68 protein-coding genes and 2 other annotated features are annotated in these 55,406 nt (G+C 44.5%); all 68 genes read left to right on the top strand.

Annotation, left to right across the window (positions count from 1 at the left end):
- Positions 1 to 185 precede the first annotated feature (185 nt).
- The 68 genes from AC2Q9J_RS16550 (at position 186) to AC2Q9J_RS16215 (ending at position 55,110) form a co-directional block, all read left to right on the top strand.
- Positions 186 to 431, top strand: a complete 246-nt coding sequence (locus AC2Q9J_RS16550) for a hypothetical protein (protein WP_499041657.1) — start codon at positions 186 to 188, stop codon at positions 429 to 431.
- A gap of 147 nt (positions 432 to 578) precedes the next feature.
- Positions 579 to 1,046 carry a CtsR family transcriptional regulator gene (locus AC2Q9J_RS16545; RefSeq protein WP_499041655.1) on the top strand — a complete coding sequence of 156 codons (468 nt, stop codon included), beginning with the start codon at positions 579 to 581 and terminating at the stop codon, positions 1,044 to 1,046.
- Between the two features lie 14 nt (positions 1,047 to 1,060).
- Entirely contained in the window at positions 1,061 to 1,594 is a 534-nt protein-coding gene (locus tag AC2Q9J_RS16540; protein WP_499041653.1) for a UvrB/UvrC motif-containing protein, read from the top strand.
- Entirely contained in the window at positions 1,584 to 2,684 is a 1,101-nt protein-coding gene (gene mcsB, locus AC2Q9J_RS16535) for a protein-arginine kinase McsB (protein WP_499041651.1), read from the top strand. The genes AC2Q9J_RS16540 and mcsB overlap by 11 nt, the downstream gene beginning before the upstream one ends.
- Positions 2,681 to 5,119: an ATP-dependent Clp protease ATP-binding subunit gene (locus AC2Q9J_RS16530; RefSeq protein ID WP_499041649.1), complete on the top strand. Its 2,439-nt coding sequence runs from the start codon at positions 2,681 to 2,683 to the stop codon at positions 5,117 to 5,119. The genes mcsB and AC2Q9J_RS16530 overlap by 4 nt, the downstream gene beginning before the upstream one ends.
- A gap of 66 nt (positions 5,120 to 5,185) precedes the next feature.
- The gene (gene radA / locus AC2Q9J_RS16525; protein ID WP_499041647.1) at positions 5,186 to 6,562 is read left to right on the top strand and encodes a DNA repair protein RadA; all 1,377 of its coding nucleotides are present in this window, start codon (positions 5,186 to 5,188) and stop codon (positions 6,560 to 6,562) included.
- Positions 6,563 to 6,656: 94 nt separating this feature from the next.
- Positions 6,657 to 7,754, top strand: coding sequence for a PIN/TRAM domain-containing protein (locus AC2Q9J_RS16520; RefSeq protein WP_499041646.1), 1,098 nt, complete (start codon positions 6,657 to 6,659; stop codon positions 7,752 to 7,754).
- Between the two features lie 21 nt (positions 7,755 to 7,775).
- Positions 7,776 to 8,471, top strand: coding sequence for a 2-C-methyl-D-erythritol 4-phosphate cytidylyltransferase (gene ispD / locus AC2Q9J_RS16515; RefSeq protein ID WP_499041644.1), 696 nt, complete (start codon positions 7,776 to 7,778; stop codon positions 8,469 to 8,471).
- A complete protein-coding gene (ispF, locus tag AC2Q9J_RS16510; RefSeq protein ID WP_117314088.1) occupies positions 8,468 to 8,950 on the top strand; it encodes a 2-C-methyl-D-erythritol 2,4-cyclodiphosphate synthase in 483 nt (160 codons plus the stop codon). Before ispD ends, ispF begins: the two co-directional genes overlap by 4 nt.
- Before the next feature lie 58 nt (positions 8,951 to 9,008).
- On the top strand, positions 9,009 to 10,472 hold the full coding sequence (gene gltX, locus AC2Q9J_RS16505; protein ID WP_499041642.1) for a glutamate--tRNA ligase: 1,464 nt from the start codon (positions 9,009 to 9,011) through the stop codon (positions 10,470 to 10,472).
- Between the two features lie 42 nt (positions 10,473 to 10,514).
- Positions 10,515 to 10,730, top strand: a binding site (T-box leader).
- Between the two features lie 51 nt (positions 10,731 to 10,781).
- Positions 10,782 to 11,444 (top strand): serine O-acetyltransferase, encoded by a 663-nt coding sequence (cysE, locus tag AC2Q9J_RS16500; protein WP_499041640.1) that lies wholly within the window; start codon positions 10,782 to 10,784, stop codon positions 11,442 to 11,444.
- On the top strand, positions 11,441 to 12,841 hold the full coding sequence (gene cysS / locus AC2Q9J_RS16495; protein ID WP_499041638.1) for a cysteine--tRNA ligase: 1,401 nt from the start codon (positions 11,441 to 11,443) through the stop codon (positions 12,839 to 12,841). The genes cysE and cysS overlap by 4 nt, the downstream gene beginning before the upstream one ends.
- Before the next feature lie 4 nt (positions 12,842 to 12,845).
- On the top strand, positions 12,846 to 13,265 hold the full coding sequence (locus tag AC2Q9J_RS16490) for a Mini-ribonuclease 3 (RefSeq protein WP_499041636.1): 420 nt from the start codon (positions 12,846 to 12,848) through the stop codon (positions 13,263 to 13,265).
- Entirely contained in the window at positions 13,262 to 14,014 is a 753-nt protein-coding gene (rlmB, locus tag AC2Q9J_RS16485) for a 23S rRNA (guanosine(2251)-2'-O)-methyltransferase RlmB (protein WP_112224739.1), read from the top strand. The genes AC2Q9J_RS16490 and rlmB overlap by 4 nt, the downstream gene beginning before the upstream one ends.
- A gap of 5 nt (positions 14,015 to 14,019) precedes the next feature.
- Positions 14,020 to 14,529, top strand: coding sequence for an NYN domain-containing protein (locus AC2Q9J_RS16480; RefSeq protein ID WP_084242204.1), 510 nt, complete (start codon positions 14,020 to 14,022; stop codon positions 14,527 to 14,529).
- 70 nt (positions 14,530 to 14,599) lie between these two features.
- Positions 14,600 to 15,250 (top strand): RNA polymerase sporulation sigma factor SigH, encoded by a 651-nt coding sequence (gene sigH, locus AC2Q9J_RS16475; RefSeq protein WP_084242203.1) that lies wholly within the window; start codon positions 14,600 to 14,602, stop codon positions 15,248 to 15,250.
- Between the two features lie 70 nt (positions 15,251 to 15,320).
- Positions 15,321 to 15,467 carry a 50S ribosomal protein L33 gene (rpmG, locus tag AC2Q9J_RS16470; RefSeq protein ID WP_499041634.1) on the top strand — a complete coding sequence of 49 codons (147 nt, stop codon included), beginning with the start codon at positions 15,321 to 15,323 and terminating at the stop codon, positions 15,465 to 15,467.
- A gap of 58 nt (positions 15,468 to 15,525) precedes the next feature.
- Positions 15,526 to 15,711, top strand: a complete 186-nt coding sequence (gene secE / locus AC2Q9J_RS16465; RefSeq protein ID WP_058382186.1) for a preprotein translocase subunit SecE — start codon at positions 15,526 to 15,528, stop codon at positions 15,709 to 15,711.
- 109 nt (positions 15,712 to 15,820) lie between these two features.
- Entirely contained in the window at positions 15,821 to 16,354 is a 534-nt protein-coding gene (gene nusG, locus AC2Q9J_RS16460) for a transcription termination/antitermination protein NusG (protein WP_084242201.1), read from the top strand.
- Between the two features lie 164 nt (positions 16,355 to 16,518).
- Complete coding sequence (gene rplK / locus AC2Q9J_RS16455) at positions 16,519 to 16,944, top strand: 50S ribosomal protein L11 (protein WP_052654209.1); 426 nt, start codon at positions 16,519 to 16,521, stop codon at positions 16,942 to 16,944.
- A gap of 106 nt (positions 16,945 to 17,050) precedes the next feature.
- Positions 17,051 to 17,749 carry a 50S ribosomal protein L1 gene (gene rplA, locus AC2Q9J_RS16450; RefSeq protein ID WP_499041631.1) on the top strand — a complete coding sequence of 233 codons (699 nt, stop codon included), beginning with the start codon at positions 17,051 to 17,053 and terminating at the stop codon, positions 17,747 to 17,749.
- A gap of 42 nt (positions 17,750 to 17,791) precedes the next feature.
- Positions 17,792 to 17,938 (top strand) — a sequence feature (ribosomal protein L10 leader region).
- Positions 17,939 to 17,971: 33 nt separating this feature from the next.
- Positions 17,972 to 18,478, top strand: coding sequence for a 50S ribosomal protein L10 (gene rplJ, locus AC2Q9J_RS16445; protein ID WP_084242198.1), 507 nt, complete (start codon positions 17,972 to 17,974; stop codon positions 18,476 to 18,478).
- Positions 18,479 to 18,536: 58 nt separating this feature from the next.
- A complete protein-coding gene (rplL, locus tag AC2Q9J_RS16440) occupies positions 18,537 to 18,899 on the top strand; it encodes a 50S ribosomal protein L7/L12 (RefSeq protein ID WP_499041629.1) in 363 nt (120 codons plus the stop codon).
- A gap of 116 nt (positions 18,900 to 19,015) precedes the next feature.
- Positions 19,016 to 19,618 carry a class I SAM-dependent methyltransferase gene (locus AC2Q9J_RS16435; RefSeq protein ID WP_499041628.1) on the top strand — a complete coding sequence of 201 codons (603 nt, stop codon included), beginning with the start codon at positions 19,016 to 19,018 and terminating at the stop codon, positions 19,616 to 19,618.
- A gap of 217 nt (positions 19,619 to 19,835) precedes the next feature.
- Complete coding sequence (gene rpoB, locus AC2Q9J_RS16430; protein WP_084242195.1) at positions 19,836 to 23,390, top strand: DNA-directed RNA polymerase subunit beta; 3,555 nt, start codon at positions 19,836 to 19,838, stop codon at positions 23,388 to 23,390.
- A gap of 105 nt (positions 23,391 to 23,495) precedes the next feature.
- Positions 23,496 to 27,101 carry a DNA-directed RNA polymerase subunit beta' gene (rpoC, locus tag AC2Q9J_RS16425; RefSeq protein ID WP_499041626.1) on the top strand — a complete coding sequence of 1,202 codons (3,606 nt, stop codon included), beginning with the start codon at positions 23,496 to 23,498 and terminating at the stop codon, positions 27,099 to 27,101.
- A gap of 458 nt (positions 27,102 to 27,559) precedes the next feature.
- Positions 27,560 to 27,979: a 30S ribosomal protein S12 gene (gene rpsL, locus AC2Q9J_RS16420; protein WP_084242193.1), complete on the top strand. Its 420-nt coding sequence runs from the start codon at positions 27,560 to 27,562 to the stop codon at positions 27,977 to 27,979.
- 44 nt (positions 27,980 to 28,023) lie between these two features.
- Positions 28,024 to 28,494 carry a 30S ribosomal protein S7 gene (gene rpsG, locus AC2Q9J_RS16415; RefSeq protein WP_084242192.1) on the top strand — a complete coding sequence of 157 codons (471 nt, stop codon included), beginning with the start codon at positions 28,024 to 28,026 and terminating at the stop codon, positions 28,492 to 28,494.
- 51 nt (positions 28,495 to 28,545) lie between these two features.
- Positions 28,546 to 30,624: an elongation factor G gene (fusA, locus tag AC2Q9J_RS16410; protein WP_499041623.1), complete on the top strand. Its 2,079-nt coding sequence runs from the start codon at positions 28,546 to 28,548 to the stop codon at positions 30,622 to 30,624.
- Between the two features lie 117 nt (positions 30,625 to 30,741).
- Complete coding sequence (tuf, locus tag AC2Q9J_RS16405; protein WP_499041621.1) at positions 30,742 to 31,929, top strand: elongation factor Tu; 1,188 nt, start codon at positions 30,742 to 30,744, stop codon at positions 31,927 to 31,929.
- A gap of 191 nt (positions 31,930 to 32,120) precedes the next feature.
- Positions 32,121 to 33,440, top strand: a complete 1,320-nt coding sequence (locus AC2Q9J_RS16400; protein ID WP_499041619.1) for a Na+/H+ antiporter family protein — start codon at positions 32,121 to 32,123, stop codon at positions 33,438 to 33,440.
- A gap of 254 nt (positions 33,441 to 33,694) precedes the next feature.
- The gene (gene rpsJ, locus AC2Q9J_RS16395; protein WP_033542800.1) at positions 33,695 to 34,003 is read left to right on the top strand and encodes a 30S ribosomal protein S10; all 309 of its coding nucleotides are present in this window, start codon (positions 33,695 to 33,697) and stop codon (positions 34,001 to 34,003) included.
- A 47-nt stretch (positions 34,004 to 34,050) separates the two neighbouring features.
- Positions 34,051 to 34,680 carry a 50S ribosomal protein L3 gene (rplC, locus tag AC2Q9J_RS16390; protein WP_499041617.1) on the top strand — a complete coding sequence of 210 codons (630 nt, stop codon included), beginning with the start codon at positions 34,051 to 34,053 and terminating at the stop codon, positions 34,678 to 34,680.
- Between the two features lie 29 nt (positions 34,681 to 34,709).
- Entirely contained in the window at positions 34,710 to 35,333 is a 624-nt protein-coding gene (gene rplD, locus AC2Q9J_RS16385; protein ID WP_499041616.1) for a 50S ribosomal protein L4, read from the top strand.
- A complete protein-coding gene (gene rplW / locus AC2Q9J_RS16380; protein ID WP_071152061.1) occupies positions 35,333 to 35,617 on the top strand; it encodes a 50S ribosomal protein L23 in 285 nt (94 codons plus the stop codon). Before rplD ends, rplW begins: the two co-directional genes overlap by 1 nt.
- Positions 35,618 to 35,663: 46 nt before the next feature.
- The gene (gene rplB, locus AC2Q9J_RS16375; RefSeq protein WP_499041614.1) at positions 35,664 to 36,494 is read left to right on the top strand and encodes a 50S ribosomal protein L2; all 831 of its coding nucleotides are present in this window, start codon (positions 35,664 to 35,666) and stop codon (positions 36,492 to 36,494) included.
- A gap of 60 nt (positions 36,495 to 36,554) precedes the next feature.
- A complete protein-coding gene (rpsS, locus tag AC2Q9J_RS16370; RefSeq protein ID WP_144841136.1) occupies positions 36,555 to 36,833 on the top strand; it encodes a 30S ribosomal protein S19 in 279 nt (92 codons plus the stop codon).
- A gap of 19 nt (positions 36,834 to 36,852) precedes the next feature.
- Positions 36,853 to 37,194: a 50S ribosomal protein L22 gene (rplV, locus tag AC2Q9J_RS16365; protein ID WP_084242185.1), complete on the top strand. Its 342-nt coding sequence runs from the start codon at positions 36,853 to 36,855 to the stop codon at positions 37,192 to 37,194.
- 3 nt (positions 37,195 to 37,197) lie between these two features.
- Positions 37,198 to 37,854, top strand: a complete 657-nt coding sequence (gene rpsC / locus AC2Q9J_RS16360; RefSeq protein ID WP_071152057.1) for a 30S ribosomal protein S3 — start codon at positions 37,198 to 37,200, stop codon at positions 37,852 to 37,854.
- A 1-nt stretch (position 37,855) separates the two neighbouring features.
- Positions 37,856 to 38,290, top strand: coding sequence for a 50S ribosomal protein L16 (rplP, locus tag AC2Q9J_RS16355; protein ID WP_084242184.1), 435 nt, complete (start codon positions 37,856 to 37,858; stop codon positions 38,288 to 38,290).
- Complete coding sequence (gene rpmC, locus AC2Q9J_RS16350) at positions 38,280 to 38,480, top strand: 50S ribosomal protein L29 (protein WP_006828936.1); 201 nt, start codon at positions 38,280 to 38,282, stop codon at positions 38,478 to 38,480. The genes rplP and rpmC overlap by 11 nt, the downstream gene beginning before the upstream one ends.
- A 24-nt stretch (positions 38,481 to 38,504) precedes the next feature.
- The gene (rpsQ, locus tag AC2Q9J_RS16345; RefSeq protein WP_084242183.1) at positions 38,505 to 38,768 is read left to right on the top strand and encodes a 30S ribosomal protein S17; all 264 of its coding nucleotides are present in this window, start codon (positions 38,505 to 38,507) and stop codon (positions 38,766 to 38,768) included.
- Between the two features lie 47 nt (positions 38,769 to 38,815).
- The gene (rplN, locus tag AC2Q9J_RS16340; protein WP_036803916.1) at positions 38,816 to 39,184 is read left to right on the top strand and encodes a 50S ribosomal protein L14; all 369 of its coding nucleotides are present in this window, start codon (positions 38,816 to 38,818) and stop codon (positions 39,182 to 39,184) included.
- A gap of 35 nt (positions 39,185 to 39,219) precedes the next feature.
- Positions 39,220 to 39,531 (top strand): 50S ribosomal protein L24, encoded by a 312-nt coding sequence (gene rplX / locus AC2Q9J_RS16335; RefSeq protein ID WP_084242182.1) that lies wholly within the window; start codon positions 39,220 to 39,222, stop codon positions 39,529 to 39,531.
- Between the two features lie 27 nt (positions 39,532 to 39,558).
- Entirely contained in the window at positions 39,559 to 40,098 is a 540-nt protein-coding gene (rplE, locus tag AC2Q9J_RS16330) for a 50S ribosomal protein L5 (protein WP_084242181.1), read from the top strand.
- A gap of 19 nt (positions 40,099 to 40,117) precedes the next feature.
- Entirely contained in the window at positions 40,118 to 40,303 is a 186-nt protein-coding gene (gene rpsN / locus AC2Q9J_RS16325) for a 30S ribosomal protein S14 (protein WP_084242180.1), read from the top strand.
- A gap of 29 nt (positions 40,304 to 40,332) precedes the next feature.
- Entirely contained in the window at positions 40,333 to 40,731 is a 399-nt protein-coding gene (rpsH, locus tag AC2Q9J_RS16320) for a 30S ribosomal protein S8 (protein WP_084242179.1), read from the top strand.
- A 30-nt stretch (positions 40,732 to 40,761) separates the two neighbouring features.
- Complete coding sequence (gene rplF, locus AC2Q9J_RS16315) at positions 40,762 to 41,301, top strand: 50S ribosomal protein L6 (protein WP_084242178.1); 540 nt, start codon at positions 40,762 to 40,764, stop codon at positions 41,299 to 41,301.
- A 33-nt stretch (positions 41,302 to 41,334) separates the two neighbouring features.
- Positions 41,335 to 41,697 carry a 50S ribosomal protein L18 gene (rplR, locus tag AC2Q9J_RS16310; RefSeq protein ID WP_084242177.1) on the top strand — a complete coding sequence of 121 codons (363 nt, stop codon included), beginning with the start codon at positions 41,335 to 41,337 and terminating at the stop codon, positions 41,695 to 41,697.
- Between the two features lie 20 nt (positions 41,698 to 41,717).
- On the top strand, positions 41,718 to 42,218 hold the full coding sequence (gene rpsE / locus AC2Q9J_RS16305; protein WP_084242176.1) for a 30S ribosomal protein S5: 501 nt from the start codon (positions 41,718 to 41,720) through the stop codon (positions 42,216 to 42,218).
- Between the two features lie 14 nt (positions 42,219 to 42,232).
- A complete protein-coding gene (rpmD, locus tag AC2Q9J_RS16300; RefSeq protein WP_084242175.1) occupies positions 42,233 to 42,415 on the top strand; it encodes a 50S ribosomal protein L30 in 183 nt (60 codons plus the stop codon).
- A 33-nt stretch (positions 42,416 to 42,448) separates the two neighbouring features.
- Positions 42,449 to 42,889, top strand: coding sequence for a 50S ribosomal protein L15 (rplO, locus tag AC2Q9J_RS16295; RefSeq protein WP_084242174.1), 441 nt, complete (start codon positions 42,449 to 42,451; stop codon positions 42,887 to 42,889).
- The gene (secY, locus tag AC2Q9J_RS16290; RefSeq protein WP_084242173.1) at positions 42,889 to 44,184 is read left to right on the top strand and encodes a preprotein translocase subunit SecY; all 1,296 of its coding nucleotides are present in this window, start codon (positions 42,889 to 42,891) and stop codon (positions 44,182 to 44,184) included. The genes rplO and secY overlap by 1 nt, the downstream gene beginning before the upstream one ends.
- 60 nt (positions 44,185 to 44,244) lie before the next feature.
- Positions 44,245 to 44,898, top strand: coding sequence for an adenylate kinase (locus tag AC2Q9J_RS16285; RefSeq protein ID WP_499041605.1), 654 nt, complete (start codon positions 44,245 to 44,247; stop codon positions 44,896 to 44,898).
- Positions 44,899 to 45,313: 415 nt separating this feature from the next.
- Positions 45,314 to 45,532 (top strand): translation initiation factor IF-1, encoded by a 219-nt coding sequence (infA, locus tag AC2Q9J_RS16280; protein WP_006828950.1) that lies wholly within the window; start codon positions 45,314 to 45,316, stop codon positions 45,530 to 45,532.
- Positions 45,533 to 45,569: 37 nt separating this feature from the next.
- Entirely contained in the window at positions 45,570 to 45,683 is a 114-nt protein-coding gene (gene rpmJ, locus AC2Q9J_RS16275) for a 50S ribosomal protein L36 (RefSeq protein ID WP_006828951.1), read from the top strand.
- A 24-nt stretch (positions 45,684 to 45,707) separates the two neighbouring features.
- Positions 45,708 to 46,073 (top strand): 30S ribosomal protein S13, encoded by a 366-nt coding sequence (gene rpsM / locus AC2Q9J_RS16270; protein ID WP_033542779.1) that lies wholly within the window; start codon positions 45,708 to 45,710, stop codon positions 46,071 to 46,073.
- A 25-nt stretch (positions 46,074 to 46,098) separates the two neighbouring features.
- Positions 46,099 to 46,488, top strand: coding sequence for a 30S ribosomal protein S11 (rpsK, locus tag AC2Q9J_RS16265; protein WP_006828953.1), 390 nt, complete (start codon positions 46,099 to 46,101; stop codon positions 46,486 to 46,488).
- 129 nt (positions 46,489 to 46,617) lie between these two features.
- Positions 46,618 to 47,562, top strand: a complete 945-nt coding sequence (locus tag AC2Q9J_RS16260; RefSeq protein WP_084242171.1) for a DNA-directed RNA polymerase subunit alpha — start codon at positions 46,618 to 46,620, stop codon at positions 47,560 to 47,562.
- 45 nt (positions 47,563 to 47,607) lie between these two features.
- Entirely contained in the window at positions 47,608 to 47,982 is a 375-nt protein-coding gene (rplQ, locus tag AC2Q9J_RS16255; protein ID WP_112224780.1) for a 50S ribosomal protein L17, read from the top strand.
- Positions 47,983 to 48,294: 312 nt separating this feature from the next.
- The gene (locus AC2Q9J_RS16250) at positions 48,295 to 49,143 is read left to right on the top strand and encodes an energy-coupling factor ABC transporter ATP-binding protein (RefSeq protein ID WP_499041600.1); all 849 of its coding nucleotides are present in this window, start codon (positions 48,295 to 48,297) and stop codon (positions 49,141 to 49,143) included.
- The gene (locus AC2Q9J_RS16245; protein WP_499041598.1) at positions 49,119 to 49,991 is read left to right on the top strand and encodes an energy-coupling factor ABC transporter ATP-binding protein; all 873 of its coding nucleotides are present in this window, start codon (positions 49,119 to 49,121) and stop codon (positions 49,989 to 49,991) included. Before AC2Q9J_RS16250 ends, AC2Q9J_RS16245 begins: the two co-directional genes overlap by 25 nt.
- On the top strand, positions 49,988 to 50,785 hold the full coding sequence (locus AC2Q9J_RS16240; protein ID WP_121636510.1) for an energy-coupling factor transporter transmembrane component T family protein: 798 nt from the start codon (positions 49,988 to 49,990) through the stop codon (positions 50,783 to 50,785). Before AC2Q9J_RS16245 ends, AC2Q9J_RS16240 begins: the two co-directional genes overlap by 4 nt.
- An 11-nt stretch (positions 50,786 to 50,796) precedes the next feature.
- Complete coding sequence (truA, locus tag AC2Q9J_RS16235; protein WP_499041596.1) at positions 50,797 to 51,540, top strand: tRNA pseudouridine(38-40) synthase TruA; 744 nt, start codon at positions 50,797 to 50,799, stop codon at positions 51,538 to 51,540.
- Positions 51,541 to 51,736: 196 nt separating this feature from the next.
- Positions 51,737 to 52,174 carry a 50S ribosomal protein L13 gene (gene rplM, locus AC2Q9J_RS16230; protein ID WP_084242165.1) on the top strand — a complete coding sequence of 146 codons (438 nt, stop codon included), beginning with the start codon at positions 51,737 to 51,739 and terminating at the stop codon, positions 52,172 to 52,174.
- A 29-nt stretch (positions 52,175 to 52,203) separates the two neighbouring features.
- Complete coding sequence (rpsI, locus tag AC2Q9J_RS16225; protein ID WP_033542771.1) at positions 52,204 to 52,596, top strand: 30S ribosomal protein S9; 393 nt, start codon at positions 52,204 to 52,206, stop codon at positions 52,594 to 52,596.
- A gap of 521 nt (positions 52,597 to 53,117) precedes the next feature.
- A complete protein-coding gene (gene salA, locus AC2Q9J_RS16220) occupies positions 53,118 to 54,185 on the top strand; it encodes an iron-sulfur carrier protein/transcriptional regulator SalA (protein ID WP_499041593.1) in 1,068 nt (355 codons plus the stop codon).
- A 238-nt stretch (positions 54,186 to 54,423) separates the two neighbouring features.
- Complete coding sequence (locus AC2Q9J_RS16215) at positions 54,424 to 55,110, top strand: KinB-signaling pathway activation protein (RefSeq protein WP_499041591.1); 687 nt, start codon at positions 54,424 to 54,426, stop codon at positions 55,108 to 55,110.
- Positions 55,111 to 55,406: the final 296 nt, after the last annotated feature.

Here is a 55,406-nt window from a genome sequence, read left to right as displayed (position 1 = left end):
TGCGCCGATGGTAGTTGGGGGATCTCCCCCTGTGAGAGTAGGACGCCGCTGGGCACAAAAGAAAGGTCGTTACCGCGTAAGCGGTAGCGGCCTTTTTTGTTAACGGAAAAGTTTTTTCTTGGCTTCAAACATTATAAAAGATTAAAAAGCTTAAGAATGGGAAAATTAAAGTAGAGGTGGTAAATATGAAAGCAGGTATATATAAAGTAGAAACTATTGATAAAAGAACAGTACTATTAACGCCTGTAGAAGAAGGAAAAGAACAATATACATTTCCTTTAAATGAATTTACTCATGACGTTTCAGCAGGAGATATTGTGAAAATTTGGTTAGAAGGGACTCAATGGAAAACTAAATATCTTGAGGAGGAAACTAAATCTATTAAGAGTCACTTAAAAGATTTTAAAAAAAGAATATTTGATGAAGAGTAACTTAAAATCCAGGAATATATTATTCCGGGATTTTTTATTATTTGTTCAGTACTTACTATTTGAATTCTATAAAAAACTTGCGTTATAATTAAGTCAAATATAGTCAAAGTCAACTTTGAATGAAACAGAAGTAAAGGGGTGAATGCGATGCGGAACATTTCTGATGTAATTGAAGGGTATTTGAAGCAGGTTATCGAATTAAGCGAAAGAGAATATATTGAAATTAAAAGAAGCGAAGTAGCGGAAAAATTTCAATGTGTTCCTTCCCAAATTAACTATGTAATTAACACCAGGTTTACCCCGGAAAGAGGTTATATAGTTGAAAGTAAGAGAGGTGGCGGCGGCTATATTCGAATTAAACGTATACGCCTTCACCAGAAGTCAGATTTAATTAGCGGAGTCATTCAACATTTAGAGAATGGCGCTACTCAAAGCATGGCTGAAGATATTGTTTTTCGTCTACTAGACGAAGATATTATAACCAAGCGGGAAGCAAAGATGATTTTAAGTGCTATCGACCGATCAACACTCCTTTTAGGTCTGCCTTTGAGAGATGAAGTCAGAGCACGCATTTTAATAGCCATGTTGTTCACAATTCAATTTCAGTCGAATTAATGAGGAGTGGTACGATGATTTGCAATCAATGCGGTGAACGTCCTGCATCCGTATTAGTTAAACAAAAAAGAAATGGCCAGTTTACAGAGAGGCATTTATGCCATGTTTGTGCAGCGGAGAATCACAACTTAAACTTAGCATTTGAGCAAGATCCATTAGCCATTCACCAATTACTTTCAAATTGGTTTCCAGTACAATCTCCAGCAGTAAGTCAAGTGCAAAAAGAAGTTTCAGTATGTCCCACATGTGGATTTACTTTTAATAATTTTTTGAAGTTAGGTAAATTTGGATGTGCAACTTGTTACGAGACTTTTGAATCTAATCTCGAGGAAATTTTCAAACGTCTGCATAATGGAAATAAAGAACATGCAGGCAAAATTCCAGCCTCTTATGGCAGCACCTTAAAGATAAAGAAAGAAATTGAAGAATTAAGAAAGCAATTAAAAGTTTCGATAGAAGCAGAAGAATTTGAAGAAGCAGCAAAGTTGCGTGATAAGGTACGAGAGTTGAACAAAGAGCTCGAAGGGAGTGCTAATCATGGCGATTGATCGTTTTTTGGAACCTAAAGCGAGCAGTTGGATGGCTAATGAAGGTGAAAATACCGATATAGCCATGAGCACTAGAATTAGATTAGCACGAAATATTAACGAATTTAAATTTCCTTATGCTTTTACAGAAGATGAAGCTTTAAAAGTCGATAAGGCAGTCTCTTCTGTTTTATTGGATAAAGGAAAAGATTTGAATCAGGAATTCACTCACATTGATATCCATGAGGTTTCTTCGTTACATCGTGAGTTATTGGTGGAAAAGCATTTAATCAGTCCTCATTTGGCGTCAGGCGTACATTCAGGATCGGTTATGCTTTCAAAGAACGAAGAACTCAGTATTATGATAAATGAAGAAGATCATTTGCGTATTCAAAGTTTGCAGTCAGGTTTCCATTTGCAAGAAGCCTATAAAATAGCTAATCAATTGGATTCATTGCTTGAAGAAAATTTGCAATACGCATTTCATGAGAAGTTCGGGTACTTGACCAGCTGTCCTACAAATACTGGTACTGGAATGAGAGCTTCAGTGATGCTGCATTTGCCTGCTTTGACAATGTCGCAGCAGATTACTCGCATTATTCCTGCTATTTCACGCTTAGGAATGGTTGTGAGGGGTATCTATGGAGAAGGAAGCGAAGCTTTGGGGAACGTTTATCAAATTTCCAACCAATTAACTCTTGGCAAATCCGAATATGAAATTCTACAGGATTTGCAGAATATGACTGAGCAGATTATCGAACAGGAGCGACGGGCTCGAGAGGCAATTTTAAACAATTCGCCATTGAAACTTGAAGACCGTATTTACCGCTCTCTCGGTATTCTTACGTATTCGAGGTTGCTGACGACTGAAGAGGCGGCTAAATGTCTTTCTGATGTGCGTTTGGGTATAGACTTAAAATTAATAGAGAATATTGATATGTCTATCCTTAATGAATTGATGATTTTTATGCAGCCAGCTTTTCTGCAGCATTATTCGGAGAAGCCATTGTCGCCGAATGAACGGGATATCGCCCGGGCGAAGCTTTTTCGGGAACGTTTGAAAGAAGAATACAAAATTAACGTAGATAAAGAAGGAGAGGATTCTATATGATGTTCAATAGATTTACACAAAGAGCACAGAAGGTTCTTCAACTGGCTCAAGAAGAAGCAATTCGCATGAAACATGAATCCATTGGAACAGAACATATTTTACTTGGTTTAATTCGTGAAGGCGGCGGTATTGCAGCCAAAGCTTTAGAAGCGATTGAAGTTAATACGCAATTGATCGAAGAAGGTGTTACAGAACTTGTAGGCATCGGCGAAAAAGATGTCGGTCCGATTGTGCATTATACACCGAGAGCGAAAAAAGTTATCGAACTGTCAGTTGATGAATCCAGAAAACTGGGTCATTCCTATATTGGCACAGAGCATTTGCTGTTAGCGCTTATTCGTGAAGGAGAAGGCGTGGCTGCACGTGTGCTTGGTAATGCTGGTGTCAGCTTGAATAAAGCCCGTCAACAAGTATTGCAATTGCTTGGCAGCAACGAACAGGCTTCTACAGGAAGCAGCCCGAATGCATCGGCCAATACACCGACTTTGGACGGCCTAGCCCGTGATTTGACACAAGTTGCACGCGAAGGCAGCTTGGATCCGGTAATCGGCAGAAGCGATGAGATTACACGTGTAATCGAAGTATTGAGCCGCCGTACGAAAAATAATCCAGTGTTAATTGGTGAGCCAGGGGTTGGTAAAACAGCCATCGCAGAAGGTTTGGCCCAGCAGATCGTGAATAATGAAATCCCTGAAACTTTACGAGATAAACGCGTAATGGTTCTGGATATGGGTACCGTAGTTGCCGGAACAAAATACCGCGGTGAGTTTGAAGACCGTTTGAAAAAAGTTATGGATGAAATTCGTCAAGCAGGAAATGTAATCCTATTCATTGATGAACTCCATACACTGATTGGTGCAGGTGGAGCTGAAGGTGCGATTGATGCTTCGAATATCCTTAAACCGGCATTGGCGAGAGGCGAACTTCAATGTATCGGTGCAACCACTTTAGATGAGTACCGCAAGTATATTGAAAAAGATGCGGCTCTTGAAAGACGTTTCCAGCCAATTCAAGTGGATGAGCCTTCAGTAGAGGAATCTATCCAAATTATTAAAGGTCTACGTGATCGTTACGAAGCTCATCACCGTGTGAAAATAACGGATGAGGCAATTGATGCAGCGGCGAAAATGTCTGACCGTTATATTTCTGACCGGTTCCTTCCGGACAAAGCTATTGATTTAATTGATGAGGCAGGTTCGAAAGTGAGACTTCGTTCTTACACTACTCCGCCGGATCTTAAAGAGATGGAAGAGAAACTTGAAGCTGCGCGTTCTGAGAAAAATGAAGCAGTGCAAAGCCAGGAGTTTGAAAAAGCGGCTTCTCTTCGTGATGCAGAACAAAAATTAAAAGATCAATTGGATAAAACGAAAAAAGAATGGAAAGAAAAACAAGGTAAAGAAGAGTCTGAAGTGACTGTCGAAGATATTGCGAAAGTTGTATCCATGTGGACAGGCATTCCAGTATCGAAACTGGCTCAGACTGAATCGGATAAATTATTGAATTTGGAAGAAATTCTTCATGGCCGTGTCATTGGCCAAAACGAAGCAGTCACTTCCATTTCAAAAGCAATCAGACGTGCTCGTGCAGGGTTGAAAGATCCTAAACGTCCAATCGGTTCATTTATCTTCCTTGGACCTACAGGAGTAGGTAAAACGGAATTAGCGCGTGCCTTGGCTGAATCAATGTTTGGAGACGAAGATGCGATGATCCGCATTGATATGTCCGAATACATGGAAAGACATTCGACTTCTCGTCTTGTTGGTTCACCTCCAGGCTATGTCGGTTATGACGAAGGCGGTCAGCTGACTGAAAAAGTCCGCAGAAAACCGTATTCTGTCATTCTGTTGGATGAGATTGAAAAAGCGCATCCGGATGTATTCAATATTCTCTTGCAGGTATTGGAAGATGGGCGTTTAACGGATTCAAAAGGCCGTCGTGTCGATTTCCGTAATACAGTCATCATTATGACGTCGAACGTCGGTGCAGAAGAATTGAAATACAATAAATACGTTGGTTTCAATTTGGATGATGCGAAAACAGATTATAAGGATATGAAATCGAAAATGCTTGCGGAATTGAAGAAAGCATTCCGTCCTGAGTTCCTTAACCGTATTGACGACATGATTGTATTCCACTCTCTTGAAAAAGAGAACTTGCGTGAAATCGTGACATTGATGACGAAGCAATTGGCTGATCGTCTTCAGGAGCAGGACATTAACCTAGAGTTGACAGAAGCTGCTTTGGATAAAATCGCTAAAGAAGGTTATGATCCGGAGTACGGGGCTCGTCCTCTTCGCCGGTCACTGCAAAAACACGTTGAAGACCGCTTGTCTGAAGAACTTCTGAAAGGAACGGCTTTAGCAGGACAACGTATCATCTTTGATGTGGAGAATGATGAATTTGTCGTTCGGACAAATGAACCTGTGAAGAAATAAGCAATAAGATATTCCGCTCGCCGGAGATTTCTCTGGCGAGCGGTTTTTCATTAGAAGGAGGAGCACATGGCCAAGAAGAAATCGAAATTCGTATGCCAGTCTTGTGGATATGAAGCGGCAAAATGGATGGGGAAATGTCCGAATTGCGGAGAATGGAATCAAATGACCGAAGAAATCGAAGTGGCTGTTCCGAAGGGGACAAGAAACGCTTTCCAGCATACGGCAGCGGCTCCGCAGAAAGCGACGCCCATCAATTCGATCGAGACTAAAGAAGAACCGCGCGTTACGACTGAGCTCAGTGAGCTGAACCGTGTACTTGGCGGGGGAATTGTGCCCGGCTCACTCGTGTTGATCGGCGGAGATCCAGGTATCGGGAAATCGACATTGCTTTTGCAAGTATCTGCGATGCTGGCTAACAGCGGCAGCAAAGTACTCTACATTTCCGGTGAGGAATCCATCCGCCAGACTAAACTACGGGCAGAGCGTCTCGACGCTTCCTCTTCCGATTTATATATTTATGCAGAGACTAATCTTGAATTGATCAACCATACAATCGATGAAGTGAATCCTGACTTCGTTATCGTCGATTCGATTCAGACGGTCCATCATCCTGAAGTTACATCGGCTCCCGGCAGTGTTACGCAAGTCCGTGAGAGTACAGCGGAATTGATGCGCATCGCCAAGACGAAGAATATTGCCATTTTCCTCGTTGGGCATGTGACGAAGGAAGGGCAGATAGCCGGGCCGCGAATTCTTGAACATATGGTGGATACAGTTCTTTATTTTGAAGGGGAGCGCCATCATACGTACCGGATTTTGCGCAGTGTCAAAAACCGTTTTGGTTCAACGAATGAAATCGCGATTTTTGAAATGCTGCAAAGCGGGTTAAAAGAAGTTTTGAATCCATCTGAATTATTTCTTCAAGAACGATCCAGCGGGGCGGCCGGATCGACAGTCGTTGCTTCGATGGAAGGAACGCGTCCGATTCTGGTGGAAATTCAGGCGCTTGTTACACCGTCGAGTTTCAATTATCCGAAACGGATGGCGACAGGTCTGGACCAAAATAGGGTTTCTCTATTGATGGCAGTACTGGAAAAGCGGATGGGCATGTTGCTTCAGGCACAGGACGCTTATATCAAAGTGGCGGGCGGAGTCAAATTGGATGAGCCGGCCATCGATTTAGCTGTACTGGCAAGTATAGTATCCAGCTATCGTGATGTTGCACCGAACGGTTTTGACTGTATTATTGGTGAAGTCGGGCTGACGGGCGAAGTACGACGCGTTTCACGGATTGAACAACGAGTACAGGAAGCGGCAAAGCTTGGTTTTAAACGAGCAATTGTTCCAAAATCCAATATCGGCGGCTGGGATTTCCCGGAAGGCATCCGCGTAGTTGGTGTAGAAACTGTGAATGACGCATTAAAAGAAATTTTCCCACAGTAGGAGGCCATGGCCTCCTCTATTTTTTTAGCTATATAGGGTCTAAACAGCGTTTTATAAATGATATGTGTATAATTGAAAAGAAGGAGGTGGAAATATGTTAAAAAGAATTATTCAGGTTTTATTTTTATTGATCGGTGCTACTGTCGGAATTATATTCTTACCTTATGTTTTTGAACTCATACCTATGATCGACAACCCTTGGATCAATAATGCAATAGTTTCTGCTCTTGTGGGAGCTATTATATTTTTCTTATTATCATTGTTGTTTGCGGATTCACTGGTGCGATTTATGAAGTGGATGGAAGAAAAACTTCTTCATGCGCCGACGCCGGATCTGCTGTTTGGAACAGTGGGACTGATTATCGGATTGATCGTCGCATTCCTTATCGGATTTGCTTTGAGTACAATTGATATTCCGCTTGTCGCGACTGCCGCTCCAATTATCCTGTCGGTGGTTCTCGGTTATCTTGGATTCCAGGTCGGATTCCAGAAGCGTGACGAGATGTTGAGCATGCTGACGCCATCCAAGCTTTCTTTGACTGCCAAGAAGAACGAAGAGGACGAGGAATTAAAGACGTTGCCGGTGAATAAAACAAATTACAAATTATTGGACACAAGCGTCATCATTGATGGGCGGATTGCCGATATTTCAGCCACAGGCTTCATGGAAGGCACATTTGTTGTGCCGCAATTCGTGTTATCCGAACTGCAGCATATTGCGGATTCTTCAGATACGTTGAAGCGGACAAGAGGGCGCCGTGGACTCGATATCTTAAAACGGCTGCAAAGTGAACGCGAAGGCGCCATCATGATTACGGAAGAAAGTTTTGATGAAGTGGCGGAAGTGGATTTGAAACTTATGCGTGCAGCCAAGAAAATGGGCGGCCAGGTCGTAACGAATGATTTTAATTTGAATAAAGTCTGTGAACTGCATAACGTGCCTGTCTTGAATATCAATGATTTGGCCAATGCTGTAAAGCCCGTGGTTATACCGGGTGAAGATATGCATGTCGTCGTGATTAAAGACGGTAAAGAACAGAATCAAGGCGTCGCTTATTTGGATGACGGCACGATGATCGTCATTGAAGACGGCAAGAAATACATTGGTGACGCAATCGATGTAACGGTTACAAGTGTGCTGCAAACTTCTGCGGGACGTATGATTTTTGCTAAGCCACGGGGCGCTAAATGATGGATAAAAGGATGTAAGCTCATGAAATATACAGTTGTCTTGCCTGCCGCAGGGAGCGGCAAGCGGATGAAAGCGAATAAGAATAAATTGCTGTTGGAGTTATTCGATAAACCGATCTTCATCTATACACTTGAAGTTTTTCAGCGGGATGCGAACTGCGATGCGATTTGGCTTGCGGTAAAAGAGGAAGAGCGGTCTCTGATGGAGGATTTTGTGAAAAAATACGGCATTACGAAAGTGGCAGGATTTGCCGTGGGCGGTGCTGAAAGGCAAGACAGCGTTCGGGCATGTCTCGAGATGATTCCCGCGTGTAATGTGGTGCTCGTGCATGATGCGGCGCGTCCATTTATCGATGCCGAAGTGATTTCGCGTCTTGCAGAGGAAGCATCTGCTTCCGGTGCAGCGATTGCAGGTGTTCGGGTAAAGGATACAATCAAAAAAGCGGAATCCGGTTTTATTACGGAGACGGTTGAGCGGGAGAAGCTATGGATTATCCAGACACCGCAAGCGTTTCAGTATGCATTGATAAAAGAAGCGGCGACAGAGGCTTTTGAAGCAGGATTTCTTGGCACGGATGAAGCCATGCTTATGGAAAGGCTTGGGCATCCGGTAAAGATTGTTGAAAGCAATTATGAAAATGTGAAAATGACGACGCCGGATGATTTGATTTATGGTAAAGCAATTTTGGAAAGCCGCAGACAGGAGGAAGAGCAATGATTCGGATTGGGCAAGGGTATGATGTGCATCAATTGGTTGAAGGCAGGCCATTGATTTTAGGGGGAATTGAAATCCCCCATCATAAGGGGCTTCTCGGCCATTCGGATGCGGATGTTTTGCTGCATACGATTACGGATGCGGCACTTGGAGCGATTGGCGGCGGCGATATCGGGAAGCATTTCCCGGATACGGACCCTGAATTTAAGGATGCCGATTCCCGAAAGCTTATGACGCATATCTGGCAATATGTAAAAGAGCAAGGCTATGAACTGGGCAATGTGGATTGCACGGTGATTGCACAAAAGCCGAAGCTGGCACCTTATATTGAGCAGTTGAGAGAATCGATTGCTGGTTTATTGGAAGCGGATATTTCGCAGGTCAATGTCAAGGCGACGACGAATGAAAAGCTTGGATATTTGGGACGTGAAGAAGGAATCGCGGCGCTTGCTGTGATCCTGTTAGTGGAACGGAAGCTTTAAACGCTTTCCTTTGAGTGATAGAATAGCTAAAGATAAAAGTTTCTTAGGAGGAAATCTAATGACACAAGAAGTACGCGTACGCTATGCTCCGAGTCCGACTGGGCATTTACATATCGGCGGAGCACGGACAGCGCTTTTCAATTATTTATATGCACGCCATCATGACGGAAAATTCATCGTCCGCATCGAAGATACGGATACGGCCCGCAATATCGAAACGGGAATCGAATCGCAGCTGGATAATTTGAAATGGCTGGGCATCGAGCACGATGAGTCGGTTGATGTCGGAGGCGATTATGGTCCCTACCGCCAAATGGAACGCTTGGATATCTACAAAGGCTACGCGGATGAAATGCTTGAAAAAGGTTTGGCTTTCAAATGTTTCTGTACTGCGGAAGAGCTGGAAGCAGAGCGTGAGTCGCAAAAAGCGGCTGGCATTGCTGCGCCTCAATACAGCGGAACATGCCGCAACCTGACTGCTGAAGATGTAAAAGAGCGGGAAGATGCAGGGAAGTCCTATACGATCCGCGCGAAAGTGCCGGCTGACGTTACGTATAAGTTTGACGACTTGGTGCGTGGACCGATTTCATTCGAATCAAAAGATGTCGGCGATTGGGTAATGGTGAAGACAAACGGCATCCCAACGTATAATTTCGCTGTAGTCATCGATGACCATTTGATGAAGATTACACATGTGTTCCGCGGGGAAGAGCATTTGTCGAATACGCCGCGCCAGCAGATGATTTATGATGCATTTGGCTGGGGGCATCCAACTTACGGCCATATGACGCTGATCATCAATGAAGACCGCAAGAAACTGTCGAAGCGTGATGAGTCGATCATTCAATTCATCTCTCAATACAGAGAGCTCGGCTATATTCCGGAAGCGCTCTTTAATTTCTTCGCGCTGCTTGGCTGGTCGCCTGAAGGGGAAGAGGAGATTTTCTCGAAAGAAGAGTTGATCAAGATCTTTGACGCTAACCGGTTGTCGAAATCACCTTCCATGTTCGACAAGCAGAAATTGACGTGGATGAATAACCAGTACATCAAACAAATGCCGCTTGAAGAAGTGGTTGAACTTGCGGTGCCGCATTTGCAGAAAGCGGGCAAATTGCCGGAAACGATGGACGCGGAACAGCAGGACTGGGCACATCGCCTTGTCGCTCTCTACCACGACCAATTGAGTTTCGGAGCGGAAATCACGGAGCTGTCTGAACAATTCTTCTCGGATGAACTTCAATACGGCGACGAAGAAAAAGAAGTTCTTGCAGGCGAACAGGTGCCGGAAGTTATGGCTTCCTTCAAAGAGCAGCTTGAATCACTGGAAGCATTTGAACCGGCTGAAATCAAGGCGGCGATCAAAGCGGTGCAGAAAGCGACAGGACATAAAGGGAAAAACCTCTTCATGCCAATCCGTGTCGTAACAACTGGCCAGACGCATGGCCCTGAATTGCCGGATGCGATTGCATTGTTAGGCAAAGATAAGACGATTGCACGGGTAGCTCAATACGCAAGTGCATAAGATTGACTTATAGAAGCAATGATGTAAAATGAATTTACTATCAGAAAATCGTTGACGAGAAGAAGTACATGCAGCACGCTCTCCAGAGAAGATCACCGCCGGCTGAAAGTGATCCGGGCCGCTGCCGCATGGAAATGCCTCTCCGAGTGCTGAGTCGAATCGAGTAGACCAGACGTTTCACCTGCGTTAAAGGTGCCGAGAGAAAAAGGGTGAGCCCTTTTTAATCAGAGTGGAACCGCGCAAGCATGCGTCTCTGTCAATTTATTGACAGGGGCGCTTTTTATTTTGCAGTAAAAGGAGTTGAAAAAGATGTTCAAAGCATTTAAAGAAGATGTGGATGTGGTTTTCGAGCAGGATCCGGCTGCCAGAAGTTATTTGGAAGTAATCCTTACTTATTCTGGTTTGCATGCCATATGGGCGCACCGGCTGGCACATTTCTTCTTCAAGAATAAATTGTTTTTCCTCGCGCGCGTCATTTCGCAGATCAGCCGCTTTTTCACAGGTATCGAAATCCATCCGGGAGCGGTGATTGGCCGCCGGTTCTTTATTGACCACGGAATGGGAGTCGTTATCGGGGAAACGTGTATCATCGGTGATAATGTAACGCTTTTCCAGGGTGTTACCCTCGGGGGAACAGGGAAAGAGAACGGAAAGCGCCACCCGACACTGGAAGATAATGTATTGGTGGCAACGGGTGCCAAAGTCCTTGGATCTATAACGATAGGTGAGGGTTCTAAGGTCGGAGCCGGTTCTGTCGTTCTGAAAACAGTGCCGCCGAATTCTACAGTGGTTGGCATACCGGGAAAAGTGGTTATTCAGGACGGGGTGCGGATCAAGAAAGATCTCAACCACCAGGATATGCCCGACCCGGTTGCGGATATCTGCAATTCGATGGAAATGAAAATCGCCGAACTCCGGCGTGAAGTGGAATTATTAAAACAAGCAAGGAAGAAAGAAGGGAATGCCGAATGACCATCCAAATCTTTAATTCATTGTCACGAACAAAAGAACCTTTTGTCCCACTCGAAGAAGGAAAAGTCAAAATGTATGTTTGTGGACCTACTGTCTATAATTACATCCACATCGGCAATGCCCGTCCCGTCATTGTATACGATACGGTTCGCCGTTACCTCGAGTACCGGGGGTATGATGTGCATTATATCTCCAACTTTACGGATGTCGACGATAAATTGATCAAGGCTGCCAATGAACTTGGCGAAACTGTCCCCAAAATCGCTGAACGCTTTATCAAAGCCTATTTTGATAATACAGAAGCACTCGGCTGTGCAAAGGCCGACGCGCATCCGCGTGTGACCGAGCACATGGAGCAGATCATCGAATTTATTGAAGCGTTGATCGAGAAAGGCTTTGCTTATGAATCACAGGGGGATGTCTATTACCGCACCCGTAAATTCGAAGGCTACGGCAAGCTGTCGCATCAATCCGTTGATGAATTGAAAGTCGGGGCACGCATTGAAACCGGCGACAAAAAAGAAGATGAGCTGGACTTTGTGCTATGGAAAGCGGCGAAGCCGAATGAAATCTCATGGGACAGCCCATGGGGCGAAGGGCGTCCGGGCTGGCACATTGAATGTTCGGTGATGGCGCGCGAACATCTGGGGGATACAATCGATATCCACGCAGGCGGCCAGGATCTGACATTCCCGCACCACGAGAATGAGATTGCGCAGTCGGAAGCATACACAGGCAAACCGTTTGCCCGTTATTGGATGCATAATGGCTATATCAATATTGATAATGAAAAAATGTCGAAGTCATTGAATAACTTCGTTTTGGTGAACGATATCCTGAAAGAAATGGATCCGCAGGTTCTTCGGTTCTTCATGCTGTCCGTGCATTACCGCCATCCGATCAATTATTCGCAGCAATTGGTGGAGGATGCAGTAGCTGGATTGGAACGCTTACGCACTTCTTATTCGAACCTGAAGCATCGCTTGAGCGTGTCCGCTGAACTTGGCGATCATTCCGATATCTGGCTGGCAAAAATCGAAGAAATCAAAAAAGAATTCATTGAAACAATGGACGATGATTTTAATACAGCGCACGGCATTTCGAAGCTGTTTGATTTGTCCCGTCTGGCAAACACGTATCTACTGGAAAAACAGACTTCCTCCGAAGTGATGGAAACGTTCCTGGCAGTGTTCGATGAATTGGCGGGTGTCCTCGGTCTGCCGTTCAAACAGGAAGAAGAATTATTGGATGCTGAAGTCGAGGCTTTAATGGCGGAGCGGATCGAAGCACGCAAAAACCGCGACTTCGCCCGTGCCGATGAAATCCGTGATTTGTTCAAGGAAAAGAATATCATCCTGGAAGATACGGCCCAAGGCACACGTTGGAAGAGGGGGTAAGGGCTTGGAAGGATTACGCAATCAGGATGTCGATCAATTGAATGCCCTTGCACTCGCCTATATGGGAGATGCGGTCTATGAGCAGGCGGTGCGCGAGCATTTGCTGCGCTCGGGCCGAGTGAAACCGAATACGCTGCACCGGATGTCGACGACTTTCGTTTCTGCGAAAGCGCAGGCGGTCGTTCTGAAGCGCTTGACGGAAGAAGAGTTTCTGTCAGAACAGGAACTGGCAGTCATGCGCCGCGGCCGCAATGCCAAGTCCGGTTCAGTGCCGAGAAACACTGACGTCCAGACTTATAATTTCAGTACAGCTTTTGAAGCTGTGCTGGGGTGGAATTATTTAAAAGGCCATACGGAGCGGGTAAATGAAATTATCACGTATGGCATCAATATAATAGAAGAGCTGAGAGGAGTGATCAAATGACGGAGGAATTGGAACCGGAAATCATTGGCGGTAAAAACCCGGTGCTTGAAGCACTAAGGGCGGACCGGGATATCAATAAAATCTGGATTGCTGAAGGCGTCCAGAAAAAAGGCATTGCTGAACTTCTGCAACTGGCGAAGGAAAAGAAAGTCATCGTCCAGTTTGTGCCCAAGAAAAAAATCGACGGTTTGACTGATTCGAATCACCAGGGAATAGCGGCGGCGGTTGCTGCTTATAATTACGCGGAACTGGATGATTTATTCAAAGTGGCGGAGTCACGTTCGGAAGATCCATTCTTTCTGATTCTTGATGAATTGGAGGATCCGCATAATCTGGGATCAATCATGCGGACGGCGGATGCGGTCGGCGCACACGGTTTGATTATTCCAAAACGCCGGGCAGTCGGTTTGACGGCGGTCGTGGCGAAGGCCTCCACCGGCGCCATTGAACATATTCCGGTAGTGAGGGTCAATAATCTTTCGCAGATTGTGGATGAGCTGAAAAAGCGCAACGTCTGGATTGCCGGAACGGACGCAAAAGAATCGGTGGATTACCGGAAGATGGATGCTTCATTGCCGCTTGCGGTCATTATTGGCAGTGAGGGCAAAGGGATGAGCCGGATCCTGCGCGAGAAATGCGATTTCCTTTACCAGTTGCCGATGGTCGGCCATGTTACTTCCCTGAATGCTTCCGTGGCAGCGAGCCTGCTCATGTACGAAGTCTACCGGAAGCGCAATCCGATAGGTTAAGCGATATGAATATTCTGCTGGTTGATGGCTATAACATCATTGGAGACTGGGTGGAACTAAGGGAATTGAAGAAAGATAAACTGGCTTCCGCCAGAGATCGGCTGATCGAAAGGATGGCGGAGTACCGCGGCTATAAAGGATGGCGTGTCATCATTGTATTCGATGCGCATCTTGTTCCGGGAATCGAAGCGCGTAATCTCACTTCAGACGTTGAAGTCATCTTCACAAAAGAGAGTGAGACTGCAGACGAACGAATAGAGAAACTGGCGGTCAGCTTGAATAATCGCCGGGACCAGGTTTATGTGGCCACTTCGGATTCCACCGAACAATGGGTGATTTTCGCCAAAGGCGCTCTTCGGATCTCCGCCAGGGAATTGGAAATTGAAGTGGAAGAAATCCAAAAAAAGATTTCGGAGAAAGTGAAAGAAATACAGCGGCAGCAGGCAATATCGAAAATTGCTTTGCCGACTGAAATTGCAGAAATATTTGAAAAATGGCGCCGTGGGATGAAATGATAGGTTGACGCTCAATTTTTAGTTCCTGTATACTGATGATATCGAGGTTCGCGCGACCGGAGGGATAACCGTGGGAAATCAGGAACAAGTTCAAGCCCGACGATTTATGGAAATGACAGATGAGGAACTTGTCAGTTTGGTCCACGACGGAAATACCGAGGCACTGGATTTTCTGATCAATAAATTTCGGCATTTCGTTCGGATGAAAGCCCGTTCTTATTTCCTGATCGGAGCTGACAAAGAGGACATTATCCAGGAAGGCATGATTGGCTTATATAAAGCCATCCGTGATTTCCGCAGTGATAAACTGTCTTCTTTCAGGGCGTTTGCGGAATTGTGCATCATTCGGCAAATCATCACCGCCATCAAGACTGCCACACGCCAGAAGCATATTCCGCTGAACTCCTATGTATCTTTGGACAAGCCGATTTATGACGAAGAATCCGACCGTACGCTGATGGACGTTCTGACCGATAACGGTGTAGACGATCCGCAGCAATTGATGATCAATAATGAAGAATTCATGTATATGGAAGAAAAAATGGGTGAAGTGCTCAGTGAACTGGAGCGCGAAGTGCTGGCGTTGTATCTCGACGGCCAGACCTACCAGGAAATATCAGAAAAATTGGAGCGCCATGTCAAATCAATCGACAACGCGCTGCAGCGGGTCAAACGGAAACTGGAGCGGCATCTGCAAAAAGATGAAACCCGCACCTCCTGATGTGCTGTTGACATGGAAGTTTTAAGGTGATAACCTTGAAAAAGCTGCAAACTCGAATAGGGTGAGGAAAATGGCTAAAAAAATCGTTTTAAGCTGCTCGAAATGTGCATCCCGCAATTATACGGTTCCTGCGAAAGCGGAATTCAGCACACGTTTGGAACTTAATAAATTCTGTGCTCATTGCAATGGGCATACCGTGCATAAACAAACGTTATGAATTTAAGTGAATGCCGAACGATATAGAGTGATTTTTAAACTTCGGAGGTTTTTGAACAATGGGTAACATTGGCGATTTCTTTAAAAACGTCGTTTCGGAAATGAGAAAAGTAAGTTGGCCTAAACGCAAGGAATTGACACGCTATACAATCGTCGTTCTTTCCACAGTTATCTTCATGGCACTTTTCTTCGCATTGATCGATACAGGCATCTCGGAATTATTCCGTTGGTTCTTAGCGCTGTAACAGAAAAAGCGCGCAACAAGAATAATGCATAAAAAATAGCCCGTCATTCTACGAGAACGGGTTTTTTCATTTGGAAAAAAGGAGGGATGGACGTTCAGTCCGTGCGATTATGGAAAAGAATTGGTACGTAGTTCACACATATTCCGGTTATGAAAATAAAGTCAAAGCCAATTTGGAAAAGCGTGTCGAAACAATGGGCATGCAGGATAAGATTTTTCGCGTCATCATTCCCGAAGAACAAGAAACTGATTTTAAAGACGGCAAAAAACGCACAGTAATGCGCAAGACTTTCCCGGGTTATGTTCTGGTCGAATTGATCATGACAGATGAATCCTGGTATGTTGTCCGCAATACACCTGGCGTAACCGGATTTATCGGTTCTTCAGGAGGCGGAGCCAAGCCTACGCCGCTGCTTGATGAAGAAGTTGATTTCATCCTGAAGCAGATGGGCATGACAGAACGCCGCGTCGACATCAACTTTGCGGTTGCTGATATTGTCGAAGTCATGGAAGGGCCATTCGCGAACTTCCAGGGCAAAGTGGAAGAGATCGATGAGACTAAAGGCAAAGTAAAAGTTTCTATTGATATCTTCGGCCGTGAGACGAAAATGGAGCTTGATTTCGAGCAAGTCCAAAAAATATAAAAGCCGCTTGCTATTCCGGAGCGGAAGTGGTATTATTTCATAGGTCAGACTGTCATAGGACAATCTGTACAATTTAGCTAATTCTATCAACATAGTTGACAGACAGATATTGAGTGGGAGGGGAAACCCTATTACCACATCACGGACTTAAGGAGGTGTGTTTCGTGGCTAAAAAAGTGATTAAAGTTGTAAAATTGCAGATTCCTGCAGCAAAAGCAAACCCAGCTCCACCGGTTGGACCTGCACTAGGTCAAGCAGGTGTTAACATCATGGGCTTCTGTAAAGAGTTCAACGCACGTACTGCTGAACAAGCAGGACTGATCATTCCAGTTGAGATTTCGGTATTTGAAGACCGTTCATTTACATTCATTACGAAAACTCCACCCGCTGCTGTACTTTTGAAAAAAGCGGCTGGTATTGAATCAGGTTCAGGCGAACCGAACCGTAACAAAGTAGCGACTGTTAAACGCGATCAAGTTCGCGAAATCGCAGAAACTAAAATGCCAGATCTAAATGCTGCTTCAGTTGAAGCTGCAATGTTGATGGTTGAAGGTACTGCTCGCAGCATGGGCATTACTATCGAAGACTAATCTAGAAGTTGTTTTTGGACGGGTTGCGCAAGTTCGTAAAGGGCTGCGCAGCCTTTAATCGTGGGAGGTTCAAGACCGCTCGACCACAACAAGGAGGACATTTAAAATGGCTAAAACAGGCAAAAAGCTGCGCGAAGCAGCAAAATTAATCGACCGTACTAACCTTTATGATGCAAAAGAAGCAATTGAACTTGCGAAAAAAGCAAGCACAGTTAACTTTGATGCAACAGTTGAAGTAGCTTTCCGTCTTGGAATCGATACGCGTAAGAACGACCAGCAGATCCGCGGAGCAGTAGTGCTTCCAAACGGTACTGGTAAAACTCAAAGCGTATTGGTATTCGCTAAAGGCGACAAGCTTAAAGAAGCTGAAGCAGCTGGAGCTGATTTCGTAGGCGATGCTGAATATATCCAAAAAATCCAACAAGGATGGTTTGACTTCGACGTGATCGTAGCAACACCTGACATGATGGGTGAAGTTGGTAAAATCGGTCGCGTATTGGGACCAAAAGGCTTAATGCCGAACCCGAAAACAGGAACTGTTACATTTGATGTAGCTAAAGCTGTTCAGGAAATCAAAGCTGGTAAAGTGGAATACCGTGCAGACAAAACAGGTATCATCCACGCGCCAATCGGAAAAGTTTCTTTCGATGACAGCAAACTTGCTGAAAACTTGGAAGCGATCTACGATGTAGTTGTTAAAGCTAAACCAGCTACTGCTAAAGGAACTTACATTAAATCACTTAACGTAACAACTACAATGGGACCTGCTGTAAAAGTTGACCCAACGAAAGTTGTCGTTAAATAATTTATTGACATCACACAATATCTCGGCTATAATAGCGGAGTTGTGAAATATACGTTTGTACCGCAGACAGCAGGGGCGCCAGTCGCTTAAATTATCCCTGCCGAGGACAATGAATTCAGTAAACATCTTTTAGATGCTGACTTTATGCCTCTGTGTCTGTAATGGACCAGAGGCTTTTCTTATGGAAACGGTATGAATGGAAAATCTATGGGAGGTGCCAAAATGACAAAAGCAGTTGAAACGAAAAAAGTTGTCGTGCAAACAATCGCTGATAAATTCGGCTCTGCAGCTTCTGTAGTAGTTGTTGATTACCGCGGATTGAACGTTGCACAATTAACAGAACTTCGTAAACAGCTTCGTGAAGCAGGCGTTGAGTTTAAAGTTTACAAAAACTCAATGACTCGCCGTGCTACTGAAATGCATGGTCTTGAAGCGATCAACGAACACTTTACAGGTCCTAACGCTATCGCATTTTCTAACGAAGATGTTGTAGCGCCAGCGAGAATCATCAACGATTTCGCGAAAAAGAACGAAGCGCTTGAAATTAAAGCAGGCGTTATCGAAGGTGCTGTATCTTCTGCGGAAGATATCAAAGCATTGGCAGAACTTCCATCACGCGAAGGTCTATTGTCTATGCTACTCAGCGTACTTCAAGCTCCAGTCCGCAACTTTGCTGCTACAACAAAAGCAGTTGCAGACCAAAAAGAAGAACAAGAACAAGGCGCTTAATCAGTCCACCGCCTGACTCAGCAATACAAAAAATTACCTATCATAGGAGGAACTAATAATGACACAAGAACAAATCTTAGACGCAATCAAAGAAATGACAGTTCTACAACTTAACGACCTAGTAAAAGCAATCGAAGACGAATTCGGCGTAACTGCTGCTGCTCCTGTAGCTGCTGCAGCTGGCGGCGGCGCTGCTGCTGCTGAAGAGCAAACTGAATTTGATGTAATCCTTGCTTCTGCAGGAGATCAAAAAATCAAAGTTATCAAAGCAGTACGCGAAGTTACTGGCCTAGGCTTGAAAGAAGCTAAAGCACTAGTTGACGAAGCTCCTAAAGCTCTTAAAGAAGGCGTTTCTAAAGAAGATGCAGAAGAAATCAAAGGCAAACTTGAAGAAGTTGGCGCTTCAGTAGAAGTTAAATAATTTCTGAATCTTAATAGCAATACAGAAAAAGCTCGTCAGTGTAAACCGACGAGCTTTTTCTTCATTTTCAATTTAATTTTATTGCCGCTGGTTGATTAATGTAAGGAGGGCTTTTTATGTCACAGCATTATTATTCCAAAAATCCTCAAACGACAAGCAAACCCCAAGAATGGGATTTTACCCTGCGAGGCGAAAAATTCCATTTCCAGACGGATTCAGGTGTATTCAGTAAAAACGAAGTGGACTTCGGTTCCCGGGTATTGATTGAAACATTTGAAGATTCTTCTGTAGAAGGGCCGGTACTGGATGTTGGCTGCGGTTATGGGCCAATTGGAATTGCCATCGCAAAATCTTTTCCCCTGAAACAAGTTCACATGGTGGATGTTAATACGCGCGCCATCGAACTGGCCGAGAAAAATGCCATGAAAAATAACGTTGAAAATGTTGAAATCTATGAAAGTGATGGACTTTCTGCAGTTGAAGAGGAAGGGTTTTCAGCAATACTGACGAATCCTCCGATCCGGGCAGGGAAGGAAACAGTTTTCAGATTTTACGAAGAAGCAAGCAAGAAGATCGCGCCTGGTGGATCATTATGGGTTGTTATCCAGAAAAAGCAGGGAGCTCCTTCGACGCAGGAAAAATTGGAAGAGCTTTTCGGCAATTGCCGAGTGGCGGAAAAGAAGAAGGGATACTTCATTTTTGAGGCCAGAAAAGTTTGACTTGACAAAATCCCTGTGATATTATAATGAAATGCAAAATTTATTATTTTGAGGTCGTTTGCCCTTTTTCGGGCAGAGCATGGCGACAGTACCAATCACGTGTTAACCGAAAATGAGCTGATTTATTGGTCTCGTTTTCTTTTTGTCTTTTCGATATCATACACCATTTTGTAGAAATCGCAAAGACCTATAATCGTTTTATTGAGGGGTGAATAAGTTGGTAGGTCAACTAGTTCAGTACGGTCAACATCGTCAACGCAGAAGTTTTTCGAGAATCAGTGAAGTGCTGGATCTTCCGAACCTGATTGAAATTCAATCATCATCTTATGAGTGGTTCCTTGAAGAAGGGCTGCGCGAAATGTTCCGCGATATTTCGCCGATTGAGGATTTCACAGGAAATCTTTCGCTCGAGTTTGTTGATTACAGTCTTGCAGAACCGAAGTATCCAGTAGACGAATCAAAAGAACGCGATGTTACTTACGCGGCTCCACTGCGTGTTAAAGTACGTCTTCACAACAAAGAAACGGATGAAGTGAAAGAGCAGGATGTTTTCATGGGGGATTTCCCATTGATGACAGAAACCGGCACTTTCGTAATCAACGGCGCTGAACGCGTCATCGTTTCACAGCTTGTTCGTTCACCAAGCGTCTATTTCCATGACAAAACAGATAAAAACGGTAAAAAAGGGTTTGGCGCAACTGTCATTCCAAACCGTGGCGCCTGGCTTGAATACGAAACAGATGCAAAAGATGTTGTGTATGTCAGAATCGACCGCACAAGAAAACTTCCTGTAACTGTGCTATTGAGAGCACTTGGATTCGGTTCCGACCAGGAAATCATCGATTTGCTTGGCGATAACGAATACTTACGCAATACGCTTGAAAAAGATAATACAGAAAGCACTGAAAAAGCGCTTCTGGAAATTTACGAGCGTCTGCGCCCGGGTGAGCCGCCGACAGTCGAAAGTGCAAAGAGCTTATTGTATTCACGCTTCTTTGACCCAAAACGCTATGATTTGGCTAATGTAGGCCGTTATAAAATGAACAAGAAGCTTCATATCAAGAACCGCCTTTTCAATCAAACTATTGCCGAAACGCTGGTTGATCCTGAAACAGGGGAAATTCTTGTAGAAGCTGGTACAGTTATCGATCGCCGCGTCCTTGATAAAATCATTCCAAATCTTGAAAGTGGTGTGGGCTTCCACACTGTTACTCAAGTAGGCGGAGTTTTAGAAGGCGACGTGACATTGCAGGCTGTTAAGATTTATGCTCCGAATGACGAAGAGCAAAAAGAAATTACTGTTATAAGCAATGCTTATATAGAAGATAAGATTAAGCATGTAACTCCTGCTGATATCATTTCTTCCATCAGTTACTTCTTTAACCTTTTATACGGAGTTGGAAACACTGACGATATCGATCACCTTGGTAACCGTCGTCTCCGTTCAGTTGGAGAGCTTTTGCAAAACCAGTTCCGCATCGGTTTATCCCGTATGGAACGTGTTGTGCGTGAGCGTATGTCCATTAACGATACACAAGCGATCGTACCTCAGCAATTGATCAATATCCGTCCGGTTATTGCATCAATTAAAGAGTTCTTCGGCAGTTCGCAATTATCACAGTTCATGGACCAAACGAACCCGCTTGCTGAGTTGACGCACAAACGCCGTCTGTCAGCGCTTGGGCCTGGTGGTTTAACACGAGAACGTGCCGGTTTTGAAGTGCGTGACGTTCATTACTCGCATTATGGCCGCATGTGTCCGATTGAAACTCCTGAGGGACCGAACATCGGTTTGATCAATACACTTTCCACATTCGCGAAAGTGAATAAATTCGGATTTATTGAAACACCTTACCGCCGCGTTGACCCTGAAACTGGTCTAGTGACAGGTCAAATCGATTATCTGACAGCTGATGAAGAAGATAATTACGTAGTAGCTCAGGCGAATTCAGTGTTGAATCCGGATGGCTCATTTGTCGAAGAAGAAGTAGTGGCCCGTTTCCGCGGTGAAAACACGCTTTACAAACGCAGCAGCGTCGATTACATGGACGTTTCGCCGAAACAGGTTGTTTCAGTTGCGACTGCTTGTATCCCGTTCCTTGAAAATGATGACTCCAACCGTGCCCTTATGGGTGCGAACATGCAGCGTCAGGCTGTTCCGTTGTTAAATCCGGAAGCTCCTTTTGTAGGAACTGGAATGGAACACCTTGCAGCAAGAGATTCAGGTGCAGCAGTCATTGCCAAAAACGACGGAATCGTCGAGTACGTGGAAGCGAAAGAAATCCGCGTGCGCCGCATAGAAGAAGTTGACGGCAACGAAGTCAAAGGCGATACAGACACTTATCGTTTGCAGAAATTCATCCGTTCAAACCAAGGTACAAGCTATAACCAGCGTCCGATCGTCAAAGTCGGGGACCGTGTTTCAAAACGCGATATCCTGGCTGATGGACCTTCAATGGAACGCGGGGAAATGGCATTGGGCCGAAATGTCCTGGTAGCATTCATGACATGGGATGGTTTCAACTATGAAGATGCGATCATCATGAGTGAACGTCTCGTTAAAGATGACGTTTATACTTCGGTTCATATTGAAGAATATGAATCAGATTCCCGCGACACGAAATTGGGACCTGAAGAAATTACACGTGATATTCCAAACGTCGGTGAAGATGCACTTCGCAACCTCGATGACCGCGGAATCATCCGTGTAGGGGCAGAAGTGAAAGACGGGGACATCCTTGTCGGTAAAGTAACGCCTAAAGGCGTAACGGAATTGACTGCGGAAGAGCGCTTGCTTCACGCCATTTTCGGTGAAAAAGCTCGTGAAGTCCGTGATACATCACTACGGGTGCCACATGGCGCCGGCGGTATTGTATTGGATGTTAAAATCTTCAACCGTGAAGATGGCGATGAGTTGCCGCCGGGCGTTAACCAATTGGTCCGTGCTTATATCGTACAGAAACGTAAAATTTCTGTCGGTGATAAAATGGCCGGGCGCCACGGTAACAAAGGGGTTATTTCCCGGATCCTTCCGGAGGAAGATATGCCGTTCATGCCGGACGGAACTCCTGTCGATATCATGTTGAACCCTCTTGGCGTTCCTTCCCGTATGAATATCGGGCAAGTATTGGAACTTCATTTGGGAATGGCTTCCCGTTCACTTGGCATTCATATGGCTTCATCGGTATTTGATGGAGCGAATGAAGAAGATGTTCTGGAAACAATGGAAGAAGCAGGCATGCCGAGAGACGGAAAAACCATCCTTTATGATGGCCGTTCAGGTGAAGCCTTCGATAACCGTGTATCTGTCGGAATCATGTATATGATTAAACTGGCGCACATGGTTGACGATAAGCTCCATGCCCGTTCAACCGGACCGTACTCACTCGTTACCCAGCAGCCGCTTGGTGGTAAAGCACAATTCGGCGGACAGCGTTTCGGTGAGATGGAAGTTTGGGCGCTTGAAGCATACGGTGCGGCACATACGCTGCAGGAAATTTTGACTGTCAAGTCGGATGATGTAGTCGGACGTGTTAAAACGTATGAAGCAATTGTCAAAGGCGAAAGTGTTCCGGAGCCTAGTGTGCCGGAATCATTCAAAGTATTGATAAAAGAACTTCAAAGTCTTGGTATGGATGTTAAAATGCTGACAATCGACGATGAGGAAATCGAATTGCGCGATTTGGATGAAGAGGAAGATCTTCAACCAGCCGATTCGTTGAATATCCTGCCGATTGCAGATCAGGAAACACCGATTGGAACAGTTGATTGATAAATAATTGGAAAAGGGCAGTCCAGCACTGCCCCGCATCCATTCACTTGGTCATTAACGAGGAAGAGCCGTATAGAAACTCGAGACAAAAGGGAGGTAGGCTCCTTGATAGATGTGAACAATTTTGAGTACATGAAAATCGGATTAGCTTCACCCGATAAAATTCGCTCATGGTCTTATGGAGAAGTCAAAAAGCCAGAAACAATTAACTATCGTACATTAAAACCAGAAAAAGACGGTTTGTTCTGTGAACGTATTTTCGGTCCTACAAAAGACTGGGAATGCCATTGCGGAAAATACAAACGCGTTCGTTATAAAGGTGTTGTCTGTGATCGCTGTGGCGTAGAAGTCACACGTTCAAAAGTTCGCCGCGAACGTATGGGGCACATCGAACTAGCTGCGCCAGTTTCACATATTTGGTATTTCAAAGGCATTCCAAGCCGCATGGGACTTATCCTTGATATGTCACCGCGTTCATTGGAAGAAGTTATTTACTTCGCTTCATATGTTGTTATCGATCCTGCGGATACACCGCTCGAAAAGAAACAATTGCTGTCTGAAAAAGAATACCGCGCTTACCGCGACAAATTCGGTAAGAAATTCCAGGCTGCAATGGGAGCCGAAGCGATCAAGCGACTTCTTCAGGAAATCGATCTTGAGCGCGAAACGGATTCATTGAAAGAAGAATTGAAAACAGCTCAAGGGCAACGCCGCACACGTGCGATCAAGCGCCTTGAAGTTGTGGAATCGTTCCGTAATTCAGGTAACAACCCGGATTGGATGATTCTTGATGTTCTGCCTGTAATTCCTCCGGAGCTTCGTCCGATGGTTCAATTGGATGGCGGCCGTTTCGCTACTTCTGATTTGAACGATCTTTACCGTCGTGTAATCAACCGGAACAACCGTTTGAAACGCCTATTGGATTTGGGCGCGCCAAGCATCATTGTTCAAAACGAGAAACGCATGCTTCAGGAAGCTGTAGATGCGCTGATTGATAATGGCCGACGCGGCCGTCCTGTTACAGGGCCGGGTAACCGTCCATTGAAATCTCTTTCTCATATGCTTAAAGGGAAACAAGGCCGTTTCCGTCAAAACCTTCTTGGTAAACGTGTCGATTATTCAGGCCGTTCCGTTATTGTTGTCGGACCGAACTTGAAAATGTATCAATGTGGTTTGCCGAAAGGAATGGCGATCGAGTTGTTCAAGCCTTTCGTTATGAAAGAGCTTGTTGAACGCGGACTTGCCCATAATATTAAGAGCGCAAAACGCAAAATCGAACGTCTTCATTCTGAAGTTTGGGATGTACTGGAAGATGTCATCAAGGAGCATCCGGTTCTATTGAACCGCGCACCGACACTTCACAGACTTGGTATCCAGGCTTTCGAACCGACATTGGTCGAAGGAAAGGCAATTCGCCTTCACCCATTGGTATGTACAGCATACAACGCCGATTTTGATGGTGACCAAATGGCTGTTCACGTTCCGCTTTCATCTGAAGCTCAAGCTGAAGCAAGATTGTTGATGCTGGCAGCTCAGAACATTTTGAACCCGAAAGACGGAAAACCAGTTGTTACTCCTTCACAGGATATGGTTTTGGGTAACTATTACCTTACGTTGGAGCGCAAAGGCGCAACCGGCGAAGGAGCTACGTTCTCTGGACCTGAAGAAGTTTTAGTTGCTTATCAGACTGGCCATGTTCATTTGCATACTCGTATTGCAATCAAGGCCGCTTCTGTAAACAACCCGACTTTCACGGCTGAACAAAACAAAATGTTATTGCTGACAACTGTCGGTAAGATCATTTTTAATGAAATTCTGCCGAAGTCGTTCCCTTATATCAACGAACCGACAGATTATAACTTGCAAGTTGAAACGCCAGCCAAATATTTTGTCCCTACAACGACAGATATTCGGAAGCACATTGAAGAGGCTGAACTTGTAACGCCATTCAAGAAAAAAATTCTTGGTGAAATCATTGCTGAAGTATTTAAACGTTTCCATATCACGGAAACTTCAAGAATGCTTGACCGCATGAAGAGCCTTGGATTCAAATATTCCACTCAAGCTGGTATTACGGTTGGTATTTCTGATATCGTCGTTCTTCCGGACAAAGGTGAAATTCTTGTTGAAGCCCAAGACAATGTAGATAAAGTCATGAAACAATTCCGTCGTGGTTTAATTACTGAAGAGGAACGCTATGCACGCGTCATTTCTTTCTGGAGCAGCGCGAAAGATGTTATCCAGGAAAAATTGATGGCTTCCCTCGACAATATGAACCCGATCTTTATGATGAGTGACTCCGGTGCCCGTGGTAACGCATCCAACTTTACTCAATTAGCTGGTATGCGCGGACTCATGGCCAACCCGGCAGGACGCATCATTGAATTACCGATCAAATCTTCATTCCGTGAAGGTTTAACGGTATTGGAATACTTCATCTCAACTCACGGTGCGCGTAAAGGTCTTGCCGATACAGCACTGAAAACTGCCGATTCAGGTTACTTGACCCGTCGTCTCGTAGACGTTGCACAAGATGCAATTGTCCGTGAAAATGACTGTGGCACTGACCGCGGCTTGTTGGTTGGAGCGTTGATGGAAGGAACGGAAGTAATCGAAGAGTTGGAAGAGCGTATCGTTGGACGCCACGCTAAGAAAACAATTCGCCATCCTGAAACAAAAGAAGTAATTGTTGCGAAAGATGAATTGATTACACAAGACTTGACTCGTCTCATTGTTGAAGCGGGCATCAAAGAAGTGACAATCCGTTCAGCATTTACTTGTAACACGAAACACGGCGTCTGCAAAAAATGTTACGGCACGAACCTTGCGACTGGCGACGAAGTTGAAGTGGGCGAAGCAGTTGGTATTATTGCCGCTCAGTCAATCGGTGAACCAGGAACGCAGCTTACGATGCGTACATTCCACACAGGTGGTGTGGCAGGAGACGATATCACGCAAGGTCTTCCGCGTATCCAGGAAATTTTCGAATCAAGAAATCCGAAAGGCCAGGCAGTGATTTCTGAAATTACAGGTACGGTTACTGAAATAGATGAAATCCGCGAAGGCCAAAAAGAAATCACGATTCAAGGTGAAGTTGAAACCCGTAAATACTTGGCTCCTTATAATGCGCGCCTTAAAGTGCAAGCGGATGATGTTATCGTTCGCGGCCAGGTATTGACAGACGGTTCGATCGATCCGAAACAATTGTTGCAAGTTAAAGATGTTCAAGCTGTTCAAGTTTATCTATTGAAGGAAGTTCAAAAAGTTTACCGTATGCAGGGTGTAGAAATCGGCGACAAACACGTGGAAGTCATGGTTCGCCAGATGTTCCGTAAAGTCCGTGTAATTGAAGCCGGCGATACAGAATTGCTGCCAGGTTCACTATTGGATATCCACCAATTCACAGAAGCGAATGTAAAAGCTGTTCTTGAAGGAAACCTTCCGGCAACAAGCCGTCCGGTCATCCTCGGGATCACTAAAGCTTCACTTGAAACAGAATCATTCCTTTCAGCTGCATCGTTCCAGGAAACAACGCGCGTCTTAACGGATGCCGCGATTAAAGGGAAACGCGATGAATTACTCGGCTTGAAAGAAAATGTTATCATCGGTAAACTTGTTCCAGCTGGTACTGGAATGCAGCGTTACCGTCAGATTAAAATTGCTCAAAGCGAGAAAGCGCCTGCGGAAGAAATCGTTGGTACTGAATCGTAAGTAAAGCAGATGGATTTCGGGGAGTGTTAAATAACTCCCCGGGATTTTTTATGAATGTAGTTGACATGAAATTCATAGGGTGATATTATGTTGAAGGTTGATGGTTAGCGATCTTTCATTTTATTGGTATGAAAACACCATGAAAAGTGGCAAGAAGCGCGAATTATCTTCGGTACTAAGCAACAGTAATAGCGTTTAAAGTGGCATTGTCCAAGAATATATAAGTGGAACGATTGGATGACCCATCATGATCGTCCGGACATCAATGATAAGGTCAGGTCAAACGGATTCACCCAAGATCAAAGCTTGGCTAAGCAGAAAGTTATCCTCTGCAGCTGCTGAAGCAATTACTGGATACCAGTTTTTGTGTAGAAAACACAAAGACTTTGTTTTTTACCCAAAAATGAACCACCTGGATATGTGGTATTAGAACACCTTTTGAGAGGAGGAAAAAATCGATGCCTACAATTAACCAATTAGTTAACAAGCCTCGTAAACCGAAAAGCTCTAAATCAGACTCACCAGCGTTGAACAAAGGGTATAACAGCTTTAAAAAGTCTCAGACTAACGTAAGCTCACCTCAAAAACGTGGAGTTTGTACTCGTGTTGGTACAATGACACCGAAAAAACCAAACTCCGCATTGCGTAAATATGCGCGTGTACGTTTGACTAACCAAATCGAGGTCAATGCATACATCCCTGGAGAAGGCCACAACCTTCAAGAGCACAGTGTAGTTCTTCTTCGCGGCGGACGCGTAAAAGATTTACCTGGTGTGCGTTACCATATCGTGCGTGGAGCACTTGATACTGCTGGAGTAAACGGCCGTATGCAAGGACGTTCTAAATACGGAACTAAACGCCCTAAAGAAAAAAAATAATCAATTAAATTAACGAATAACCTTCGTTGAAAGGAGGAACATACATGCCTCGTAAAGGTCCTGTAGCTAAACGTGACGTGTTGCCAGATCCAATTTATAATTCCAAATTGGTGACACGCTTAATTAATAAAATGATGGTTGACGGAAAAAGAGGTACTTCACAAAAGATCCTATACGGAGCGTTCGAACTAGTTAAAGAACGCAGCGGTAAAGATCCAATTGAAGTATACGAACAAGCATTGGCTAACGTTATGCCAGTTCTTGAAGTACGCGCTCGCCGTGTTGGTGGTGCTAACTACCAAGTACCGGTTGAAGTTCGTCCTGAACGCCGTACAACTCTAGGCCTTCGCTACCTTGTAAACTATTCACGTCTTCGTGGAGAGAAAACAATGGAAGAGCGTTTGGCTAATGAAATCATGGATGCTGCCAACAACACTGGTTCAGCAGTTAAAAAACGTGAAGATATCCACAAAATGGCGGAAGCGAACAAAGCATTCGCTCACTATCGCTGGTAAGATCTTACAAGATTTTAAAATCTTAATCCGAGATGGAAGGAGAAGAACAACATGCCTAGAGAGTTCTCCTTAGACAAAACACGTAATATCGGAATCATGGCCCACATCGATGCCGGTAAAACGACTACTACGGAGCGTATTTTATATTACACAGGCCGAATCCATAAAATCGGCGAAACGCATGAAGGTGCTTCTCAAATGGACTGGATGGAGCAAGAGCAAGAGCGTGGAATCACGATCACTTCTGCTGCAACAACAGCTTCATGGAAAGAGCACCGCGTCAACATCATCGATACTCCAGGACACGTAGACTTCACTGTTGAAGTTGAACGTTCACTGCGCGTACTTGATGGTGCTGTAACAGTTCTTGATGCCCAATCGGGTGTTGAGCCGCAAACTGAAACAGTTTGGCGTCAAGCTACAACATATGGCGTGCCACGTGTTGTATTCGTTAACAAAATGGATAAAATCGGTGCTGACTTCCTTTATTCAGTTGGAACGTTGCATGACCGCTTGCAGGCGAATGCACATCCAATCCAATTGCCGATTGGTGCAGAAGACGAATTCTCAGGGATCATCGATCTTGTTGAAATGAATGCGCGCTTCTACGCTAACGACCTTGGAACTGAAATCACTGAAGGGGATATTCCTGAAGATTATAAAGAGCTTGCTGAAGAATGGCACACTAAACTAGTGGAAGCTGTTGCTGAGCTTGATGAAAACTTGATGGAAAAATACCTTGGTGGCGAAGAGCTTACAGTAGACGAACTTAAAGCAGCAATCCGTAAAGGAACGTTGGACGTTGAGTTCTACCCTGTAGTTTGTGGTACTGCATTTAAAAACAAAGGTGTTCAATTAATGCTTGATGCAGTAATTGATTACCTGCCATCACCACTTGATGTACCTCCAATGACTGGCGTTCTTCCGGATTCTGACGAAGAAGTATTGCGCAGACCAGATGAAAACGAGCCGTTCTCAGCATTGGCGTTTAAAGTTATGACAGATCCATACGTAGGGAAGCTTACTTTCTTCCGTGTGTATTCTGGAACACTTAAATCAGGTTCTTACGTACAAAACTCTTCTAAAGGCAAGCGTGAGCGCGTAGGACGTATCCTGCAGATGCACGCTAACTCCCGTGAAGAAATCGCTGAAGTTTACTGCGGTGATATCGCAGCGGCTATCGGCCTTAAAGATACATCAACTGGTGATACTTTAAGTGACGAGAAGCAGCAAGTAATCCTTGAGCGTATGGTATTCCCAGAACCGGTTATTTCACTTTCTGTGGAACCGAAATCAAAAGCGGACCAAGACAAAATGGGTCAAGCCCTTGCTAAATTGCAAGAAGAAGATCCTACTTTCCGTGCACATACTGACCAGGAAACTGGCCAAACGATCATCGCGGGTATGGGTGAACTTCACCTTGACATCCTGGTTGACCGTATGAGACGTGAATTCAACGTAGAAGCTAACGTAGGGGCGCCTCAGGTATCTTACCGTGAGACATTCCGTCAGTCAGCTAAAGTTGAAGGTAAGTTCGTACGCCAATCTGGTGGTCGTGGACAATTCGGACACGTTTGGATCGAATTCTCGCCAAACGAAGAAGGAGCAGGTTTCGAGTTTGAAAATGCTATCGTTGGTGGTGTTGTTCCACGTGAATACATCCCAGCTGTCGAAGCGGGTCTTCGTGACTCACTAGACAACGGTGTTATCGCCGGATATCCTTTGATCGATATCAAAGCTAAATTGTTCGACGGATCTTACCATGATGTTGACTCCAACGAAATGGCATTTAAAGTTGCTGCGTCAATGGCACTTAAAAACGCTATCTCTAAAGTTAACCCGGTAATCCTTGAGCCTATCATGCGCGTTGAGGTTGTTATCCCTGAGGAATACCTTGGAGATATCATGGGTGACATCACGTCACGCCGCGGACGCGTAGAAGGTATGGACGCTCGTGGTAATGCACAAGTTGTTCGTGCAATGGTTCCACTTGCTGAAATGTTTGGATATGCAACTTCATTGCGTTCTAACACGCAAGGCCGTGGTGTGTTCTCAATGCACTTCGATCACTATGAAGAAGTTCCAAAATCACTTTCTGAAGACATCATCAAAAAAAATAAAGGTCAATAATTGAATTTTGGTCTTTAATAAAGTATAAATAATTTGTATGCCAGGAATAATAGGGCCCTATTATTCCGGCACAGCAAGTTAAAAAAATTAACTTAAATTATGAGGAGGACTTTTCTAATGGGTAAAGCTAAATTTGACCGTTCAAAAACACACGCTAATATTGGTACAATTGGTCACGTTGACCATGGTAAAACAACTTTGACTGCAGCAATCGCTACAGTACTTGCTAAAGCGTCAGGCGGGGAAGCTCGTTCTTACGACCAAATCGATAACGCACCAGAAGAAAAAGAGCGCGGTATCACAATCAACACTTCTCACGTTGAGTATGAAACTGCTACTCGCCACTATGCACACGTTGACTGCCCAGGACACGCTGACTATGTTAAAAACATGATCACTGGTGCTGCACAAATGGACGGCGGGATCTTGGTAGTATCTGCTGCTGACGGCCCAATGCCACAAACTCGTGAGCACATCCTTCTTTCACGTCAAGTAGGTGTACCTTACCTTGTAGTATTCATGAACAAATGTGACATGGTAGACGACGAAGAACTTCTTGAGCTAGTTGAAATGGAAGTTCGCGACCTTCTATCTGAATATGACTTCCCTGGCGATGACATTCCTGTTATCAAAGGTTCTGCTCTTAAAGCTCTTGAAGGAGAAGCAGAATGGGAAGAAAAAATCATGGAATTGATGAACGCAGTTGATGAGTACATCCCAACTCCAACACGTGACACTGACAAGCCATTCATGATGCCAGTTGAGGACGTATTCTCAATCACTGGCCGTGGTACAGTTGCAACTGGCCGTGTTGAGCGTGGACAAATCAAAGTTGGTGACTCTGTAGATATCATCGGTCTTACTGAAGAGCCGAAAGCTACTACAATCACTGGTGTTGAAATGTTCCGTAAATTGCTAGACTACGCTGAAGCTGGCGATAACATTGGTGCACTTCTTCGCGGGATCTCTCGTGACGATGTACAACGTGGACAAGTATTGGCTAAACCAGGCACAATCACTCCACACACAACTTTCAAAGCTGAAGTATATGTTCTTTCAAAAGAAGAGGGTGGACGTCACACTCCATTCTTCACAAACTACCGTCCACAGTTCTACTTCCGTACAACTGATGTAACTGGTGTTTGTAACCTTCCTGAAGGTGTAGAAATGGTTATGCCTGGCGACAACATCGAAATGAATGTTGAGCTAATCTCTCCAATCGCACTAGAAGAAGGAACTAAGTTCTCTATCCGTGAGGGTGGACGTACTGTAGGCGCTGGCGTTGTAGCTACAATCCAGAAGTAATTCCTGCTATATGTAAGAACCCCTGTCTCTTAATGAGGCAGGGGTTTTTTTATGTTCTAATTAAAACTATGCAGCTATACATAATAAGAAAACAAAGGAATTATCAGAACCAGTCGTTTGACAAGATTAAACTGATTTGATATTTTAGTTGTTGTGCTTTAATGCTTTAGCAAACTAAAGGAGTTTTTATTATGAATGCTGTCATAGTGGCCGTATTGGTCATGTTGATATTAAGTCTATTAAGAGTGAATGTTGTATTTGCGCTGCTTATCGGAGCGCTTGCCGGAGGATTGAGTGGTGGTCTTCCATTCATGGATACCATAAGCGCCTTTACTTCAGGGCTTGGAGAAGGAGCTGAAATAGCTCTAAGTTATGCCATGCTCGGCGGATTCGCGGTGGCAATTTCCCGCACGGGTATTCCTGAGCTGCTTGTTCAAGGTGTATTGAAGATTGTAAATAAGGATGGACAGGCAACCAGAGAAGGTTTGGCAAAAGCTTTGATCGTACTGGCGCTATTATCCATGGCGATTTTCTCGCAGAACCTGATACCGATTCATATCGCATTCATTCCGTTATTGGTTCCGCCGATTCTTCATATTTTGAATGAATTGCGGATTGATCGTCGATTGATAGCTGCGGTCCTTACATTTGGATTGACTGCTCCTTATATTTTATTGCCCTACGGATTTGGATTGATCTTTCATGAGATCCTGGCAAACCAAATGGCGCTTGCGGGACTGGAGATTGAGATGGCGGATATTCCAAGAGCGATGGCGCTGCCGGTCGCTGGACTTGCTGTCGGCCTTATCATTGCTGTCTTTATCTCTTACCGCAAACCGCGTGACTATCGGGAAACTTCTTCTATAGAAGAAACTCGATTCAAAACGGCATCCGTCAAAGATATCATTGTTACAGTTATTGCGTTGGGTGCAGCGCTGTATGCGCAGATTGAAACCGATTCGATGATCGTTGGAGCGCTTGCAGGGATTATCGTACTTTATGTTTTCGGGGCGATGAAATGGAAGGAAGCTGACGATGTCCTGAGCGAAGGGATGCGCATGATGGCGTTCATTGGATTCGTCATGATCACAGCGAACGGATTTGCTGAAGTCATCAAGGCGACAGGAGCAGTGGAACCGCTGGTCGGCAGTGTGTCAGACTTATTTGCGGGCAACAGAGGCTTGGCTGCGTTGATGATGCTGATTGTCGGATTGTTTGTGACGATGGGCATCGGTTCATCATTCGCGACCATACCGATCATCGCAGCAATCTTCGTTCCACTGAGTGTGGAGTTCGGATTTTCCACGATTGCAATCATCGCATTGATTGGTACAGCCGGCGCACTCGGTGATGCAGGTTCCCCGGCATCCGACTCGACACTCGGACCGACAGCCGGACTGAACGTGGACGGCCAGCATAATCACATCTGGGATACAGTTGTGCCGACGTTCATCCATTACAATATCCCGCTGATCATTTTTGGCTGGATTGCTGTAATGTTGCTTGGTTAAGAAAGAAATGTTCGGACTATTAGCGTATAGGTTGAATCTCGAGAGAATCCTGCTATACTAATAAAAGCGAATTGAAAAGAATTTCGTGGAAACACTTGCGAAGTTCTTTTTTATTTTGTATAATGGTGAATGTTGGTCTTTGACTGCGATGAAGCGAGAGGTTACCGATACACCCGGCCGCTTTGCCATGGCGAGTGATTGGAAAATTTTCGTGGAGAATGTCTATCAAAAATAGGCGAAAAGGAGGGAAAATAATGGCAAAACAGAAAATTCGTATCCGTTTAAAAGCATATGATCACAGAATTCTTGATCAGTCTGCTGAGAAAATCGTGGAAACTGCAAAACGTTCAGGTGCTAGTGTTTCGGGGCCGATCCCGTTGCCGACTGAAAAGTCTGTATACACGATCCTGCGTTCAGTCCATATCTACAAAGATTCTCGTGAGCAATTTGAAATGCGCACACATAAACGTCTGATCGATATCGTCAATCCTACACCACAAACTGTAGATGCATTGATGAAATTGGATTTACCATCTGGCGTTGACATTGAAATTAAACTTTAATCGGTAAACGAAATAGAAAACACAAAAATTTGCAGGAGGTGTGACAAATGACCAAAGGAATCTTAGGTAGAAAAATCGGTATGACGCAAGTTTTTGCTGAGAACGGTGATTTAATCCCTGTAACTGTAATTGAAGCTGCTCCAAACGTAGTGCTTCAGAAAAAAACAGTTGAGGTTGACGGCTATGAAGCAGTCCAACTAGGTTTTGAAGACAAGCGCGAAAAGCTTTCTAACAAACCTTCTAAAGGACACGTCGCAAAAGCTAACACTGCTCCTAAGCGCTTCATTCGCGAACTTCGCAATGTAAACTTAGCTGATTACGAGATTGGTCAGGAAGTCAAAGTTGATGTATTCGCAGAAGGCGATGTAGTAGATGTAACAGGAACAACGAAAGGTAAAGGTTTCCAGGGTGTTATTAAACGCCACGGACAATCACGCGGACCAATGAGTCACGGTTCACGCTACCACCGTCGTCCTGGTTCAATGGGTCCGGTTGCTCCTAACCGTGTATTCAAACAGAAGAAATTACCTGGTCAAATGGGTGGCAACACAATTACGATTCAAAACCTTCACATCGTGAAAGTTGATACTGAGCGTAACTTGCTTCTTATTAAAGGTAATGTTCCTGGATCTCGCAAAGCATTGATTCGCGTTAAATCAGCAATCAAAGCTAAATAATTATTTTTTGAAGAAAGGAGGAAACAGGAATGCCTAAAGTAGCTTTATTAAATCAAACAGGTTCACAAGTTGGAGATATCGAGTTGAACGATTACGTATTCGGTATCGAACCAAATGAATCAGTACTATTTGACGCTGTAATCGCTCAACGCGCTTCACTTCGTCAAGGTAACCATAAAGTAAAAAACCGTTCTGAAGTAGCCGGTGGTGGTAAAAAACCATGGCGCCAAAAAGGGACTGGACGTGCCCGTCAAGGTTCGATCCGTTCACCACAATGGCGTGGCGGTGGTATTGTCTTCGGACCAACACCACGCAGCTACAGCTATAAATTGCCTAAAAAAGTACGCCGTCTTGCAATGCGTTCAGCTTTGTCTTCGACAGTAGTGAACGAAAACCTGATGGTACTTGAAGGATTAACTTTTGATGCTCCAAAAACAAAGTCTTTCTTGCAATTGCAGAATGACCTTTCATTGGGCAAAAAAGTATTGTTCGTAACAGAGGATGTTAACGAAAACTTAGCATTGTCTGCTCGTAACGTTCAAGGTATGACAGTAATCTCTGCAACTGGCATCAATGTTCTTGATCTTCTTGGACATGACAAAGTTGTAATGACGAAAGCTGCAATCGAAAAAATTGAGGAGGTGCTTAGTTAATGGAAGCACGTGATATTCTAAAGCGTCCGGTCATTACTGAGCGTTCTTCTGAAGTAATGGCAGATAAGAAGTACACTTTTGAAGTGGACACTCGCGCAAATAAAACACAAGTCAAACAAGCGGTTCAAGAAATCTTTGGCGTGAAAGTTGAGAAAGTCAACATCATGAACTACAAAGGTAAATTCAAGCGCATGGGTAAACACGCAGGCTATACTAACAAGCGCCGCAAAGCGATTGTAAAATTGACTGCTGACTCAAAAGAAATCGAATTGTTCGAGATTTAATTCTCTAAGTTCTGATAGGAACTAACTAAAGAAGGAGGGAAACAACGTGGGGATTAGAAAATATAAACCTACCACAAACGGTCGTCGTAACATGACGAGTTCGGATTTCGAAGAAATCACAACGAACAAGCCTGAGAAATCGCTTTTGCAACCAACGAAGCGTAAAGGCGGCCGTAACAACCAAGGTAAAATTACTGTACGCCATCACGGTGGTGGACATAAACGTCAATACCGTGTCATCGATTTCAAACGTAACAAAGATGGCATTCCAGGACGCGTTGCTACAATCGAGTACGATCCTAACCGTTCTGCGAACATCGCATTGATTCACTATGCTGACGGAGAAAAACGTTACATCCTTGCTCCTAAAGGAGTAGGCGTTGGAACGCAAATCATGTCAGGCGAAACTGCCGACATCAAAGCAGGTAACGCTTTGCCGTTGTCAAACATCCCAATGGGTTCTACAATCCATAACATTGAAATGAAGCCAGGCGCTGGCGGACAACTAGTTCGTTCTGCAGGTACTTCAGCTCAAATCCTTGGTAAAGAAGGCAAATACGTAACAGTTCGTTTGCAATCAGGCGAAGTTCGTATGATCCTTGCTACTTGCCGCGCTACAATCGGTGCAGTAGGAAATGAACAACACGAATTGATTAACATTGGTAAAGCAGGACGTAACCGTTGGAAAGGCAATCGCCCAACTGTCCGCGGATCTGTAATGAACCCTAACGATCACCCACACGGTGGTGGTGAAGGACGTTCGCCAATCGGACGTAAATCACCAATGTCTCCATGGGGCAAACCGACTCTTGGATACAAAACACGTAAGAAAACGAATAAATCCGATAAATTTATCGTTCGTCGTCGTAAAAAATAATTTGATTACGCTGCGGTTCGCTGAAAGAACCGTGGTGCAATCACGAAGGGAGGATCCCAAATGGGCCGCAGCTTGAAAAAAGGACCTTTTGCTGATGATCATCTTATGAAAAAAGTTGAAGCACAAAAGGACTCTGAGAAAAAACAAGTGATCAAAACTTGGTCTCGCCGTTCTACAATTTTCCCGACATTCATCGGACAAACAATCGCAGTATATGATGGTCATAAACATATTCCTGTTTACGTGACTGAAGACATGGTCGGCCATAAACTAGGTGAATTTGCTCCAACACGCAAATACGCTAGTCATGGTGCAGACGACAAGAAAACAAGACGTTAATTGAGAGGAGGATTTCCCCATGCAAGCAAAAGCTGTCGCTAGAACAGTACGTATTGCTCCTCGTAAAGTCCGTTTAGTAGTAGATTTAATCCGAGGCAAGCAAATTGGCGAAGCCGTTGCGATTCTACAACACACTCAAAAATCATCATCGATCGTTATTGAGAAATTGTTGAAATCTGCAGCTGCAAACGCTGAACACAACTATGAAATGGATCTGAACAACTTGGTTGTCAGTGAAGTATTCGTTGACGAAGGTCCAACATTGAAACGTTTCCGTCCAAGAGCAATGGGACGCGCAAGCGCAATTAATAAACGTACAAGCCACATCACATTAGTGGTATCTGAGAAGAAGGAGGGATAATTCGTGGGACAAAAAATACATCCAATAGGTATGCGTATCGGAATCATTCGTGACTGGGAGTCAAAATGGTACGCTGAGAAAGACTATGCGACACTTCTTCACGAAGATATTAAAATCCGTGAATATATCGAAGCACGTTTGAAAGAAGCTTCAGTTTCCAAAATCGAAATTGAACGCGCTGCAAACCGTGTAAATGTAACAATTCACACTGCGAAACCAGGAATGGTAATTGGTAAAGGTGGTTCTGAAGTAGAAGTACTTCGCAAGCAGCTTAATACAATGACTGGCAAGCGTGTACACATCAACATCATTGAAATCAAACGAGCTGACCTTGATGCGAGACTAGTTGCTGAAAGTGTTGCACGTCAATTGGAAAACCGTGTGTCTTTCCGTCGTGCACAAAAACAAGCAATCCAGCGCACTATGCGTTCTGGCGCTAAAGGGATCAAAACTCAAGTATCTGGACGTCTAGGCGGCGCTGACATTGCGCGTGCTGAACACTACAGTGAAGGTACTGTTCCGCTCCATACGCTTCGTGCTGATATCGATTATGCACATGCTGAAGCTGACACAACTTACGGCAAACTTGGCGTAAAAGTATGGATCTACCGCGGTGAAGTCCTTCCAACTAAGAAGAAATCTGAGGAAGGAGGCAAATAATATGTTATTGCCTAAACGCGTTAAATATCGTCGTGAGCACCGAGGCAAGATGCGCGGTGAAGCTAAAGGCGGCAAAGAAATCGCATTCGGCGAATACGGTCTTCAAGCATTAGAATCATCTTGGATCACTAACCGCCAAATCGAAGCTGCACGTATTTCCATGACTCGTTACATGAAACGTGGCGGTAAAGTATGGATCAAAATTTTCCCGCATAAGCCATATACGAAAAAGCCTCTTGAGGTTCGTATGGGTTCTGGTAAAGGTTCACCTGAAGGCTGGGTAGCCGTAGTAAAAACTGGTAAAATAATGTTTGAACTTGCTGGAGTATCTGAAGAAGTGGCACGCGAAGCATTGCGCCTTGCATCTCACAAACTTCCGGTTAAAACCAAGTTCGTAAAACGTGAAGAAATTGGTGGTGAATCGAATGAAAGCTAATGAAATCCGTGACCTAACCACTGCTGAAATCGAACAAAAAGTGAAATCACTGAAAGAAGAGCTTTTCAACCTTCGCTTCCAATTGGCTACTGGTCAATTAGAAAATACTGCTCGCATCCGCGAAGTACGTAAAGCGATTGCCCGTATGAAAACTGTGATTCACGAAAGAGTACTCAGTGGAAACAACTGATAAATCGAGAGGAGGTTTGCTAGTATGACTGAGCGTAATCAACGCAAAGTATACACAGGCCGTGTTGTGTCTGACAAAATGGACAAAACCGTTACAGTAATGGTTGAAACTCAAAAGAAGCATGCATTTTACGGCAAACGTGTAAAATACTCGAAGAAATATAAAGCTCATGATGAGCAAAACGAAGCTAAAATTGGCGATATCGTTCGCATCATGGAAACTCGCCCGCTATCAGCTACAAAACGCTTCCGTTTAGTAGAAGTAGTAGAAAAAGCGGTTATCATTTAATTTAAATAATTTCGGAACTTAAGAAATTCCGGAGGGAGGTTACCTAAGTGATCCAACAGGAAAGTCGTTTAAAAGTTGCAGACAACTCGGGTGCTCGTGAAGTACTAGCGATTAAAGTACTTGGTGGTTCTGGTCGCAAGACTGCAAACATCGGTGACGTAATCGTTTGTACCGTGAAAAAAGCAACACCAGGTGGCGTTGTTAAGAAGGGTGAAGTCGTTAAGGCTGTTATCGTTCGCACGAAAAGCGGGGCTCGTCGTAAAGACGGTACTTACATCAAATTTGATGAAAATGCATGCGTCATTATCCGTGACGACAAAGGTCCACGCGGAACTCGTATTTTCGGACCTGTTGCACGTGAACTACGTGACAACAACTTCATGAAAATCGTTTCACTTGCTCCTGAAGTTCTTTAATAAATCAATGTGTTATACCAAGGAGGTGCGACAGAATGCATGTTAAAAAAGGTGACAAAGTTAAGGTGATCTCAGGAAAAGACAAAGGCAAAACAGGCGTTGTCTTGACTGCTCTACCTAAAAAAGACCGTGTGATCGTTGAAGGTATCAATATCATCAAAAAACACACAAAACCGAACCAGGCAAGCCCGCAAGGCGGAATTGTCAGCCAGGAAGCAGCTATCCACGTTTCAAACGTAATGTTGCTTGACCCTAAATCAGGCGAGCCGACTCGTGTTGGATACAAGGTTGAAGATGGTAAAAAAGTTCGTGTTGCAAAAAAATCCGGTGACAAATTAGACAACTAAAACTCTTGAATGAAGGGAGGTACACACATGAACCGCCTAAAAGAAAAATATGTGAATGAAATCACTCCTGCTCTAGTTAGCAAGTTTGAATATAAATCAGTCATGCAGGCTCCAAAAGTTGATAAAATCGTTATCAACATGGGTGTCGGTGAAGCAGTACAAAACACTAAATCACTTGATTCAGCTGTTGAAGAATTGCAGACAATCTCTGGTCAAAAACCAGTGATCACTAAAGCTAAGAAATCTATCGCTGGCTTCCGTCTTCGTGAAGGTATGCCAATCGGATGTAAAGTTACACTGCGCGGAGAGCGTATGTATGACTTCCTGGATAAATTGATTGCTATCTCACTTCCACGTGTTCGTGACTTCCGTGGTGTTTCGAATAAATCATTCGACGGCCGCGGCAACTACACACTTGGTGTGAAAGAACAATTGATCTTCCCTGAAATCGATTATGATAAAGTTTCGAAAGTACGCGGGATGGACATCGTAATTGTAACAACTGCGAACTCTGATGAAGAAGCTCGTGAGTTATTGACACAATTCGGAATGCCGTTCCAAAAGTAAACGTGAGGGAGGCGTAAACGTGGCTAAAAAATCTATGATCGCAAAACAAAAACGCACGCCAAAGTTTAAGGTACAAGAGTACACACGCTGTGAACGATGCGGACGTCCGCATTCTGTAATACGCAAATTTAAACTTTGCCGTATTTGTTTCCGTGAACTTGCATATGTGGGACAAATTCCTGGCGTTAAAAAAGCCAGCTGGTAATCCCCTAATTTGGGAAGGAGGTAAATGTAATGACAATGACTGATCCGATTGCAGATATGCTGACACGCATTCGTAATGCGAATATGGTTCGTCACGAAAAATTGGAGCTTCCGGCTTCTAACGTGAAAAAAGACATCGCTGAAATTCTTAAGCGTGAAGGTTTCGTTCGTGACGTTGAATATGTTGAAGATGACAAGCAAGGCATGATCCGGATTTTCTTGAAATACGGAGCTAACAACGAACGCGTTATTACTGGATTGAAACGTATTTCAAAACCAGGACTACGTGTTTACGCTAAAACTGACGAGGTGCCACGCGTACTAAACGGTCTAGGAATCGCTTTAGTATCGACATCACAAGGTTTGGTAACTGATAAAGAAGCCCGCGCGAAACAAATCGGCGGAGAAATCATAGCATACGTTTGGTAATAAGCAACAAACGAATGGAGGTGCAAAGAAATGTCACGTGTAGGTAAAAAACCAATCGAGGTACCTTCTGACGTTACGATCACTCTTGGCGACAAGAACGAAGTAACAGTTAAAGGTCCTAAAGGCGAGTTGACTCGCGCATTTAACCAAGATATCACTATTTCTCTAGAAGATAACGTGTTGACTTTGACACGTCCTTCCGACTCTAAAGACCACCGCACAAACCACGGAACAAGCCGTGCATTGCTAGCGAACATGGTTACAGGCGTTTCACAAGGTTTCGAGCGCAGACTTGAACTAGTGGGTGTCGGGTACCGTGCTCAATTGCAAGGCAAGAAATTGGTTCTTAACGTAGGTTACTCTCACCCGGTTGAATTCACTCCGGAAGAGGGCGTTGAAGTTGAAGTCGAAGGAAACACAAAAGTTGTCGTAAAAGGCATCAACAAAGAACGTGTTGGAGCTCTTGCTTCAAACATCCGCGCTACGCGTCCGCCAGAGCCGTATAAAGGCAAAGGGATCCGTTACGAAGGCGAAGCAGTTCGTCGCAAAGAAGGTAAAACAGGTAAATAATGCTGCTTAGGCAGGCTGAAAGGAGTGACCTCAGTGATTACGAAACTCGATAAAAATGCATCTCGTAAAAAGCGTCATGCACGTGTACGTTCAAAAATTACGGGTACGACAGAACGTCCGCGTTTGAACGTATTCCGTTCGAATAAATACATTTACGCTCAATTGATCGACGATACAAACGGTGTAACACTTGCAAGCGCATCTTCAATGGATAAAGATTTTTCCGGAGATGTAACTGGCAACGTTGAAGCAGCAACTAAAGTCGGCGAAACAATTGCGAAAAAAGCTACTGAAAAAGGCTTGAAATCGGTTGTTTTTGACCGCGGTGGTTATTTATATCACGGACGTGTTAAAGCTCTAGCAGAAGCAGCACGTGAAAATGGTTTAGAATTTTAAAAGAAGGAGGGACACATTTCATGCGTCGTATTGATCCAAACAAACTTGAACTTGAAGAACGCGTAGTTACGATTAACCGCGTAGCGAAAGTTGTAAAAGGTGGACGTCGTTTCCGTTTCTCCGCATTAGTTGTTGTAGGCGACAAAAATGGTAAAGTCGGTTTTGGTACTGGGAAAGCACAAGAAGTTCCAGATGCAATCCGTAAAGCTATTGAAGATGCGAAGAAAAACCTGATCGAAGTACCTATGGTTAAAGGTACAACTCCACACCTAGTAACAGGACGTTTTGGCGCAGGCCAAATCCTTATCAAACCTGCTTCACCTGGTACAGGAGTTATTGCCGGCGGACCTGTCCGTGCGGTACTTGAGCTTGCAGGAGTACAGGATATTTTGTCTAAATCTCTTGGCTCTAACACACCAATCAACATGGTGCGTGCAACAATCAACGGTTTAACTCAACTGAAAAGTGCTGATGAAGTTGCAAAACTTCGCGGTAAAACTACAGAAGAGCTATTAGGATAAGGAGGGAAAATTACATGGCTACTAAACTAGAAATTACCCTCACAAAGTCTGTGATCGGTTCTAAACCGGCACAACGCAAAACTGTCCAGTCACTTGGTTTACGCAAAATGCATCAAACAGTCGAGCACCAAGACAATGCCGCTATCCGCGGTATGCTTGATAAAGTCGCTCACTTAGTTACTATCAAAGAAGTTTAATCCCTGATTTCTATAGAAGGAGGTGCCAACTAAATGAAACTTCATGAATTAAAACCAGCAGAAGGTTCACGCAGCTCAAGAAAGCGCATCGGACGCGGTATCGGTTCAGGTACTGGTAAAACAGCAGGTAAAGGTCATAAAGGTCAAAACGCTCGTTCAGGCGGCGGTGTCCGTCCTGGATTCGAAGGTGGCCAAAACCCATTATTCCGTCGTTTGCCAAAACGTGGATTCACTAACATCAACCGTAAAGACTATGCAGTCGTGAACTTGGATGTATTGAACCGTTTCGATGAAGGCACAGAAATTACACCTGCATTGCTAATTGAATCTGGTGTTGTCAGCAACGAAAGATCTGGAATCAAGATCCTTGGTAACGGTAGTTTAGAAAAGAAACTGAATGTTAAAGCTCACAAATTCTCTGGATCAGCTAAAGAAGCGATAGAAGCTGCCGGTGGACAAGCAGAGGTGCTTTAATGTTTCAGACAATCTCAAATTTTATGCGCGTGACTGATATTCGAAATAAAATCATCTTTACATTATTGATGCTCGTCATCTTCCGTATCGGAACTTTTGTTCCGGTGCCGAATGTCGATGCTTCAGTTTTGCAAGCTACTGATCAGATGGGTCTGATCGGATTCTTAAATACTTTCGGTGGAGGCGCCCTTGCTAACTTCTCGATTTTAGCGATGGGGATCATGCCATACATTACAGCATCGATCATCGTGCAATTATTGCAGATGGATGTTGTACCGAAATTTGCTGAGTGGGCGAAACAAGGAGAAGTCGGAAGACGGAAACTTGCTCAATTCACTCGCTACTTCACAATCGTACTTGCCTTCATCCAGGCAATTGGTATGTCTTATGGCTTTAACCAAATGTATGGAGGAACTTTGATTCAAAACGATACAATTTCAACTTATATTGTTATTGCGATTGTTTTGACTGGTGGTACGGCGTTTCTACTGTGGCTTGGTGAGCAGATTACGGCAAAAGGTGTGGGGAACGGTATTTCGATTATCATCTTCGCAGGGATTGTCGCTGCAGTACCAGGTGCAATTAACCAATTATATGCACAGCAGATTCAAGGAGCTGGAGATCAGCTTCCGATCAATATCGCCATCATGGCGTTGCTTGCATTAGCAGTTGTTGCCATTACGGTTTTGGTGATTTATGTTCAGCAAGCGCTGCGCAAAATCCCGATTCAGTATGCTAAACGCGTTGCTGGCCGTGGCCAGACAACAAGTGGGCAGCAAACGCATTTACCTTTGAAAGTGAACGCGGCCGGAGTTATCCCGGTAATCTTTGCAGTAGCGTTTATCATCACGCCTCAAACCATTGCTTCTTTCTTTGGAGCCAATGCGTTTACGGATGCTGTACAAAATACGTTTGATTATACTCAGCCTGTCGGCATGATCATTTATGTCGCTCTGATTATCGCATTTACGTATTTCTACGCATTCATTCAGGTTAATCCTGAGAACGTATCGGATAACTTGAAAAAGCAAGGTGCATACATCCCGGGAATCCGGCCGGGTAAAAATACACAGGATTATTTAACAAGTGTGCTTTACCGACTGACATTTGTCGGCGCTATCTTCCTTGCAGTCATTTCTGTTCTGCCGATTTTCTTCATTAACGTTGCGGGCTTGCCCCAATCAGCACAAATCGGTGGTACCAGCCTATTGATCGTAGTAGGGGTAGCACTTGAGACAATGAAACAATTGGAATCGCAGCTTGTAAAACGTCATTATAAAGGCTTTATGAAATAAGATATTTGTGGTGGGAACGTGAGAACGTTCCTTATCCGCTTGTCTGAGGGGGCACTCCGTATGAATATCGTATTAATGGGTCTGCCTGGAGCCGGCAAAGGCACTCAAGCAGACAAAATTGTTGAGAAGTACGACATCCCTCATATTTCTACAGGTGATATGTTTCGCGCCGCTATCAAAGGCGGAACGGAACTAGGCTTGAAAGCAAAATCGTTCATGGATCAAGGTGCTTTGGTACCTGATGAAGTGACTATCGGTATCGTCCGTGAGCGTCTTAGCGAACCGGATTGTGCAGAAGGCTTTCTATTAGACGGCTTTCCACGTACAGTTCCTCAAGCTGAAGCTCTAGAATCCCTTCTTGCCGACCTTGGCAAAGGAATCGAGCATGTCGTAAATATCCAAGTTGAAAAAGACGAATTGATTGCACGTTTAACGGGCCGCTGGATTTGCAGAGTCTGTGGAACTGCTTACCATACTGTGTTCAATCCACCTGAAGTTGCAGGTGTGTGCGACAAGGATGGCGGAGAGCTCTATCAGCGCGAAGACGACAAGCCTGAAACCGTCACAAAGCGTTTAGAAGTAAACATGCAACAAACACAGCCGCTTCTTGATTTCTACGGAGACAAGGGTGTGCTGAAAAATATAAATGGACAGCAGGACATTCAAAAAGTATTTGCTGACATTGATGCTCTTCTAAAGGGCGACCGAGGATAATCCCCGGCGCCGGGCGCAGTTAGTTGCCTCCATGCGGCTTTAAGGAGCACCGGAGATATGAATTTTCGAGAGCTGCAAAAGCTTGATGCTTATTATATGAAAGCCGGTGCGAGATGCACGCAGACCTGGTCTGAATCGTGCAATTCAGCACTGGAAATAGTATAATGGGTTTCGTGGAAGCATCTGTGTAACGGGTTTGGAACTCATCCTAAGCAGTCCGGGCGCTCGAGGATACGTGAGGCTGAAGGGCTTGACCGGATTATCCCAACCTGCTCATTGCGGGAAGCGGAACTCGGAAGATGTCTTTTACATGTCACTCATGCAATCCTGGTGAATGAATAGAAATCAATTATTCAATCAGCAATTACTGTTTGAAGATGAGGGCTGACTTGTATACAGAAGGGAGACTGGGTCGATGGCGAAAGACGATGTAATTGAAATCGAAGGAACAGTCGTTGAGACTTTGCCTAACGCGATGTTTAAAGTAGAATTGGAAAATGGACATACGATTCTTGCGCATGTATCCGGCAAGATTCGCATGCACTTTATCCGCATTCTACCAGGAGACAAAGTTACAGTTGAACTATCTCCTTACGATTTAACACGCGGTCGTATCACATACCGTTTTAAATAATCTTTTGCACTCCGGACTACTAAGGAGGTTGGGTTAGATGAAAGTGAGACCATCTGTGAAACCGATCTGCGAAAAATGTAAAGTTATTCGCAGAAACGGAAAAGTCATGGTAATCTGTGAAAATCCGAAACACAAACAAAGACAAGGCTAATATTGAAGGAGGTGCATCGAACACATGGCACGTATTGCTGGTGTTGACATTCCGCGCGACAAACGCGTAGTTATTTCATTAACTTACATTTTCGGTGTTGGTAAAACAACTGCTCAGAAAGTTCTTTCTGCTGCTGGTATCTCTGAAGATACACGAGTTCGTGATCTTACAGAAGATGAGTTGAACAATATCCGTGAACAATTGGATCAATACAAAATTGAAGGTGACCTTCGTCGTGAAGTATCAATGAACATCAAACGCTTGATGGAAATTGCTAGCTTCCGAGGTATCCGCCACCGCCGTGGACTACCTGTACGCGGTCAAAATACGAAGAACAATGCGCGTACGCGTAAAGGTCCTCGTAAAACTGTTGCGAACAAGAAAAAATAATCAGTAAAGGAGGTTTCTTCTTAACATGGCACGTAAACAACAAACTCGTAAGCGTCGTGTGAAAAAGAATATCGAATCAGGTATTGCTCACATCCGCTCAACATTTAACAACACAATTGTTACGATTACAGATATGCAAGGGAATGCAGTATCTTGGTCTAGCGCAGGTGCACTAGGATTTAGAGGTTCACGTAAATCTACACCTTTCGCTGCTCAAATGGCTGCAGAAACCGCTGCTAAAACATCGATTGAACACGGTCTTAAAACTTTAGAAGTTACAGTTAAAGGTCCTGGTTCAGGTCGTGAGGCTGCTATCCGTGCACTTCAAGCTGCCGGACTAGAAGTTACAGCTATCAAAGATGTAACTCCAGTTCCTCATAACGGTTGCCGTCCGCCAAAACGCCGTCGCGTATAATCGTTAATCTGAATAGGATTTTTGAACATCACGACTTACTGAATGTGTTCTGAATCGTTGCGAAAGTCTGTGACTATCGAATTCTTGGTTTAACGAAAAACACCGACGTTTTGAAGGAGGGTAAAATGAATGCTCGAAATAGAAAAACCAAAGATTGAAACGGTTGAGATCGATAGCAATGCCAAGTTCGGCAAATTTGTTATTGAACCCCTTGAGCGTGGATATGGAACCACTTTAGGAAACTCCTTACGTCGAATCTTACTTTCATCTTTACCAGGCGCTGCTGTTACTTCGATTCAAATTGATGGTGTATTGCATGAATTCTCCACTGTTGAAGGTGTAGAAGAAGATGTGGCATCAATCATCTTGAATATTAAGAAACTGGCTCTGAAAATTTACTCTGACGAAGAAAAAGTCATTGAAATTGATGTAAAAGGTGATGGAACGGTTACGGCTGCAGATATTACTCACGACAGTGATGTAGAAATTCTGAATCCGGATCTATATATCGCAACAATCGCTAAAGGCGGTCACTTACGTATGCGCATGTATGCAAACAGAGGCCGTGGATACGCTCGTGCTGATCAGAACAAACGTGAAGATCTTCCGATTGGCGTTATCCCGATTGACTCTATTTATACTCCAGTTTCTCGCGTCAATTTCCAGGTTGAAAATACTCGTGTGGGCCAGTTGGCGCATTTCGATAAACTTTCACTTGATGTCTGGACAGATGGAAGCATCGGTCCTAAAGAGGCAATTGCGCTTGGAGCAAAAATCTTTACTGAGCATTTGAACATCTTCGTAGGATTAACGGATGAGGCACAAACTGCTGAAATCATGGTTGAAAAAGAAGAAGACCAAAAAGAGAAAGTCTTAGAGATGACTATCGAAGAGCTTGATCTTTCAGTCCGTTCTTACAACTGCTTGAAACGTGCGGGTATCAACACGGTACACGAACTGGCAAGCAAGTCGGAAGACGACATGATGAAAGTACGCAACCTTGGACGCAAATCACTTGAAGAAGTCAAAGTGAAGTTGGAAGATTTGGGATTAGGCCTTCGTAAAGAAGACTGAGTTCAAAATCGGATCCGAACTATTTAACAAAGGAGGGAAACTTCAATGAGAAAGCTTCAACGTACAAGTTCTCAACGTAAAGCACTATTACGTGACCTTACTACAGACTTAATCGTACACGAACGCATTCAAACGACTGAAGCTCGTGCGAAAGAAGTGCGCTCGACTGTAGAAAAAATGATTACTCTTGGTAAACGTGGGGATATCCATGCTCGCCGTAAAGCTGCAGCATACATCCGCCGTGAACTAGTAACAACTGCTGACGAAGAAGGCAACGAAAACACAATCTTTGCTTTGCAAAAATTGTTTGATGATGTTGCACCACGTTACGCGGACCGTCAAGGCGGCTACACGCGCATCATGAAAATGGGGCCTCGTCGCGGAGATGGCGCACCGATCGTTATTATCGAATTAGTTTAATTTCTATCTTCCGGATCGACATTGCTTCGGCATTGTCGATTCTTCCGAAGAGGGTTCACGCCCTCTTCTTTTAGCATAATGATTTATACGACACATATGAAAAGCTGAGCGTTACGATGAGCGAGCCCTTACAGGCGGCGTCTTGTCTAGCTCTACGCACCTCATTCAACCCTGGCTTAAGCAACCGGGGAGCCATAGAGACAGAAAAGCGCATTTCTCTGAATGAGGTGCGCGCTTTTTTTTATTTATTTTACATATGCTTATCTGAACGAGTAGAGTAGAGATTAGATGAGCCAGAGGAGGTCAGACTAGATGAATTCGGAAATTTTGTCATTTGAAAACGTGACATTCACATATAATGCAGAAGACGGACCGGTACGTCCGGCAGTGGCAGATGTATCCTTTTCGATACAGCAAGGGGAATGGATCGCGCTGGTGGGCCATAACGGTTCAGGAAAATCCACAATTGCGAAGTTGATGAACGGCCTGCTGTTTCCGGGTGAAGGAAAAGTGAAGGTATTCGGACATGAGATGTCGGAAGAAACCTTATGGGATATCAGATCGCAGCTGGGAATGGTGTTTCAGAATCCCGATAATCAATTTGTCGGGGCGACAGTCCAGGATGACGTGGCGTTTGCTTTAGAAAATAATGGTGTACCGCATGCAGTAATGGTGGAACGTGTGCATGAAGCATTGAGCCAGGTCAAAATGGAAGATTATAAAGACCACGAACCCCATCATTTATCAGGGGGTCAAAAACAGCGGGTGGCAATAGCTGGCGCGCTTGCTATGCGTCCGAAACTGCTGATATTGGATGAAGCGACATCCATGCTTGATCCACAAGGGCGTATGGAAGTCATTGAAACGATACGCCGTTTACGGGAGTCGACCGGTTTGACGGTAATCTCCATTACGCATGATTTGGAAGAAGCGGCTCTGGCAGAACGCATCATTGTGATGAACCGTGGGGAGAAGCATATGGAAGGCACGCCCGCAGCTGTTTTTAATCAAGGCAGCGAGTTGACGGATATGGGTTTGGATTTGCCTTTTGCGATGCGGATGACGCATTTATTGCAGGAGGCTGGAGTTGGACTTCAAGAAGAACATATGACAGAAGATAAGTTGGTGGATGAACTGTGGAAATATTACTCAAAGGCGTAGGCTATAGTTACGCTGAGGATACGCCATTTGAAAAGAGGGCATTAACGGATGTCAATCTTCATATTCCGTCAGGTTCCTATACCGCGATCATCGGCCATACAGGTTCCGGCAAGTCGACCGTCCTGCAGCATCTGAATGCGCTGTTGAAACCGACAGAAGGCGTTGTCATGATCGGAGACCGGAAAATTGAAGCGGGCGTAAAAGCCAAAGATCTGCGAAATGTCAGGCGCCAGGTGGGCATTGTATTCCAGTTTCCGGAGCAGCAGCTATTTGATGAAACTGTTTTGAAAGACATCATGTTCGGTCCTTTGAATTTCGGTGTTCCTGAAAAGGAAGCTGAACGCCGGGCGCGGGAACTTGTGGTGCAATTGGGATTGCCAGATGGCGTATTGGAGAAATCCCCATTCGATCTATCGGGCGGCCAGATGCGCCGTGTGGCAATTGCTGGCGTATTAGCGATGGAACCCGAAGTTCTGGTGCTGGATGAACCGACGGCAGGACTCGATCCGAGAGGCCGCAGAGAGATCATGGATCTATTCCATGAGCTTCATATTACGAAAAACCTGACGACGGTATTGGTGACCCACAGCATGGAAGATGCGGCGAGATATGCGGACCGTGTCGCGATTATGCATAAAGGGCATTGCGTAGTGACTGGTGAACCGAAAGCGATCTTTTCGAATGAAGAGCAATTGCGGGATTACAGTCTCCAGCCGCCGCGCAGTGTCCGGCTGCAGCGCGATTTTGAAGAACGTACCGGCTTGAAGTTGGGCGAGATTTCATTGACTGAAGAAGTGTTGGCAAAAAATATTGCGTTGGCCATGGCGGATGGGAGTGGATCCCTATGATGGAGAAAATGATTTTCGGCAGGTTCATTCCTGGTGATTCAGTGGTCCACCGGATGGATCCGCGGGCGAAAATTCTTTTTGTCTTTCTATTTATCGCAATTGTTTTTGTCGCCAATAATGCCTGGGGCTATGCCATATTGCTTGGATTCACACTGCTGGTTGTATTTCTTTCGAAAATCCGTCTGTATTTTTTGATAAACGGATTGAAACCGGTCTTTATTCTTTTAATCTTTACCTTTTTCCTGCATCTCTTTTTCACCAGAGAAGGAGATCTCTTATTCAGTTTCGGCTTTATTGAAATATACGAAGAGGGCTTAAGGCAAGGGATATTCATATCTATCAGATTCTTGGTACTGGTATTTATGACCAGTGTCCTGACGCTGACGACTTCGCCGATTTCGATAACGGACGGCATTGAAGTCCTGCTTGGCCCTTTCAAGAAGATTAAATTGCCGGTGCATGAACTGGCGCTGATGATGTCGATTTCGCTGCGTTTTATCCCGACATTGATGGATGAAACCGGCAAGATTTTAAAAGCGCAAATGGCGCGGGGTTCCGATATTGGCTCAGGTCCGATGAAAGAACGGGTCAAAGCGGTCGTGCCTTTGCTCATTCCATTGTTTGTCAGTGCCTTTAAACGCGCTGAAGATCTGGCGACGGCCATGGAAGTGCGGGGCTACCGCGGCGGAGAAGGCAGAACACGCTACCGCCAGTTGAACTGGCAGTTGGCGGATACGCTCAGCCTGGTGCTGCTCGCAGGACTGACAGCGGCGTTATGGTATTTCCGGGCGTAAGGAGAGAAAATATGAAACGAATGAAAGCGGTCATCGCTTATGATGGCTCGGGATTCGCGGGCTATCAGATACAGCCGGAAGCCCGGACGATTCAAATGGAATTAATGAAAGTGCTGAAGAACATCCATAAAGGCCGTGATGTACAAGTCGTGGCAAGCGGCCGGACGGATGCGAAAGTACATGCCACTGGCCAGGTGATTCATTTCGATACGGATTTCAGTATACCGGTTGAAGGCTGGCTAAAGGCGCTGAATGTACTGTTGCCGGAAGATATCCGCGTTTCCTCTATTGAAGAGGCGACACCTGAATTCCATGCGCGTTACCATACAGTCGGTAAAACGTACCGCTATAAATGGGACCGCAGCACAATCATCAGCCCGTTCACACGGAATTATATGGTGCACCTGAAACAGCGGCCGGACGTAGATGCTATGCGCAAGGCGGCTAAAGCGATTTTGGGCACCCATGACTTTTCCAGTTTTTGTGCCGCGAACACAGGGGTAGTCGATAAAGTGAGGACTATCCGGCGTTTGGATTTTGAGGAGCACGGCGAAGAATTGCACATGGTCATCGAAGGATCCGGCTTCCTCTATAATATGGTGCGCATCATTGCCGGCACTTTATTCGAAATAGGAATCGGTAAGCGGGAACCGGAAGAGATGGCTGAAATCATCCGTTCAGCTGACCGCGCAGCGGCAGGAAAGACAGCTGCGGCGCATGGTTTATACCTTGAAAATGTGGAGTATGAAAGCTGAAGCAACCATTCCAGGTGTTTTTAGGAAAACGCTTGACTTTCTGGCGCTGGCGTTATATGATGATGTATGGTATTTTCATTACCCCCACGATATGCCCCGGAAGGTTATTAGTGTTTGGGATAACGAAAAAACGGAACAGCGGAACACTGTATTTTTAACATTAAAAACGATACGATTTATTAGGAGGACAATATACATGCGTACAACATTCATGGCTAAAGGTCACGAAGTAGAGCGTAAATGGTTGGTTGTCGATGCAGAAGGGCAAACTCTTGGACGTTTAGCTTCTGAAGTCGCTTCAATCCTACGCGGTAAATACAAACCAACATTCACACCAAACGTTGACACTGGTGATCACGTAATCATCATCAACGCTGACAAGATTCACCTTACAGGCAAAAAGCTTACGGACAAAATCTACTACCGTCACACACAATTCAGCGGTGGTTTGAAACAGCGTACTGCACTTGAAATGCGCACGAAATACCCAACGAAAATGCTTGAACTGGCTATTAAAGGGATGCTTCCTAAGAACTCTCTTGGACGCCAGATCTTCAAGAAACTTCACGTATACGCAGGACCAGAACACAACCATCAAGCACAACAACCGGAAGTTTACCAACTTCGCGGCTAATAATCAGTAAATAAGAGGAGGATACACCTTTGGCACAAGTTCAATATTTAGGTACAGGTCGCCGTAAAAACTCAACAGCCCGCGTCCGTTTAGTACCAGGAGACGGCACAATCACAATCAACAACCGCGACGTATCGGATTACGTTCCATACGAAACTCTTGAGCAAATCATCAAACAACCACTAGTAGCTACTGAAACTCTTGGAAGCTATGATGTTCTTGTAAACGTAAGAGGCGGAGGCTTCACAGGTCAAGCTGGAGCAGTACGTCACGGAATCGCACGCGCTCTACTTACTGTAGACCCTGCTTTCCGTCCAGCACTTAAATCTGCTGGATTGTTAACTCGTGACCCACGTATGAAAGAACGTAAGAAACCAGGTTTGCGTTCAGCTCGTCGTGCACCACAGTTCTCAAAACGTTAATCTATCAATCAAAAAGCCCTTTTCTCTTATGGAGAAAGGGCTTTTTTTATTTATTAATGAGGTATAGATTCAGATTTCAATTATCAGCCACCTAGGATTTTCCCCATATATAACGTCAGGCTTAAGATGAACCAGACGCCCATTCCAATGTAAAATAAAATCATATACAAAGTAAGTTTATTAAATCCCTTGTTGGCTATCAAAATCATTCCGTAAAAGAACAAATTTATATACAGTGGGTGCTCCCAGTATCCGGCTTGTAAAGAGAATTTGTAGACAAGGTATGCTGCTGAGATGAACCATAGGAAAATCGCTGTTTTATAAAATATTTCTCTAGTTTTCATTATTTCTCCTTGTGTCAGATTTTTATTACATCATATCATTGTGTGCTTAGTAGAAAGAATTATATTTTAAGGGAGAATTTATTTACGCAGATTTTATTTAAAAGACAGAATTGATTTAAAACTAATGTCGCTATGTTATACTTTACGGTGAGCAAAAGTGATAAGGAGTGTATATATATGTTGACTGAAGTACAAGTTCGCGAATTACTCGGAGAAGTACAAGATCCGTTTTTACATAGATCGCTGGCAGAAACAGATGGCATTACTTCTGTAAAAATTAAAGAAGAAAAAAATCATGTAAGTGTTAAATTGGCGATCGCCAAAGTGAATACACCTGAACAGATGCAATTGCAGATGAAAGTGGTTGAAATCTTGAAGGGTGCAGGAGCGGATTCAGTCGGTATCCGTTTTGAAGAGTTGACGCCGGAAGCAATGGCGAAGTTCCGCGGAACTGCAAATGAATCCGAAGCACAGGATTTATTGTCTCCATTGAATAAAGTCGAATTCATCTCGATTGCCAGCGGTAAAGGCGGCGTCGGAAAATCGACTGTCTCTGTCAACTTGGCTATTGCGCTTGCGCGCCTTGGCAAAAAAGTCGGATTGATCGATGCAGATATTTACGGGTTCAGTGTTCCTGATATGATGGGCATCGAGAAAACACCTGTTGTGCGCGGAGATACGATCATTCCGGTCGAACGTTTTGGTGTCAAAGTCATTTCTATGGGCTTCTTCGTTGAAGAAAACATGCCGGTTGTATGGCGCGGGCCAATGCTCGGTAAAGTGCTTGATCAATTCTTCCGCGATGTAGAGTGGGGCGACCTTGATTATCTTCTATTGGACTTGCCGCCAGGAACGGGAGATGTTGCGCTTGATATCCACCAAATGCTGCCGGCTTCAAAAGAGATTGTCGTTACGACTCCTCACCCGACAGCTGCCTTCGTCGCAGCGCGCGCTGGAGCGATGGCTTTGCAGACGGACCACGAAGTATTGGGTGTTATCGAAAACATGTCCTGGTTTGAAAGCAAGGAAACGGGCAAGAAAGAGTATCTATTTGGACAAGGCGGCGGACCGAAGCTTGCAGAAGAATTGCAAGTTCCGTTGCTGGGACAGATTCCTCTTGGCCAGCCTGACTGGAACGAAGCGGATTTTGCGCCTTCAGTGTATCTTGAAGATCACCCTACAGGAAAAATTTATGGTGATATTGCAGAAACTATTCTTAAGCAATTTGCGGCAAAACGCCAATAATAATAGATCCGGAACCTTGAAAGGGGTTTCGGATTTTTTAATTTGATCAAGAGTTCTTTCTATAGTTGTTGTAGATAGAAACCTCTTTTGAAAATATCTGCCTTTCTTAAATGTGCCGAATCTACGAACAGATACCGTGACTTCAAGGTTTGTTCACATCTCACCGGTTTCGTTTATGGATTTTTACCTATCTGATTGGTACAATCTTAAAAGAACTTCAAATAACGGAGGCATTAATGTGACAATACGAAATTGGGTAAAATTTTTTATAAATGCAATGCTGATAGGTGGAACGGTAACCGGGATCCTCGGTTTATTTATAAGATGGAATGATGTTTTCGCCGAACCATTCGCAAATGGTGCGTGGGGAGAGTTTATCGCCGGCTTTGTATGGATGGTAGTTGTAGGGATGACGATGAGTTTGATTGCACAGATGGGTTTTTTCGCGTATTTAACCATTCATCAGTTTGGAATCAATATGTTCCGTACGCTGACTCTATGGAATTGGGTTCAGCTATTAATCATCGCGGTAGTAATTTTTGATTTGATTGTTTTCCGTTTCATGCCAAATGCTGAGACGGCTGCGCAAGGCTGGCTGTATGCAGGGCTTCTGGCGATTCTAATCGGTACAGCGGTAGTAACGGCTTACTTCAAAGCGAAGTGGACAACAAAGTCCACATTCATTTCCGCGCTATTCTTTATGATCGCAGTAACCACGCTTGAATGGCTGCCAGCGCTTATGGTCCAAGCGGGCAACGTTGACAGTTGGGTTACATTGCTGCTGTTTCCATTCCTTGCGGTGAATGCGTATCAATTATTGGTGCTGCCGAAATACAATGCCAAGTCCGATGAAGATCGGCAAAAACTTGAAGAGCGTCGCGCAGCCCGTAAAGCAAATGCTAAACCGGCTGTAAAAAAATCATGAAATTTATAAATGCCTGCTGATGAAGCAGGCATTTTTTTATTGGGTATTCCTGCGGTAAGCCCGAGAAGTGCAGAGCTGTTTTTTTGAGGGCGAACCCGGAGCGGGAAAAGAATTACAGAAGGAAAAAAGTAATTTCAAAAAAACTTTTCAAAATCTGTTGACAGTGAATTAAAGATGCTTTAATATAATAAAAGTCGCCAAGCAACACAGACGACAACATGAACCTTGAAAACTGAACAGCAAAACGTCAACGAAAGACGTCACGAGCGCCTTGGCGCGAGAACGGCTTTTGCGAT

The sequence above is a fragment of the Planococcus sp. RAB007_Raresut genome (assembly GCF_057369535.1).
Note: the sequence above shows the minus strand (reverse complement) of the source record. Positions and strands in the feature narration are given on the sequence as shown.

Bases quoted from the DNA above. Each gene is read 5' to 3' on its own strand.
- rplO (WP_084242174.1), top strand. From the start codon at position 42,449: ATGAAACTTCATGAATTAAAACCAGCAGAAGGTTCACGCAGCTCAAGA.
- AC2Q9J_RS16540 (WP_499041653.1), top strand. From the start codon at position 1,061: ATGATTTGCAATCAATGCGGTGAACGTCCTGCATCCGTATTAGTTAAA.
- AC2Q9J_RS16240 (WP_121636510.1), top strand. From the start codon at position 49,988: ATGATGGAGAAAATGATTTTCGGCAGGTTCATTCCTGGTGATTCAGTG.
- rpmD (WP_084242175.1), top strand. From the start codon at position 42,233: ATGGCTACTAAACTAGAAATTACCCTCACAAAGTCTGTGATCGGTTCT.
- secE (WP_058382186.1), top strand. From the start codon at position 15,526: ATGGGTAACATTGGCGATTTCTTTAAAAACGTCGTTTCGGAAATGAGA.
- rpmJ (WP_006828951.1), top strand. From the start codon at position 45,570: ATGAAAGTGAGACCATCTGTGAAACCGATCTGCGAAAAATGTAAAGTT.
- rplF (WP_084242178.1), top strand. From the start codon at position 40,762: ATGTCACGTGTAGGTAAAAAACCAATCGAGGTACCTTCTGACGTTACG.
- rpsK (WP_006828953.1), top strand. From the start codon at position 46,099: ATGGCACGTAAACAACAAACTCGTAAGCGTCGTGTGAAAAAGAATATC.
- rpsQ (WP_084242183.1), top strand. From the start codon at position 38,505: ATGACTGAGCGTAATCAACGCAAAGTATACACAGGCCGTGTTGTGTCT.
- rpmG (WP_499041634.1), top strand. From the start codon at position 15,321: ATGGCTAAAAAAATCGTTTTAAGCTGCTCGAAATGTGCATCCCGCAAT.
- rpsM (WP_033542779.1), top strand. From the start codon at position 45,708: ATGGCACGTATTGCTGGTGTTGACATTCCGCGCGACAAACGCGTAGTT.
- cysE (WP_499041640.1), top strand. From the start codon at position 10,782: ATGTTCAAAGCATTTAAAGAAGATGTGGATGTGGTTTTCGAGCAGGAT.
- rpsE (WP_084242176.1), top strand. From the start codon at position 41,718: ATGCGTCGTATTGATCCAAACAAACTTGAACTTGAAGAACGCGTAGTT.
- rplA (WP_499041631.1), top strand. From the start codon at position 17,051: ATGGCTAAAACAGGCAAAAAGCTGCGCGAAGCAGCAAAATTAATCGAC.
- rplM (WP_084242165.1), top strand. From the start codon at position 51,737: ATGCGTACAACATTCATGGCTAAAGGTCACGAAGTAGAGCGTAAATGG.
- rplX (WP_084242182.1), top strand. From the start codon at position 39,220: ATGCATGTTAAAAAAGGTGACAAAGTTAAGGTGATCTCAGGAAAAGAC.
- ispD (WP_499041644.1), top strand. From the start codon at position 7,776: ATGAAATATACAGTTGTCTTGCCTGCCGCAGGGAGCGGCAAGCGGATG.
- AC2Q9J_RS16550 (WP_499041657.1), top strand. From the start codon at position 186: ATGAAAGCAGGTATATATAAAGTAGAAACTATTGATAAAAGAACAGTA.
- AC2Q9J_RS16285 (WP_499041605.1), top strand. From the start codon at position 44,245: ATGAATATCGTATTAATGGGTCTGCCTGGAGCCGGCAAAGGCACTCAA.
- rpmC (WP_006828936.1), top strand. From the start codon at position 38,280: ATGAAAGCTAATGAAATCCGTGACCTAACCACTGCTGAAATCGAACAA.
- radA (WP_499041647.1), top strand. From the start codon at position 5,186: ATGGCCAAGAAGAAATCGAAATTCGTATGCCAGTCTTGTGGATATGAA.
- rplW (WP_071152061.1), top strand. From the start codon at position 35,333: ATGGAAGCACGTGATATTCTAAAGCGTCCGGTCATTACTGAGCGTTCT.
- rplV (WP_084242185.1), top strand. From the start codon at position 36,853: ATGCAAGCAAAAGCTGTCGCTAGAACAGTACGTATTGCTCCTCGTAAA.
- AC2Q9J_RS16530 (WP_499041649.1), top strand. From the start codon at position 2,681: ATGATGTTCAATAGATTTACACAAAGAGCACAGAAGGTTCTTCAACTG.
- cysS (WP_499041638.1), top strand. From the start codon at position 11,441: ATGACCATCCAAATCTTTAATTCATTGTCACGAACAAAAGAACCTTTT.
- AC2Q9J_RS16520 (WP_499041646.1), top strand. From the start codon at position 6,657: ATGTTAAAAAGAATTATTCAGGTTTTATTTTTATTGATCGGTGCTACT.
- AC2Q9J_RS16260 (WP_084242171.1), top strand. From the start codon at position 46,618: ATGCTCGAAATAGAAAAACCAAAGATTGAAACGGTTGAGATCGATAGC.
- secY (WP_084242173.1), top strand. From the start codon at position 42,889: ATGTTTCAGACAATCTCAAATTTTATGCGCGTGACTGATATTCGAAAT.
- salA (WP_499041593.1), top strand. From the start codon at position 53,118: ATGTTGACTGAAGTACAAGTTCGCGAATTACTCGGAGAAGTACAAGAT.
- AC2Q9J_RS16400 (WP_499041619.1), top strand. From the start codon at position 32,121: ATGAATGCTGTCATAGTGGCCGTATTGGTCATGTTGATATTAAGTCTA.
- ispF (WP_117314088.1), top strand. From the start codon at position 8,468: ATGATTCGGATTGGGCAAGGGTATGATGTGCATCAATTGGTTGAAGGC.
- rplC (WP_499041617.1), top strand. From the start codon at position 34,051: ATGACCAAAGGAATCTTAGGTAGAAAAATCGGTATGACGCAAGTTTTT.
- rpsL (WP_084242193.1), top strand. From the start codon at position 27,560: ATGCCTACAATTAACCAATTAGTTAACAAGCCTCGTAAACCGAAAAGC.
- rplQ (WP_112224780.1), top strand. From the start codon at position 47,608: ATGAGAAAGCTTCAACGTACAAGTTCTCAACGTAAAGCACTATTACGT.
- AC2Q9J_RS16545 (WP_499041655.1), top strand. From the start codon at position 579: ATGCGGAACATTTCTGATGTAATTGAAGGGTATTTGAAGCAGGTTATC.
- nusG (WP_084242201.1), top strand. From the start codon at position 15,821: ATGGAAAAGAATTGGTACGTAGTTCACACATATTCCGGTTATGAAAAT.
- rpsS (WP_144841136.1), top strand. From the start codon at position 36,555: ATGGGCCGCAGCTTGAAAAAAGGACCTTTTGCTGATGATCATCTTATG.
- rplJ (WP_084242198.1), top strand. From the start codon at position 17,972: ATGACAAAAGCAGTTGAAACGAAAAAAGTTGTCGTGCAAACAATCGCT.
- rlmB (WP_112224739.1), top strand. From the start codon at position 13,262: ATGACGGAGGAATTGGAACCGGAAATCATTGGCGGTAAAAACCCGGTG.
- rpsJ (WP_033542800.1), top strand. From the start codon at position 33,695: ATGGCAAAACAGAAAATTCGTATCCGTTTAAAAGCATATGATCACAGA.
- rpsH (WP_084242179.1), top strand. From the start codon at position 40,333: ATGACAATGACTGATCCGATTGCAGATATGCTGACACGCATTCGTAAT.
- AC2Q9J_RS16435 (WP_499041628.1), top strand. From the start codon at position 19,016: ATGTCACAGCATTATTATTCCAAAAATCCTCAAACGACAAGCAAACCC.
- AC2Q9J_RS16480 (WP_084242204.1), top strand. From the start codon at position 14,020: ATGAATATTCTGCTGGTTGATGGCTATAACATCATTGGAGACTGGGTG.
- AC2Q9J_RS16250 (WP_499041600.1), top strand. From the start codon at position 48,295: ATGAATTCGGAAATTTTGTCATTTGAAAACGTGACATTCACATATAAT.
- rplE (WP_084242181.1), top strand. From the start codon at position 39,559: ATGAACCGCCTAAAAGAAAAATATGTGAATGAAATCACTCCTGCTCTA.
- rplD (WP_499041616.1), top strand. From the start codon at position 34,710: ATGCCTAAAGTAGCTTTATTAAATCAAACAGGTTCACAAGTTGGAGAT.
- rplL (WP_499041629.1), top strand. From the start codon at position 18,537: ATGACACAAGAACAAATCTTAGACGCAATCAAAGAAATGACAGTTCTA.
- fusA (WP_499041623.1), top strand. From the start codon at position 28,546: ATGCCTAGAGAGTTCTCCTTAGACAAAACACGTAATATCGGAATCATG.
- infA (WP_006828950.1), top strand. From the start codon at position 45,314: ATGGCGAAAGACGATGTAATTGAAATCGAAGGAACAGTCGTTGAGACT.
- rpsG (WP_084242192.1), top strand. From the start codon at position 28,024: ATGCCTCGTAAAGGTCCTGTAGCTAAACGTGACGTGTTGCCAGATCCA.
- rplP (WP_084242184.1), top strand. From the start codon at position 37,856: ATGTTATTGCCTAAACGCGTTAAATATCGTCGTGAGCACCGAGGCAAG.
- truA (WP_499041596.1), top strand. From the start codon at position 50,797: ATGAAACGAATGAAAGCGGTCATCGCTTATGATGGCTCGGGATTCGCG.
- tuf (WP_499041621.1), top strand. From the start codon at position 30,742: ATGGGTAAAGCTAAATTTGACCGTTCAAAAACACACGCTAATATTGGT.
- mcsB (WP_499041651.1), top strand. From the start codon at position 1,584: ATGGCGATTGATCGTTTTTTGGAACCTAAAGCGAGCAGTTGGATGGCT.
- gltX (WP_499041642.1), top strand. From the start codon at position 9,009: ATGACACAAGAAGTACGCGTACGCTATGCTCCGAGTCCGACTGGGCAT.